Source organism: Paenarthrobacter sp. RAF54_2 (genome assembly GCF_052113945.1).
Taxonomy (GTDB): domain Bacteria; phylum Actinomycetota; class Actinomycetes; order Actinomycetales; family Micrococcaceae; genus Arthrobacter.
Map to the genome: position 1 here is coordinate 1 of NZ_JBFRDV010000025.1, position 57671 is coordinate 57671.

The following is a 57671-nucleotide window of genomic DNA, read 5'->3' on the forward strand; positions in this document are numbered from 1 at the left end:
GAGGGCTGGTAGAGGGCTGGTACAACCGCCGCCGACCAAACCGCCGCGCCGGCGGCGTCCCACCAGCCACAGCCCACGCAAACCACCACACCAGCGCCCAGGAACCCCTGGCCGCCTAACCAACAACAACGAGAACTGTCTCAAAAACTTGACGAGCGCACTATCCCTTTCTTGACGCAAGGGAGAGAACATCCGGCGGTTGGGGGTTGGACGTGAAGGAACATCCGGCCGTTGGGGGTTGGATGTGAGAGAGGGATGGGCACCCCTCGTGCCGTCTGACAGGATGGAGCCATGGCTTCGAATTATGACGTGGTAATCGTTGGCGGCGGCATTGCGGGGCTTTCCCTGGCGTCCGCGCTCGCAGGGAAGTGCACCGTTGCACTGGTGGAGGCCGAGCAGTCGTTGGCCTTCCACACGTCCTCGCGTTCGGCCCGCCAGTTGATTCCGAGTTACGGGCCGCCCATAGTGCAGGAACTCACGGTCCGGACCCTGGAGCTGATGAGGGCCCGCGACGCCGAACTTCCTGAGCCCGTCCTTACCCCGCGCAGGTTCATGCTGGTGGGCGATGAGGAAACAGTCCGGGCAGAGGCAAGCGGCAACATGCACACAATCACCCACGCAGAAGCCATGCAGCTCTGCCCGGTCCTGAAGCCGGACTCGTTCCAGGCCGCGGGGTTGGACGATGGCTCGTTTGGTTGCAATGCACCGGCCTTGTTGGAAGATCACCGGAAGAGGGCTCAGGCGGCGGGAGCTGACATCATCACCGGTGCGCGTGTCCACTCGGCCCAGCGTCTCGGAAGTGGCTGGCAGGTGGGTGCCGGAACGGAAGGTTTCCAGTCCGCCGTCGTGGTTAATGCCGCAGGTGCATGGGCGGATGAGTTGGCCGTCATCAGCGGTGTGGAGAAGCTGGGCCTGCAGCCTTACAGGCGGACTGCGGCGATCGTGAACGTCGAGCAATCGCTGACGCCGCAAACGCCAATGGTCGCTGCAGCCGACCACTCGTTCTACTTCCGGGCCGAGGGCAATCAGGTGCTCATCTCGCCATCGGAAACCGTGCCCAGCGGGGCCGAAGACGCTAAACCGTATGCCGGCGATGTGGACAAACTCGTCGACAGGCTCAACTCACTGACGACCTTGGGCATCCGGTCAGTGGATCGTGCATGGACGGGTTTGCGGACAGAAGCTGCGGACGGAATCCCGGTGGTTGGTTTCGACGCCGAAGCGAAGGGCTTCTTCTGGCTGGCCGGTCAGGGAGGCTACGGTTTCCAGACGTCCTCGGCCATTGCCGAGCTGGCGGCGGCCCTGATTCTGGGCGAGGTAAAAGAGGACAGTCCGGAATCCCGGACAGCTGAGCAGCTTGCGGCCGTTCGCTGGTCCATCCGGCGCTGAACAATAGGGACATGAGCGTAATCAGCAGTCCAGGACAAAACAGCACTCTCATCACCAACATCGGCGAGCTGATGACCCAGGATCTGGAGCATCGTGTCCTCAAAGATGCCGCGATCGTGTTCGAAGGCGAGCGCATTGCCTGGATCGGGTCCAGCAACGACGCTCCCGGGGCCGATACAAAGATCGACGCCGAAGGCCGCGCCGTCCTGCCCGGCTGGGTCGACTCGCACTCCCACCTTGTTTTCGCCGGTGATCGCACAGCCGAGTTTGAGGCCCGCATGGCCGGTCAGAGCTACAGCGCCGGCGGGATTGCCGTCACAACGGGTGCCACTCGCAGCGTCAGTGACGATGAACTGACGACTCTGGTGAGGGACCGTGTCACTGAAGCCGTCTCGCAGGGAACTACCTACCTTGAGAGCAAGACCGGCTACGGCCTGGACGTGGAGAACGAAGCCCGCAGTGCACGCATCGCCGCGGCTCTGGTGGACGAGGTCACCTACCTCGGCGCGCACCTGGTGCCGGCCGGGTCCGATCCGGAGGAGTACACGGACCTGGTCTGCGGTGAAATGCTCGACGCCGTCCTGCCGCATGTGCGCTGGGCGGATGTGTTCTGCGAGCGCGGTGCGTTCACGGAAGAGCAGTCCCGCAGGGTCCTTAGGGCTGCCCGGGACGCGGGGTTGGGGCTGCGCGTGCATGGCAACCAGCTGGGCGAGGGGCCAGGCGTTGCGTTGGCCGTGGAGTTCGGGGCCGCCAGCGTGGACCACGTGAACTATCTTTCGCAGATGGACATTGACGCGCTGGCGGGAACCTGGAAGGGCTGGGACCCGGCTACGGGCAGTGGCGCCCGTGGAACCGTCGCAACGTGCTTGCCCGCTTGTGACTTGTCCACGCGACAGCCGCTCGCACCGGGCCGGGAGCTGATCGATGCCGGCGTGCAGATCGCCCTGGCCGCCAACTGCAACCCCGGGACGTCGTACACGAGTTCCATCGCGTTCTGTGTCACCACGGCGGTCCTGCAGATGCACCTCAGTGTCCACGAGGCCGTTCGGGCGGCGACGTACGGCGGCGCCTTGGCATTGGGCCGCGAGTCCGGGAACGACGTCGACGGTGAACGGGCGGTTGGTTCGCTCGCCGTCGGTCATCGCGCGGACCTTCACATGCTGAAGGCGCCATCGGCCACGCACCTCGCGTACCGGCCGGGGATCCCGCTGACGCATTCGGTGTGGCGGGCGGGCGTTCGGGCCGTCTAACAAGACCCCTGGCACAGCTGACAGACTGTGGACATGGCAAGGGGAATTCTTCGCATATTTCCGGGGGCGGCGCCGGGAGACTTGGGCCGGGCCAGGACCACGACGGGTTTTGTCCTGGCGGTGCTCATCCCCGTTCTGGTCACCGCACTGATGTCTTTTGCCCCGGATCTGAACTTTGCCACCCATGTCCTCGTGCATTTGACCGGGGTGATGGCGGTGGCGTTCATCGGCGGTCTATGGCCTGCGGTGCTGGCCGCGATTCTGGACTCGTTGCTGCTGAATTATTTCGAGACCGAACCGGTCGGGACTTTCAGAATCAGCGATCCGCAGATTCTGTTTGCCGTGCTCGTGTTCCTGGGTGCGGGGATTGCTGTGTCCCTGGTGGTAGGGCTCTCGGCCAAGCGGGCCCAGGAGGCTATTCATGCCCGTGCCGAGGCGGCGACACTCTTGGATTTGGCCCGGAACGCACTGATTGAGGACGACACCATTGCGACATTTCTGGATAAGGTCCGTGAGACCTTCCAGGTGGGCTCGGTGGGATTATTTACCCGAACCTCCGGTACAGGAACCTCCAGCACAAGGGATGGCTGGGAACTCCAGGAGCAATCAGGAGAAGCGCCGCCACAGCCTCCTGGTTCGGCTGATTCAGGGGCCGGGGCCTATGAAATGGCAGATGCCGATACGGCCCTTGTGGTCTCTGGCAGGCCACTCACTGCCGGCGAGCGGCGGCTGCTGGCGGCCCACGCGACCCACCTGCTTTTACTAAGGCAGCGTTATGCACTCCAGCTCAGGCTGAAGACGACCACGAAACTGGCTGAGGGCAACAGCATCCGGACGTCCATTCTGAACGCTGTCAGCCATGACTTGCGGACACCATTGGCCGGAATCAAGCTGGCCGTGACCGCCCTGCAGCGCCAGAAGCGACGGCTTCCCGACGAGATACAGGACGAGATGCTCCATACCATCGACTCCTACGCGGACCGCCTTGACTCCTTGGTGGACAATCTGTTGGACATGTCACGGATCTCCAGCGGATCCACTGCCCCGCTCACCTCCTCGGTGACGTGGCGTGATGCCATCGAAGATGCGCTGCGGGGAGTGCCGGAAGGAGCCATCCGGATCGATCTGGCTCCGAACATTCCAGCCATTGATGCCGACCTGGGCATGCTGGAACGCGTCATTGCCAATATCGTCGAGAACGCCCTGAAATATGCAGCAGGTTCGGATATCGTCATCGTGGGACCTGCCAATGGTTCAGGGGTGGCCACGATTGAAGGACGCCCCTGCGGAGAACTGCGGATCGTGGACCACGGCCAGGGTGTGGCGGCCTCGGACGTGATCGCCATGTTTGAGCCGTTCCAGCGGCTGGACGACGCGCCGGCTGGCTTGGGCATCGGACTGGGACTGGCTGTTGCGAAAGGCTTTACCGAAGCGATGGGCGGCCAACTGAAGGCTGAACCGACACCGGGAGGGGGACTGACGGTTGCCATCCGCCTTCCGCTTTCCACCGGCGACGGGAATGCGCATCCCGCATCCGGCAGCGCGGAACGAGGTGAGGCATGAGAACCGTGCTCGTCGTAGACGATGAACCCCAACTGCTACGCGCTTTGCAGGTAAATCTGCGCGCCGAGGGATACGAGGTGCTCACCGCAATGGACGGCACCACGGCTCTGCAGCATGCCGAGGTCAACCATCCGGAAATTATTGTTTTGGATCTTGGACTGCCGGACATCAACGGCGTTGACGTCATCACCAGGATCCGTCGTTCCAGCAGCACGCCCATCATTGTCCTCTCCGCCAGGCAAGGGTCCGTGGACAAAGTCCGTGCCCTCGACGCCGGTGCGGATGACTACGTCACGAAACCTTTTGGCCTGGACGAACTCCTGGCACGGTTGCGCGTCGCTGAACGCCGTCTCGGGACGTCCGACGGCGGCGATCAAGTCGTGATCGTCGACGTCGGGGACTTCGCAGTGGACCTTGAAAAGAAGAAAGTGACCCGCGACGGCGCATCAGTGCGGCTCACCCCGCGGGAATGGGCCATTCTGCAACTGCTGGTCTGTAACCCGGGACGGCTCATCACCCAGCAGCAGATGCTGGCCAGGATCTGGGGCCCGGGATACGACGGAGAAACGCATTACCTCCGGGTCTACATGGGACAGTTGCGCCGCAAACTTGAAGCCGACCCTGCCCGGCCCAGGCATCTGCTCACCGAAGCCGGGATGGGTTATCGCTTCGAGCCGTAACCGGCGGCGCGGAAGGGGTGTAAATGATTCGTAAATAGAAACGCCTTTCCCGGTTTGATGCTTTCCCTTGGTGTTAGCTTCGGCTGTGACCGCGGCGCATTGTGCCGCGCGGAAAGGAAATAATGACCACGTTGAGCAGGCCCCCTGCTGACCCTTCGGCGCCCAAGCCAGCCGGAAAAGCCGCGCTGAAAAACTGGCTGCTGTTCGGGCTCCAGGACAGCAAAGGCACCCATCAGGGCCCCGGCGGAATAACCGCGGCCAACGAGAAGAAGCATCCGTGGTGGCAGGTCATGTGCCTGACCGGCGTCGATTACTTCTCCACCCTGGGTTACCAGCCCGCGATCGCGGCACTGGCCGCCGGCGTGATCTCACCATTGGCGACCCTGGTGCTCATTGCCGTCACCCTGTTGGGCGCCCTGCCCGTCTACCGCCGCGTCGCCCGGGAAAGCCACCGTGGCGAAGGCTCCATCGCGATGCTTGAACGGCTCCTGCCACGCTGGGGCGGCAAGCTCTTCGTCCTCATCCTGCTCGGGTTCGCCGCAACCGACTTCATGATCACCATGACCCTCTCCGCCGCCGACGCAAGTGCACACCTCATTCAGAACCCTGTCGCCCCCGGTTGGTTGCAGGGCCAGAACATCCTCGTCACGCTCTTCCTCCTGGCGCTGCTGGCTGCCGTCTTCCTCCGCGGCTTCAAGGAAGCCATCGGAGTCGCTGTTGTCCTCGTCGTCCTTTACCTGGGCCTCAATGCCATAGTCGTGGTCGTGACCCTCACACAGGTGTTCACGCACCCGGTCGCCATGGGCGGGTGGTGGAACGCGCTCTGGACCTCGCACGGGGACCCGATCATGGTCGTGGGAATCGCTCTGCTCGTCTTTCCCAAGCTTGCCCTCGGACTCTCAGGCTTCGAAACAGGTGTCGCCGTCATGCCCCAGGTCCGGGGAGACGAGGCCGACACCGAGGAAAACCCGGCGGGCCGCATCCGCGGAACGCGCAGAATGCTCACAACCGCCGCTGTCATCATGAGCGGATTCCTTTTCACCACCAGTTTCATCACCGTCGTCCTGATCCCGGAACAGGAATTCCAACCCGGCGGCCAAGCCAACGGCCGCGCCCTGGCGTTCCTCGCCCACGAGTATCTCGGCGTCGGATTCGGCAGCATCTACGACATCAGCACCATCGCCATCCTGTGGTTCGCCGGGGCCTCCGCCATGGCAGGACTGCTGAACCTCGTCCCGCGGTACCTGCCGCGCTACGGGATGGCCCCCGGGTGGGCCAAGGCCGTCCGCCCACTGGTGCTCGTCTTCACTCTCGTCGGTTTCCTCATCACCTTCCTCTTTGAAGCCGACGTCGATGCCCAGGGCGGCGCCTACGCTACCGGCGTTCTGGTGCTGATGACCTCCGCGGCCGTTGCCGTCACGCTCTCTGCGCGCCGACGCAGGCAGCGTAAACGCACCATCGGCTTCGGCATCATCTCCTTGGTGTTCACCTACACCACCATCGCCAATATCTTCGAACGCCCCGAAGGCATCAGGATCGCGGCAATCTTCATCCTGGGAATCATCGTGATTTCCCTGCTCTCCCGCATCCGACGCTCCTTCGAACTCCACGCCACCCGCGTCCACTTGGACCGCCAGGCCCTGGAATTCATGTCCGACACCCTCGAAGGACCCATCGCGATCATCGCCCACGAACCGCTCCGGCTCACCGCCGAAGCGTACCGGGACAAGCTCACCTCAGCGATCGAGGTCAGCCATCTGCCCCTGGAACAACAAGCCATCTTCCTCGAAGTGATCGTCGACGATTCCTCGGACTTCGAAACGGAACTGCAAGTACACGGCGTGACGCGGCACGGGTACCGGATCCTGGAGGTCCACGGTCCCGTCGTACCGAATACCATCGCGTCAGTCCTGCTTCACATCCGGGACGTCACCGGGCTCATGCCCCACATCTACTTCCGGTGGACCGAAGGAAATCCGTTCACGAACCTCCTGCGCTTCCTCTTCCTGGGCGAGGGCGAAATTGCTCCTGTCACCAGGGAAGTGCTGCGGGAGGCAGTGCCCGATGTCACCCAACGCCCCTGGGTCCACGTCGGCTGACCAAGGAGGTGTTCGCGGATGGGCCCGCATCAAGAAGATACCGACGGCGGACTGAGGTTCGCTGCCCCGCCGGACTCAGTGGAGGATTACGGAGGCCGCGGAGTAGACGGCGCAGCCTATCGCCCTCCGGCGGGCTACCTCTTCAGGGACGAAGCGGGAGATGCCTGGTGGATTATTTTCCAGGTATCTCCTGACCCGGGTTCTCACGGACCCAAGGTCCGTGGAGATGTCCTGGGCTGCAGCGAAGCCTACGACGAGCTTGTTCACGTCCGGGTGCTGGCCTCCGACGTGCTCCGCGAAGATGCTGATTCTGCCTTCCGTCAGCAAGCACCCTCCAGCTACGAAGAGGCGGCAAGGGTTGCCGCAAGCATCCCGCGAGGCGTAAAGGAACCGTAAAGGTTTCCCGATTTTCCTGTGCCAACATTTTCTCCGGTGCTACGCTCCCGGAGATCACGTTGGCAGACAGGAAGACGAGGCAGTGACAACATCGGCCCGGAAGGACATTCCGGACAGCATCCCAACTCCTGAACGCAAACAGCACTCAGGAAATCCGCTGGTGCGATGGTTGTTGGAACACCGCGTCCATCAGCCCGTCGGTCCTGAATCCGTTGAGGATCACGCCACGCAACAAAGCTGGTGGAAGGTCATGTGCCTGACGGGCGTCGACTACTTCTCAACGCTGTCCTACCTGCCCGGCATAGCAGCCTTGGCGGCGGGTGCCCTGTCCCCGCTGGCAACACTGTTAATCGTCGCCCTGACTTTGCTGGGCATGCTGCCGATGTACAGAAGGGTGGCAAAGGAAAGCCCCCACGGACAGGGATCCGTGGCCATGCTGGAGAACCTGCTGCCTTTCTGGCGCGGCAAAATTTTCGTACTCGTCCTTCTCGGCTTTGTTGCGACATCGTGGATTATCACCATCACCCTGTCCGCGGCCGACGCAACGGTCCACCTTCTGGAGAACCCTTTCCTTCCGCCGTTCCTGGAAGGCCAAGCAGTGGCAGTGACGGTGGTACTCCTGCTGATCCTGGGCGGAGTGTTCCTGATGGGCTTCAGTGAGGCCGTCGCCGTGGCGATCCCGCTCGTGGCGGTGTTTTTGGGACTGAACGCCATCATCATCGGCGTTGGGATCGTGGACATCGCAGCCTCCCCGGCGCTCTTGTCCTCGTGGTCCGAAGCGCTGACTGCCGCGTCGGGAGGCGGCCTGGGCGGACTGATCCTGCCTGCCCTTATAGCCTTCCCCCTCCTCGTCCTGGGCCTTTCGGGATTCGAGACCGGCGTCAGCATGATGCCCCTGGTCTCAGCGAAGGGTAAGACTCCCGAGGAACGGCTCGCCGCCCGTATCAGGAACACCCGCAAACTCCTCACGACCGCTGCCGTGATCATGAGCGTCTATCTGATTGGCAGCAGTTTCGTCACGACCGTCCTGATACCAGCAGAAGCATTCCAGGAAGGCGGGGCAGCCAATGGCCGTGCCCTTGCCTACTTGGCACATCAAAGGCTCGGTGAAGGATTCGGATCTGTATACGACATCAGCAGTATCCTCATCCTCTGGTTCGCCGGGGCATCGGCAATGGCGGGGCTGGTCAATATCGTCCCGCGCTATCTTCCGTCCTACGGCATGGCGCCGGACTGGACCCGGGCGGTGCGTCCCGTCGTCCTCGTCTACACAGCCCTAAGCGTACTTATCACCATCGGCTTCAAAGCAGACGTGAACGCCCAGGCAGGGGCCTATGCCACGGGGATCCTCGCCATGATGGTCTCTGGATCGGCTGCCGTGACCATCTCCGCGCTCCGGCGAAAACAACGCCCCGCAGCAATCGGCTTTACAGTCCTGACGCTCATTCTGCTCTACGCACTGATAGCGAATGTCATTGAGAAACCTGATGGACTCACCATCTCCGGCTTCTTCATCCTGGGCATCATCGTTGTGTCGCTCGTTTCCCGGGTCAGCCGGACGACCGAGTTGCGCGTGGACCGCATCGAATTCGACGAGAATGCGCGTCGTTTTATCGCAGATTCCCTCGACTACGACGGCCGGCTCAACCTCATCGCCAACCGCCCCGAGGCACGGGATGCTGCCGAATACGCGGCGAAGGAAACCGACCAGCGCGAACTGAACCCGGTCCCTGGCTCCGCCGACGTCATTTTCCTGGAAATCGATGTTAGTGACCCCCTCCAGCTTCAGCGACACACTCACCGTCACCGGCGTCGAAGTTGCCGGTCACCGCATCCTGCGAGCCCAAAGCCCCGCCGCACCGAACGCGATTGCTGCGATCCTCCTGGCTCTGCGCAACGCCACTGGGGTCCGTCCCCACGCCTATTTCGAATGGTCTGAAGGCAACCCGTTGGCACACCTGATGCGATACCTGTTGCTGGGCCGGGGGGACACCGCACCCGTGGTCCGGGAAATCATCCGCGAAAACGAACCCGATCCCGACCTTCGCCCAGGCATCCATGTCGGCTAACCCAAAGCCATCGGCTAACCCAAAGCCCCGGGGCCGGACTCCCGGACCATCCCACACCGGGAACGGCAACGGACGCACGTTGTGGAAGCACCGTGACCCACAGACGCGCCGTGAGAACGTCCTCAGGCGCGCCCTCTCACATCCCGTCCGCTCAGTACCCCTCGCTTTCCTGGCGGTCATCCTCCTCGGCGCAGCCCTGCTGATGCTGCCAGTCTCCCGCAACGGCACTGATCCAGCCACCCTCATGACGGCACTGTTCACCGCCGTGTCCGCGACGTGTGTCACGGGCCTGGTTACCGTTGACACGGCAACCTACTGGACACCTTTCGGGCATGTCGTGATTCTGGCGCTCATCCAGGTTGGCGGGTTCGGCATCATGACGCTCGCGACCCTGCTGGCGCTGCTCGTCCGCAAAAGCATCGGCTTGCGCGGCCAGCTTGTTGTGCAGTCAGAAACGCACACCCTCAACCTCGGGGACGTCCGCTCCGTGCTCTTTCGCGTTGCAAGGATCATGGTCGTTTTTGAAGCGGTAACGGCTGCAATCCTGGCTGTCAGGTTCTGGCTCGCCTACGACTCCAACCCAGCCGTTGCGCTGTGGCATGGCGTCTTCCACGCAGTATCCGCCTTCAACAACGCCGGGTTCGCGCTCTACAGCGACAACCTCATCAGTTTCCGCGAAGACCCTTACATCCTGGTCCCCATCTGCCTGGCCATCATTTCCGGTGGTCTCGGCTTTCCCGTACTCATCCATTTGCTCAACGGCGGGGGACTGCGGGTCCGGAACTGGACGGTACATTTGCGCCTCACAGTCTTCGGTACTGTCTTCCTGCTCATAGCCGGCTTCGTGTTGTTCGCCGCGTTCGAATGGAACAGGGCCGAAACCCTGGGTCCGCTGTCCATCCCGGGAAAGATCGTCGGTTCCCTGGCTGGAAGCGTGTTCCCGCGCACCGCGGGATTCAACAGCATCGACTACGGAGTGGCTTCACCGGAGACGCTCATGGTCAGCGACATTCTGATGTTCATCGGAGGGGGAAGCGCCGGAACTGCCGGTGGAATCAAGATCACGACCTTCCTCCTCCTTGCTTTCGCCATCTGGAATGAAGTCCGGGGACGGGACGATGTGACCATAGCCCACCGGTCCATCAGCCCTGCCTCGGTACGGCAGGCCCTTTCGGTGGCTCTGCTTGGCATCGGCGCTGTCATTACCGGAACCATGCTGCTGCTCATGTTCACCGACTACAGCCTTGAGAAAGTCCTGTTCGAATCCATCTCGGCTTTCGCCACAGTCGGAATGAGCACAGGAATCACGTACAACCTTCCTCCATCGGCTGAATGGGTACTTATGGTTCTGATGTTTACGGGGCGCATCGGCACCGTGACGGTCGCTTCGGCACTCGCCCTATCTTCACGCCCGCGCCTGTTCAACCTGCCCGAAGAACGGCCAATCATCGGCTGACTGGAACAGGTTGAGCCTTCCCTGCTGCTCGTCGCCGTTTCCCCTGCCAGCACTTCGCATCGTCCTGACTACTGGGCTGCCCAATTACCGGATCCACTCCTGCAGATGATCCTTGTGAGATCGAAACTGATCGTTTAGTGTTTCTATAGATCATAAAACGTCATTGGCTGAGCAGGAGCGAAACACACGATGAGCGAGAACACACTGGGCGCCTTCATGGAAGAAGAGCTGGTATCACAGCCCGACGTCTGGCAGCGGGCCATCGACCAGGCCCGTGCTGAGAAGTTGCTTCCCGCCGACGGCCAGCGGATCGCCGTCATCGGCTGTGGCACGTCCTGGTTCATGGCCCAGAGCTATGCTGCCGCCCGTGAATCCGCAGGCAAAGGCGTGACGGATGCCTTCGCGGCGTCGGAGGCTTTCCTGAACAGCAACAGTGCGGATCGCCAGTACGACGCCGTTGTGGCCATTACGCGGTCCGGCACCACCACTGAGGTGCTGGAGATCCTGGCAGGGCTGAAGGGCATCGTCCCCACTGTTGCGATTATTGGCGATACGTCCTCGCCAATCGTTCAGCTGGCCGACGCAGTGATCGGACTCCCGTATGCAGATGAGCGATCCGTGGTGCAGACCCGCTTCGCGACCTCGGCGCTGGTTTACTTGCTCACCAGCCTTGGGATTGACGTCAAGCGGGCTATCGAGGACGCACGGGATGCAGTGACAGGTCCCGTGGCACAGGAACTTCTGGATGCTGAGCAATTCACGTTCCTCGGTACAGGATGGACTGTCGGCCTGGCCCACGAGGCAGGACTTAAGATGCGCGAAGCCGTTCAGGGCTGGACCGAGTCCTACCCGGCCATGGAATACCGCCATGGTCCCATCTCCATCGCTGCGCCAGGACGCGTGACCTGGTTGTTTGGCGCACAGCCTGAGGGCCTTGATAAGGACATGGCCGCCACGGGTGCCCTGTACATCCACACGGACAAGCACCCGCTGGCTGAACTGGCCCGCGTTCACAAAGTGACCCTGGAACGTGCGCGCGTCCGTGGCCTCAACCCGGACCTGCCCCGGAACCTGACGCGCTCCGTCATTCTCGACGCCTCCGCCTAGGCACTCATCATGGTTCTCGGGCATGCAGAATCAGCAGTCCTGGCCTTCGACGTCGGCGGTACAGACGTGAAGGCCGGACTCGTGGATGCCTTTGGAAACGTCCTGGGCATGCGCCGGGTCCCCACGCCCCTGGATCCATCGCACCCAGGGGAAGCCGTACTGGACAAGCTGACGGAGCTCGCCCGCCAGCTTGCTTCTGAGTTTCCGGATATCCCGGCCAAAGCAGCGGGCGTCATCGTCCCTGGCATTGTGGATTCCGTGGGAGGAATCGGGATCTACTCCGCGAACCTTGGGTGGCGCAATTTCCCGTTCACCGCCGAGGCAGAGAAGAGGCTGGGGCTTCCCGTGGCGTTCGATCACGACGTCCGCTCGGCCGCTGCGGTGGAACACACCTTTGGCGCATCCAAGGAGTTCAACGACGTCGTGGTCATGGTGGTGGGCACCGGAATCGCCGCCGCCGTTTTCTCCGGTGGTGTGGCCGTCACGGCCGATGGTTTCGCCGGTGAACTCGGCCACGCCCAGGTACCGGACCCCGACGCCGGAACTGAAGCAGCCGGAACTCAAGGAGCCGGAACTCAAGCACCCGGAACTAACGCACCAGGGGCCACCATCCTCGAGGCCGTGGGTTCGGCAGGCGCCATCGCCAAGCGATACAGCAGGAAGTCGGGCAACATCGTGGACGGTGCCCGGGACGTCCTGCTCCGCTCCCAAAATGGAGATGCCATGGCTGCCCGTGTGTGGGCGGATGCGGTGGACGCCCTCGCCTTCACCATCTGCCAGTGCGTGAACATCATCGGCACTGAAGCGGTAGTGATCGGGGGAGGCCTGGCCGAAGCAGGCGAGGACCTCCTGGAACCGCTCCGCGCCCGGGTTGACCAGATCCTGGACTTCCAACGACGCCCACGCCTCATCCAAGCCCAGCTTGGCCAGGACGCCGGGCTCCTTGGCGCGGCGTTGAACGCACGTGCGCTCCTGGATGGTGCCAGATGACCGGCGTCGAGGCAGCAGGCAGCGGCCCCTCCCGGAACGCAGCAACCCGCATTGTCACCGTGACCCCCAATCCCGCCATCGACATGACCTACACTGTCCACGGAATCACCGAAGGCGCCAGCCACAGGGTCCCCACACCCATCAGCCGCGCCGGTGGCAAAGGGCTCAACGTTGCCAGGGTGGTTCATCAAGTGGGCCATCCCGTGCTGGCCATTGCTCCTACCGGAGGAGCCGCTGGACAGACCCTGGCTGCCGAACTTTGGACCAGCGGCGTGCCCCACGCGCTGGTGTCTGTCGCCGCCGAGACCCGCCGCAGCATCGCGCTCGTGGACACCGTCGCGGGCGAGACCTCCATCTTCAACGAGGAAGGCCAGGCGCTCCTGCCGGACGACTGGCGCTCACTGACCGCCGCCGTCGTCAAAGCCGTACGCGGCGATGCCGGAGAAGCTCCGGCAGCTGTGCTGGTGGGTTCCGGCAGCCTTCCGCCGGACGCACCTGCCGATTTCTACTCGTCCCTCGTAAAGCTGGCGCACGACGCCGGCATCCCGGCCATCATTGACACCTCCGGACCCGGAATCATCACCGCCGCCCAGGCCGGTGCCGATGTCCTGAAACCGAATCACCACGAACTCGCGGAAGCCACGGGGCAGTCGAGCGTCGAAGCCGCTGCGCTCTCGCTGATTGCCATGGGTGCCCGCACCGTCCTCGTCAGCGCCGGCGCGGACGGAATGCTCGCCTTCGACCACGCGGCTCCCGGCGGTTACTGGACTGCCAGCCTCCCCGAGCCCCTGAGCGGCAACCCCACAGGGGCGGGCGACGCCGGTGTGGCGGCTGCCGCCGTCGCCCTCGCCGAAGGCGTTACCGAACCCCGCGAGATTCTCCGCCGGGCTACGGCCTGGTCCGCCGCCGCTGTGCTCATGCCCGCAGCAGGCGAGATCTCGCCGAGATACCAGGAACTTGAAGACCAACTGATCGTGACATGGAAGGAGACCCGGTGACCCTTGTCAGCACGCGGGAATTGATGGACAAGGCCGTGGCCAGCGGTACGGGCCAAGGCGCGTTCAACGTCATCCACGTGGAAACAGCGGAGGGGCTGGTGGCGGGTGCCGAGACAGCGGGTGTTCCGCTGATCCTGCAGATTTCGGAGAACTGCGCAAAGTATCACGGTGGACTTGAGCCGATTGCTGTGGCGACTTTGGCGATCGCCCGCGACGCATCGGTGCCCGTTGCCGTTCACCTGGACCATGCCGAGTCCGAGGACCTCGCCATCGCGGCCGTGGACCTCGGTTTTGGCTCCGTAATGTTCGACGGCGCGCACTTGCCCTATGAGTGGAACGTCGAAGTCACGCAACGGGTAGCCCGCTACGCCCACGAGCGAGGCGTTTACATGGAGGCCGAACTCGGCAAAGTGGGAGGCAAGGACGGCGCCCATGCACCCGGTGTCCGGACCGACCCCGACGAGGCGCAGGCGTTTGTTGAAGCAACGGGTGTGGATGCGCTCGCAGTGGCCGTTGGCTCCTCCCACGCCATGACCGAACGCAGCGCAGCACTGGACCTGCACCTGATTACGCGGCTGAAGTCGGCGGTCGGAAAACCGCTGGTCCTGCATGGCTCTTCAGGCGTCACAGACGAGATGCTCGTAGCTGCGATCGGCGCAGGTATGACTAAGATCAACGTATCCACACATTTGAACGGGTTCTTCACCCGCGCCGTCCGTGAGTACCTCGATGCCAACCCTGCAGTGGTGGATTCCCGGAAGTACATCAAGGCCGGCCGGGACGCACTGGTGCTGGAATCCGCACGTATGCTCACGCTGTTCGCCAAAGCGAAATAGCCAGACCCCGCGAAAGGCTCGTCATGACCCGCACCGATCGGCTGACCGCCATCCTTGACCTCCTGGCCGAATCCGGCCATGTGGAAGTCGAGGACATCGTGACGCGGCTTGGCGTGTCACCGGCCACGGCGCGCCGGGACTTGGACAGCCTTGCAAAACAACGGCTGCTCAGCCGTACGCGGGGTGGCGCCACCACCGGATCCGTGTCCTACGATCTCCCGGGCAGATACAACCGTGACGACCACGCCTTGGCCAAGCAGGAGATCGCCCAGGCCGCCTCGGCCCTGATCCGATCCGGAGCGGTGATCGGCTTGAGCGGGGGAACCACCAACACGGCGCTGGCGCAACTGTTGTCCACCCGTGAGGACCTCAACGCGCCGTCCAACAGGCCCACTCTCACGGTGGTGACCAATGCGATCAACATTGCCTCGCAGCTCGCCGTTCGTCCGAACATCAAGATCATGGTCACCGGGGGAATCCTGAATCCGCGCTCCTATGAGCTCGTGGGGCCCTACACCGATGTGATCATGCAGAAGGTCGCCCTGGACATTGCGTTCATAGGGGTCAATGGTGTTGACCCGGACCTTGGCCCCACCATCACCGATGAAGGCGAAGCCATGGTGAACACCGTCATGGCACGCCGGGCCACCGAATCCTACGTGCTGGCTGACTCCTCCAAGGTGGGCCGCCGCTCCTTTGCGGCCATGGCCGGGTATGACTTCCGGCACCTCATCACGGACGCCGGGATCAGCGCCGCGGACAAGGCTGCGTTCGAAGCCAAGGGCACGGAAGTCATCGTCGCCCCCGGCAACTAAGTGCTTCCTGCTAGAAACGCATTCTCGGCGCGTGAAGCACTGAATCGTCAACATCCCTTGGCACCCACTGGCTGAACGGTTCGTCCAGACTGTACTGGCCGTCGTCGGTCCTTATCAGTGTGCGTAGTTCGGCGTTGTCCGGGTTGTTCAGTGACTCGAAATACTCAACAGTCCAGTGGAACCAGCGCATGCAGAACAGCCTCATGGTCAGTCCGTGGGTGACCAGCAGGGTATTTGGGGCGTACGTCGGCTTTTGCCAGTGGCGGTAAAGGGTCTCCATGAACGAGGACACGCGGTCGTAGACGTCCGAGCCTGACTCGCCCTCGCGGAACCTGTAGAAGAAGTGGCCGTAAAGGTTGCGAAGCTCCTTCTGGTCCTCGATCTCCCCGGCGATCTGGAAGTTGGCCCAGTCCTGCTCGCGTAGCCTGGGTTCTTCGATCACGCGCTCGATCAGCGGGCCGAGGTCCAACGCCTCAAGAGTCTGGTATGCCCGCAAGTAGGGGGACACGTAGACGCAGACCTGCTCGCCGTCGAGCTTCCGCCTGAGGGCCTCGCCGGCTATCCGTGCCTGCTCAATTCCAAGTTCGGTGAGCGGGATGCGGTAGTCCGGCACACGGTTGTAGATTGACGTGTCGGCATTCGCGGCGGACTGGCCGTGCCGGATCATGAAGATTCTCCCTGGGGCACTCATCCCACCAAGCATAGGGTCTGCCTACGGGTGGAGCGGGAACGTGCGCAGTTCACGGCAAAGTGGCAGGAACTGCAGGCAAGATAGGTACATGCTCCTTGCTTCCCGCCGCCGCCTGCGCGCCGAAGTACTCATCGTACTGGGCCTGTCTCTGGGCCAATCAGCCGTGTACTCCGTGGTGCAACTTCTGGACAAGATGACACGCGCGCCGTTGTCCGAGGCAACTTCGACGCTTAACAGGTCCCAAAGCACCCGCGAGTACTTCGACCTCACCTACCAACTGCTGGACATTATCTTCGCCTTGGTGCCGGTGGTCCTGGTGTTCTATTTCCTGTCATCGCATGCCCAAGGTGGCCGGGAAGGTGCAGGTGGCTCAGGCTTTGCCCGGTTGGGGTTCAACTTGGCACGCCCCGGCAAGGACCTTTTGCACGGACTGGGACTCGCAGCCGCCATTGGCATCCCGTCCCTTGGCTTGTACGCGGCCGGTCGCGCACTCGGAATCACCACCGCCATTGTGCCCAGCGGCCTGGAGGCTTACTGGTGGACCGTGCCTGTATTGATTCTCTCCGCGGTTCGCCACGCGATCGTTGAGGAAGTGATCGTCGTGGGATACCTCATGGACCGTTTCGGAAAATTCGGTTGGAGTACCCCGTTGGCCATCGTTGTGAGCGCGGCCCTTCGCGGCAGCTACCACTTGTATCAAGGCTTCGGACCGTTCATCGGCAACTTCGCGATGGGGTTGGTTTTCGCCTGGATCTATACCAAGACGAAGCGGGTAATGCCTTTGGTCATTGCCCATGCGCTGCTGGACATTGTCGCGTTCGTTGGGTTCAGCCTCTTCGGCAAGGCCATAGGCCTGGGTTAGGCGCAAGGTTAAAGAAATTCGGCCGCCATCGGTGGGTGACGTCGTTGGCACCCGCTGATGGCGGCCGAAGCTTGACCGGACACGCTGGACCGGGAGGGGAGCAAGCCCCAGGGAAGGTAAGCGTCAGATGGTGACGGCGCCAGTGGCGGTTTCGAAGGTGACGGACATGATGCCAGGCGTACCGTGCGGAGCCATCCACTGGACGGCGACGTCCTCGAGCGGCTTCTCAACGGGTTCGCCCAGCCATTCGGTAACGCGTTCCGCCGAGCCTGCGATAGTGAGGCTGGACATCTTGACGTCACTCTCATAGACCTTGGACGGGTGCAGTGAGGGGTCGCCCTCCCACTTGAGCAGGTACGGCACCTGGGGATCGGCGATCAAGCCGAGAATGCCGATCTGCTGCCACACGAGTTCGCGGCCATCCGGGAACTTTCGGTTGCCCGGAACTGCGGAACGGCCAAGGCGGTTTTCGAAGGGGGCGAGGTCGTCAACGGCGACGCACCAGCCCATCCAACCGCCGCCGGCCGCCGAGCGTGCACGGACTGCCTGGCCAAAGGGTGCCTTGTCAGAAGCAGGGTGGTCCAGGACCTCCACGACTTCCAGGTATTTGTTATCCGCCAAGGGAATGATCATGTTCCGGGTACCGAAGCGCGGGTGCACTCCGCCCCGGACTGCGTCCACTCCCAGAGCTGCGGAAATTCGTTCGGTAGTGGCCAAAAGGCCATCTCGTTCACAAGCGTAAGAGACGTGATCCATGCGCATGGCTTCATCTTGGCACTTTGTGATCGGGGTCTCAGCTAAGGGAAGCCTAACTAACGTGGGACCTTATTGAGCGCYGGGCGGAGCCCTTCACGCCGGGTCGCGTGAAGACCGAAACATACTGCCTGCGTCACAAAGCTGTCCAAGTGCCCGAACGCTTCCTAGACTGGCCCCAGCCCACGCCTACAGCGATCAACGGCAAACCCGCGCGCCACTAAGAGGAGAATTCAATGTCCCAAGGATGGTCTTTCGAAACCCGCCAGATCCACGCAGGGCAGGAGCCTGACTCTGCTACAGGGGCGCGGTCGCTTCCGATCTACCAGACCACTTCCTTTGTGTTCCCCAGCGCAGAGAGCGCAGCCAACCGCTTTGCGCTGGCTGAACTCGCCCCGATCTACACGCGCATTGGCAACCCGACGCAGGATGCCGTGGAGCAGCGGATCGCCAGCCTTGAAGGCGGGCTGGGCGCATTGCTCCTCAGTTCAGGACAGGCCGCAGAAACCTTCGCCATCCTGAACATTGCCGAGGCCGGTGACCATGTCGTCGCCAGCCCCAGCCTCTACGGCGGCACCTACAACCTGCTGGCCCACACGCTGAAGAAGTTCGGTATCTCCGTGACGTTCGTGGAAGACCCGGACAACCTGGACCAGTGGCGCGACGCCGTGCAGCCCAACACCAAGCTGTTCTTTGGTGAGGTCGTCTCCAACCCGCGCCAGGACGTGCTGGACATCGAGGGTATCTCACGCGTCGCGCATGAGGCTGGTGTGCCACTGATCGTGGACAACACCCTCTCCACCCCCTACCTCATCCGTCCGATCGAATGGGGTGCCGATATTGTGGTGCATTCGGCTACCAAATATCTGGGCGGCCACGGTGCGGCGATCGCCGGCGTGATCGTGGACTCCGGAAACTTTGATTTCGGCAAGGACCCGGAGCGCTTCCCTGGATTCAATACTCCGGACCCCAGCTACAACGGACTCGTTTACGCCCGGGACCTTGGCAAGGACGGCGCACTCGGAGCCAACCTTTCCTACATTCTTAAGGCACGCGTGCAGTTGCTCCGCGATCTGGGTTCGGCGGTTTCCCCGTTCAACGCCTTCCTCATCGCCCAGGGCCTGGAAACCCTGAGCCTGCGCGTCGAGCGCCACGTCTCGAACGCCACCAAAGTGGCGGAATGGTTGGAAGCCCACGAGGACGTCGAATCGGTCGCCTTCGCGGGTCTGCCGTCCAGCCCTTGGTACGACCGTGGCCGTAAGTACGGGCCCAGGGGTACCGGTGCCGTGGTGGCATTCAACATCAAGGGTGGCATCGAGGCCGGCAAGAGATTCGTCGATGGCCTGGAGCTTCACTCCCATGTTGCCAACATCGGTGACGTCCGCTCGCTGGTTATCCACCCGGCGTCGACTACCCACAGCCAGCTCACGGTCGAGCAGCAACTGGTTGCGGGCGTGAATCCAGGCCTTGTCCGCCTGTACGTGGGAATCGAGCACGTGGACGACATCATCGCGGATCTGGAGGCCGGATTCAGGGCTGCCAAGGGCGCTTAGAGGAGCGGCCGCCCGCCGACGAAAATTCGCCGGGCGGCCCTTCACGGTGCGTGTTCCTGAACGAAGGGACCCCAAACCGTCACACAGCTGTCACATTCTTCGCCAAAACAGCGGTATTTTTCCTAGACTCTACGTATTAGGTCATGAGTGCCAGTGACAGCCCCGGCTTGCTGGCCGGCAACCCTCCTCCGCGGTGGGGTGCCCCGGGTGAAGACCTGGCCTGTCGCACGCAAGGCGGCAGGCAAGCGCGAGGTTAGGTGTCAAAGGAATGACCATTACTGCTACAGCACCCCCAAAACCGGGCAAAGAAGACGGGACGGTCAAGTACGCCGGCGTAGGTTCGCTGGAACTTGAAGCCGGCGGCTTTCTCCCGGATGTTGTGTTGGCCTACGAAACCTGGGGGCAGTTGAACGCGGATGCGTCCAATGCTGTCCTCGTTCAGCACGCACTGACGGGAAGCACCCACGTGGCCCGCGGCGCCACTGATGAGGAAGGCTGGTGGGAACAACTCGTTGGCCCCGGCGCGACGATCGACACCAACCGGTTCTTCGTTATTTCCATCAACATTGTGGGCGGCTGTTACGGCAGCACAGGCCCGTCGTCGGAGGCGCCGGACGGACGGCCTTGGGGATCCCGGTTCCCCCTGATCACTTTGCGCGACAGCACGGTGGCTGAAGCCCGTCTCGCGGATGCGTTGGGGATCAAGTCATGGCACGCCGTCCTTGGCGGTTCCATGGGTGGGGCGCGGGCACTTGAGTGGGCTGTGACCTTCCCTGAGCGTGTCCAGCGGTGCGCAGTTATTTCCGTCGGGGCCTACAGCACAGCCGAGCAAATCGCTTTCGCCCAGTCGCAGACACTCGCCATCCGCCAGGACCCGAACTTCAAGAACGGCGATTACTACGGTGGACCAACTCCTGAGGCGGGCCTTGCCCTGGCCCGCCGGATAGCCCACATCACGTACCGATCAGCACTGGAGCTTGATTTCCGCTTCGGGCGGGAAGCCCAGCACCAGGAGACGCCCCTGGCCGCCCCGGTCCTGGGGGAGCGCGGCCGCTACCAGGTGGAAAGCTACCTCGACCACCAAGGCACCAAGCTGGTGCGCCGGTTCGATGCGAACAGCTACATTGCCATCACCGAGGCACTCATGTCCCACGACATCACCCGGGGCCGGGGCACCTTGCGGGAAGCCTTGGCCGGCGCCACTGCTGAATTCTTTGTGGCTGCCGTCGACTCCGACCGCCTCTATTTCCCGGCCCAGTCATTGGAACTGGCACAAAACCTGCCAGGCAATGTGCCCGTCCACGTGATCGAGGCTCCCATCGGGCACGATGGCTTCCTCACCGAAATCGGGCAGCTGTCTGTCCAACTGCATCAGGCCTTCTTCGCCTAACGGCCAGGCTTTCTTCGCCTAGGCCAGCTCAGCCGTTCATGATGTCGCCGCGCTGCTTCATGTAGTCCTCCATGGCGATCTCGCCGTTGCTGAACTTGAGGTCCAGTTCGGCCAGTTTGCGCGCGCGGAAGCCTTGCTGCTCAGAGCCGCTGTGGCTGGGGAACGTAGATGAAGAAGCGTTCGACGGGGGTCCTGCCGGCGGCGGTGCATCGGCAGGGCGGACGTGGATTGGCTCGCCCGGATAGCCCGGGTAGTTCTGGGTGGGATATCCCTGTGCCGGATAATTCTGGGGTGGGTAGCTCTGCGGGGGATAGCCGGGGCCAGGGTAGTTCTGGGGCGGGTAGTTCTGGGCAGGGTAGTTCTGGCCGGGGAAGTTGCGGTCTTGGAAATTACGGTCCTGGAGCCGCCGCGCCCGGGACCTGTTGTAAAGGCGGATCCCCATGGGAATCAGCCACGAGCAGACGATGATCCAGAAGATCAGATTGTTCACGGTGCAGGCCTCCTAGGTCTTAACCCAGCTTAGTCCCGCACTTTCACACCAGCTTTGCCTTCATGCCCAGGAACCTTCCGTAGCGTTCCGCCTCGGCCTCCAACGCTTGTTGTTCCGCTGTTGTGAAGGGTCGGTTTACTCTGACGTCGAGTTCGCAGATCCCACCGGAGAAGCCGTGGCGCCACCATCCGGACAGCCTGCCCTCCAGCAACACGACGTGAATGGGAGCATCGCCCTCCGGGAAATAAGGCGCCCTTCCGCCGAGGTAGTGCCTCGATTGGGAATAGCCCATCACGTACTCGTCGTAGCACTGGATGAGATCGACCCGGGGGAGCGGCGGCCCAGCGGCAGCTGGCGGAGTCGCTGAAATGGGTTCGACGTCTTCTGCTGGCAAGCAGAAGTCCAGGCCGTCAATCGCCACAGTTGCCAAGGCGCCCGGAAGGGACTCTTCAGCTACCTGCAAGCCAAGCCGTACATCCTTCATGGTCAGTCCGGACCAGACGGCACAGTCCTTGATGGTGGCAGGCCCCCGGCTGGTGAAGTATCGCAGCGCCAGCTGACCCAAAGCCCATTCGCGGTCGTCCCCAATCAAGGGCACGTTGCCCGTGGCGGACACACGTTCCTGGAACAAGGCGTATGTCTGTTTCAGTGCACCTCCTGCAGAACGGACCGGCGCACCGCTCACCAGGATTTTGCTGATCTCTGCGTGCATGAGGTGGTAAACGAGGCCAAGTCCTTTCCCGGGGAAACCCGCCTGTTCCAGTACCGCGGCTAATTCTTCGCGGGTTTTGTGGGCTCCACCGGCCAAGGCTTCGGCAAGGATGTCTCCGCTCCTGGCAGCGGCATGCTCATCAACTCCCGTCTGCCTGTACATGCCCTTGTTGCCTTGATGAAGGCGATCCGCAGACAACCCCATCAACCAGCCGAGGTCCTCACGATGCACAAAATGCCACGTTGGCCGCAGGATATGCGTCCGGAGGATCCTGCCGTCAGCCACCGCCTGCTCCACCTCGTCGGCGGTGGTGCCGGTCGTTCGCTGGGCGAGGCTCCACCTTGCATAGGGAAATTCCTGCGACTGCACGGCAAGGAGGTTTCGCAGCACGTTATCAATGCTTTCACCGTAGGGAGCCCGCAACTGTTGTCGCCGAAGCCTGAAATCCACAACATTTTCTGGCGTCAGTGAAATGTCAGCGTGCATCGCGGAGCTCTTTCCGGGCGTCAGTCCTGCAAGCGATCCGCACGTTAGCCTCGCGGCAGCATGGTGCCGTTGGGACCGAAGACCGGTCCCGCCGTCGGGCGCTTTGGGGTAATGCCGTCGCCGGAGGACCGATGACGCAACCTTCGGATAACCCAGGGAACAAAGTACTCACGGGCCCACACCAGATCCGAGGAACGGGCCTCACGCCAGGTGCGAACCGGCAGGGGCTTCGGCACCAGGGGTTCGAGTGTGTGCTGGACATTCAGGGCTTCCAGCACCATCATCGCGATCGTGTGGTGTCCCAGCGGTGAGAAGTGCAGGCGGTCTTCGTCCCACATCCGGGGATCGGCCAACTGCCTTAGGGACCACATATCGGCGATGATGGCGTCGTGCCGTGCAGCCACCGTCCTGAGGTTTTCGTTGTAGATGGCCACCTTGCCTCGGATGCGGCCCAAGACGGAGGATGCGGTGTCCGGTCCGTTGAACAACACCACGGTGGCACCACTGGAGGCCAGTTCCTGAACGGCAGCATCCAGCTTCTCCGCCAAAAGGTCCGGGTCGCCGCCGGGCCGGATGAGGTCATTGCCGCCGGCCGAAATAGAGACGAGGTCCGGCTGGAGTTCCAAGCAAGGACCAACTTGTTCATCCACGATCTGCTGCAGTAACCGCCCACGGATGGCAAGGTTGGCGTAGGCAAAATCTTCGTGGCCGCGGCCCAGTTCTTCCGCTACACGGTCAGCCCACCCGCGGAAGCCGCCGGGATTCTGCGGCTCGGGATCGCCGATGCCTTCCGTGAACGAATCCCCCAGTGCCACGTAACGGCTCCAAGGGTGAGTTTGGACCGGGTCGCCCGGCTTCACCAATGAATTGACGTCACTCACGCTTTCCATCCTGCCTTGAACCTGCAAACCTACGCCACCGTAGGTTGTTACCCATCGGTAACTGCAAGAATAGATCCATGACTGAAGCCGTTGCATTCCCCGCGCCCGTTGTCCTGTGGTCCCATGACGAAGCCGAGCGGGAGGGCAAACCGCTTCTGCTGCTGTTGCACGGCTACGGCTCCAATGAGGACGATCTCTTCAGCCTCGCCGGCCTGCTTCCCGAGGGATTTGTGGTGGCTTCCTTGCGGGCGCCAATGCCCATGGGCCCCGGCTTCACGTGGTTCCCGCTCACCGCATCAATTGAGTACTCCCTGGAAGCAGTAAAGCTTGCCGCTGAGTATGCCCTTGAATGGTTGGACACGGTCAAAGCGAACCATTCTTCAGTGACACTGCTTGGCTTCTCCATGGGCATGGCCATGGCGACCACCATGCTCCGCTACCGTCCCGCGGACTTCGCTGCCGTCGTCGGGCTTTCAGGTTTTGTGGTGGACGCTGGCGATGACGCCGCTTTCCGCGATGCTGAACTGGACGACACCTTGCCGATGTTCTGGGGCCGCGACCAGCAGGACCCCGTTATTACTCCGGACAAGATCGAATACACCATGGGATGGGTGCGCAATCATGTGGACCTCACCAAGGTGCTCTACACAGGCATGTGGCATGGCATCAACCAGCAGGAGATCGGCCACGTGGGCGAATTCCTGACCCACAAAGTGCTGTCCACCACGTAGAAAAGCAACGCGGGGTCACTTGTGGCCCCTTGGAAGCCTCACCATGGGCCAAAAGTGACCCCGCGTTGCTTCAGGCGCTGGTGATCCGGACGGTCTGGCCGTTGACGGTAACGGTATCTCCGGCGTGGAGTTGGCGGCCGCGGCGGTCGTCGATTTCGTCGTTGACCTTGACCAAGCCGTTCTTGATGAGCTCCGTAGCTTCAACGCCGTCCTCCACGAGATTGGCGAGCTTCAGCAGCTGCCCGAGGCGGATCATGTCGTCGCGGATGGGGATCTCTTCGATTTCGGGGTTGCTCATACAGCAATGATGCCTGAAGTAGTGTGGGGTCAGTGCCGCAGCCTTCTCTCCGTTCAACCCTTCCGCTCGCCATTGGCCTCCCTGTTGCAGTAGCAACTGGCCTGGTCATTCCGCTTCAAGGAAGGATCAACGGGGCGCTCGGGGCCCGGTTGAATGATGGCATCGCCGCCGCCGTGGTGAGCTTCACCACAGGACTCGTGCTCATCGCTGCCATTTCCGTTGCCACGCCCAAAGGCAGGGCAGGTCTTCGGCGCATCGTCCCGGCAGTCCGCAACCGGAGCTTTCCCCGCTTCTACGTCATGGCCGGCGGGATCGGCGCTCTCTTCGTCTTCGCCCAGTCCTTCACCATTGGCCTGTTGGGTGTGGCCCTGTTCACCGTTGCTGCGGTTACGGGACAGACCCTCAGCGGACTCCTCGTGGACCGCATGGGCATCGGTCCCGGCGGCAAACGGTCCATTACGGGAGTGCGGATCCTGGGCAGTGTGCTGACGGTTGCCGCAGTTGCTTGGGCTGTTTCCCCTCGCTTCGGGGGCAATACCGATATCGCCTCCCTGTTGCTGCCCGTCCTGCTGCCTCTGGCGGCAGGGTTTCTCATGAGTTTCCAGCAGGCCATGAACGGAACCGCCACCGTTCACTACGGGACGCCTGTGGCCGCCACGCTGGTCAACTTCATCGCCGGTGCCGTCATCCTTTGGATCGCTTGGCTCATCAAACTTTCCGTGGCGGGCGCGGGCAACCCACTTCCGGGTGAATGGTGGTTCTATCTGGGCGGCCCCATGGGCTGCCTTTTCATTGGGCTTGCAGCGCTTTTGGTCCGAAGCCTTGGCGTGCTGGTCACCGGTCTTGGCATGATTGCCGGCCAGCTGGTCGGTTCCTTAGTGCTCGACGTCGTGATCCCCAGTCCCGGTGCGGTGGTCGCCTTGCCCACGGTGTTGGGTACGGTGCTGACGCTCGCGGCGATCATCGTAGCCACGTTGCCCTGGCCCCGGGGAGCATTCGTACGAAAGGTCCCGGCTAAAGGCCGGTAGGCTAGGACACGCAGCTTTCTGCACAGTTATTATCCGCACCAATTCCCCAGCCCACCCCGCCGGACAACCTCGTCCGGAATCCGGGGCAACCACCGCGGACCGCACCCAGCGGCCCTGTAGAACAAATGGAGTACCCATGGCAGCAAAATCCGTCCTTGACCAGGTCATTTCCCTCTCCAAGCGGAGGGGCTTTGTCTTCCAGGCCGGTGAAATCTATGGTGGCTCCCGTTCGGCGTGGGATTACGGACCCCTTGGTGCGGAACTGAAGGAAAACATCAAGCGCCAGTGGTGGCAGAGCATGGTCCGCGGCCGCGAAGACGTCGTTGGCCTGGACTCCTCAGTCATCCTTCCCCGCCAGGTTTGGGAAGCCTCCGGCCACGTGGAGGTCTTCTCGGACCCCCTGGTGGAATGCCTGTCCTGCCATAAGCGCTACCGTGCTGACCACCTCGAGGAAGAGTACGAGGAAAAGAAGGGCCGTCCGGCCGAGAACGGCCTGAAGGACATTGCCTGCGCCAACTGTGGCACCCGTGGCCAGTGGACCGAACCGCAGGAATTCTCCGGCCTCCTGAAGACCTTCCTTGGCCCGGTGGCCAACGATGAAGGCATGCACTACCTGCGCCCGGAAACTGCCCAGGGCATCTTCGTGAACTTCAACAACGTCCTCACCACGTCCCGGAAGAAGCCGCCGTTCGGCATTGGCCAGATCGGCAAGTCCTTCCGCAACGAAATCACTCCGGGCAACTTCATCTTCCGTACCCGTGAGTTCGAACAGATGGAGATGGAATTCTTCGTCGAGCCCGGCACGGATGAGGAATGGCACCAGTACTGGATGAAGGAGCGCATGTCCTGGTACACCAGCCTGGGCATCCGTGAAGAAAACCTCCGGTTCTTCGAGCACCCGATTGAGAAGCTGAGCCACTACTCCAAGGGCACCACGGACATCGAGTACCGCTTTGGTTTCCAAGGCTCCGAGTGGGGCGAGCTCGAGGGCATCGCGAACCGTACGGATTTCGACCTCTCCACACACGCCGAGGCTTCCGGTACGGACCTGAGCTACTTCAACCAGGCCACCAACGAGCGCTACACCCCGTACGTGATCGAGCCCGCCGCCGGTTTGACCCGCTCGTTCATGGCCTTCCTGATTGACGCCTACACCGAGGACGAGGCACCCAACGCCAAGGGCGGCGTCGACGTCCGTACCGTCCTGAAGCTGGATCCGCGGCTTGCCCCGGTCAAGGCAGCTGTCCTGCCGCTGAGCCGCAACGAGGACCTGTCCCCGAAGGCCAAGGCGCTGGGCACCCAGTTGCGCAAGAACTGGAACATCGACTTCGACGACGCCGGCGCCATCGGCCGCCGTTACCGTCGCCAGGACGAGATCGGTACTCCGTTCTGCATCACCGTGGACTTCGATACCCTCGAAGACCAGGCCGTGACCATCCGTGAGCGCGACACCATGAGCCAGGAACGCGTGTCGCTGGACAAGGTTGAGGCCTACCTGGCAGCACGACTGATCGGCGCCTGACCGTGGCTTTGGAATACCGCGAATGGAAGGAGGGCGACGACCTCGCCCTCCTGGAAATTTGGGGCGGCCCGGAGACCCTCCCAGCAGAACAGTTTCGTGCTGCATTGGCGCCTTCGAGCAACCAGCCCTGGCGCCGCTGCATCGTTGCCGAGGACGTCGTTGACGGCGTTCGCATCCCCGTTGCTGCCGGCGTAGTTCACGAAGCTTCGCTGCACCCGGAACGTCTCTGGGCCTACATCGAGGTTGCCAAGGACCATCGCCGGAACGGCGTTGGGGCCACCCTGCTGACCATGCTGCGCCGCGAAGCCGGGAACTCGCCGTCGGGCGTTTCCAAGCTCCGCAGCAAAGTGGAGCCTGGCACGCCGGGCGCCGCTTTCGCAGACGCGGCCGGTCTTGGACCCATCCAGCGCTCCCAATTGGTAGTGGTGGAGCCTGAGCCCCTGAAGCTGCCGCGGTTCGGCGACGGTTCCGAGGAAGCTGCGTCTGAGCGCGTGGAGGATCTCGCCACCGGATCCGTGGAACTCAGCGAAGTGGTGGGCAGCTACTACTCGGCCGTCCATCACTGGGACAGCCCGGGTGAGCTCAGCATTGCCACGGTGCAGCGGCTCTTCCTGCACGATCTCACCGGGGCGCATGGGGCCATCGTGCTGCGTGCACCGAAGGCCAGCGCCTTTGGTGGGGGAGTGCCGGCCAGCCGAAAAGGCAAGATCCAGGCCTTTGCGATCAGCTATGCCCAAGGCAACTCCGAGGAACCTTCGGATGTCTTCCTGGGTCACGATCCAAAGCTGTCCGTCGACGACGCAGAGGCCGCCGTTCGGGACCTCCTGGCGCTCATTGCCTACCAGCACCCCGTGCTGTTGGAAGTGGACGAATCGATGACGGCCCTGCGCGGTGTCCTGGCTCCCTTGCTGGAGTCGGGCAAGGCCCACGTTCGTGGTGCTGACACACTGATCGTGAGCGACTGACCACGTATTTCGCACGTCCGGATCCCGCTTTGCCCATCGCCGATGGGCAGGGCGGGATCCTGGCTTTAAGCTCAGCCCGCATTCATGGTGGAAAAGCCTTGACGCGGCCATGGCGCAGGAGTAGGAAGGCGACGTAAGCCACGCGCCGGCACACTCGGAGGGAAGCGGCGTCTGTGGACCAGCTCCGGTCTCCTCTGAATCGGCGGTAACAACAAATGAACGGTACGGCCTTGGACGGGCTGCGGGATCAGCTGCGTGGACAGCTCATCACTCCTGAAGACCCTGAATATGATTCGGCACGGGCAGTCTTTAACGCCATGGTCGACAAACGTCCGGCGGGAATCGTCCGGGTGGCCCAAGTGGCGGATGTGATCGCGGGGGTGAACTTCGCACGGGAGAATTCCATACCCCTCGCCATCCGGGGTGGCGGACACAGTGCCCCTGGATTTGGAACAGCGGATGACGCCCTGGTGCTGGACTTCGTCAACCGAACAGGGGTCCGGGTGGATCCAGAAACCGCCACTGCGCGGGCCGAAGGTGGAACCACGTGGGCTGACTTCAACCACGCAACCCATGCCTTCGGACTGGCGACCACTGGCGGGATCGTCGGTTCCACGGGAGTGGCCGGCCTGACCTTGGGCGGCGGGATTGGCTACCTCGCCCGCAAGTACGGCCTCTCCTGCGACAACCTCATTTCCGCCGATGTGGTCACGGCGGATGGAAAGTTCCTGGTGGCCAGCGAAGACCAAAACGAGGACCTGTTCTGGGCGCTCCGGGGTGGTGGCGGCAACTTTGGCGTGGTGACCTCCTTCGAGTTCAAACTCCATCCCGTTGATATGGTTCATGCCGGAGTCATTCTCTACAGTGCCGAGCATACGGACACTGTTGCCCGCTTCTACCGCGATTACATTGCGAATGCGCCGGAAGAGTTTGGCGCCTTTCTGGGCTTCCACCAAGGCCCGCCAGTCCCGTTCCTTCCCGAAGAGTGGCACGGCAAGCCTGTCTGTGTGGTGGTGGGGATGTGGACAGGGGACATGGGAGAAGGCGAAGCACGGTGGCAGCCCTTCCTGGACGCCGCTCCTGTTGCCGGCTCGCTGGTAGCTCCTATGCCTTATCCAGCCCTGAACGTGGCTTTCGACGCCCTGAACCAGAAAGGAATGCAGGGCTACTGGAAAGCGAACTTCCTTCCCGAGCTCAGTGATGGCGCCATCCAAGCTCACGCTGAACACGGCGCGACGGTCACCAGCGTCAATACGTCCGTCCACGTTTACCCGATCGACGGCGCCGTCTCACGCGTTGGCGTCCACGACACAGCTTTTGCGCACCGGGACATGAAGTTCGCGCCGGTCATTGCCGCGCAATGGATGGAACCTACGGATAACGAAGCCAACATCGCCTGGGCGCGAGGCTATGCGGCGGCCCTTGCACCGCACTCGGCGCTGGGCGGGTACATCAACTTCATGGACACTGAAGACCAGAACAGGATCACTGACAACTATGGCCCCAACTGGGATCGTCTGGTGGAGGTCAAGAGCAAGTACGATCCCGGCAACCTTTTCCATGTGAACCAGAACATCAAACCCGCCTGAGGGAAGGGTTTGCATGTTGCCCGGCTAGGCTTGAAGCCATGAGGTTTTGCAGCTGATGGGTCACGGACACTCCCACGGTCACGGTCATTCTGAAAGTTCCGAGCCAACCCCACAGGCGATTGCGTCCCGGAAGCGCGCCAACTGGCTCCTTGCTGCGGTGCTGGTTCCACTTGGAGTGCTCACTGTCATCGCCATGATGGTCATGTGGCCCTCGGGCAGCCGGGACGGAATCTCCTTCGCGAGTCCCTACCAGGCTGCCCCGGGGGTGACGTTTGATACCGGAAAGATCCAGAGCGTGGTGCAGGAAAGTTGCACCCAAACCGGACAATCCACGCAAGGACAGACGGACACTGGCCAGACTGACACCGGCCAAACAGGCCAGTCCGGTGGTTCAGATTGCACTTTTGCCTTCACCCAGCCGGACAAGGGCGGGGAAGCCGTCAAAGTAGTGATCAACCCCGACGTCGCCAAATCCCACGGGGTGGATGTGGGGGACTCGATCCGCTATCTGAATCTCTCAGGTGTCCAGGGCGCATCTCAAGGCAACGGCTCGCCGTCGTACGTTTTTGTGGACTTCGTGCGGACCCTGCCCATTGCCCTGCTGGCCGTGCTCTATGCGGTGGTAGTGATCGCTGTGGCGCGCTGGCGCGGCTTCCGGGCGCTCCTTGGTTTGGTTGGCGCTTATGCCGTGCTGGTCGGCTTCATCCTGCCGGGACTTGTGGAGGGGAAGCCGCCCCTCATGCTGGCTTTGGTGGGCTCCACGGTGATCATGATCGGGGTCCTGTACTTCGCCCACGGATTCTCGGCGAGGACGTCCACGGCACTGCTCGGAACCATCTTCGGGTTGGGCATTACAGCGCTCTTGGCGGCGTGGGCCACCGATGCTGCCAACCTTGCAGGCGTCGGTGACCATAACGCTGCCACGCTGATAAATATGTCGGACAAGATTTCAATCTCCGGCATCATCTTGTGCGGCCTGATCATCTCAGGCCTCGGCGTCCTCAACGACGTCACCATTACCCAATCCGCTGCCGTGTGGGAACTTTACGAACTGGCCCCGAACACCAGTGCCCGGAAGCTGTTCTCCTCTGCGATGCGGATTGGCCGGGACCACATCGCCTCCACCGTTTACACCATTGCCTTCGCTTACGCTGGTGCCGCCCTTCCCATCCTCATCATCGTGATGCTTTACGACCGCCCACTTGCCGAGGCCCTGACCACTGCGGAGTTGTCCGAGGAAGTCATCCGGACGCTGGTCGGCTCCATCGGGCTCGTGCTCGCCATCCCGGTTACCACGCTGATTGCCGTCCTGGTGGTCAAGGCCACGGGCGTGAAGCGTGCCATCCCGGCGCCGGCTCTGTTCGTGAATCCGGACGATGTGGACGATACCGGTACGCTCGCTGCTGCGGCCGCCGTCGTGGGTTCTGGCCGAGGTGAAACGCTCGACGGCGGCCGGTCTTCCCGCGCGGTCGGCAAGCCTGCCCGCCCGGGGAGTCGCCGTGCCCAGCGTGAGGCGGAGCGCCGCGGCGACGATGATGGTGCGCGCAACTCCATGTGACGGCGGGGCCATGACATTTGTCATCTTGGACCGGTGACACCCTCCACGGGTCCACGGGGGCAATCCCGGCTTGAATGGATGGTGGAACAAGACCGCCAATCAGGGAGAACCATGGGAATCACGGGAGTGCCGGCAGTCCACGCCGTCGGACTGCACAAGAGCTTCGGGGAGGTCCGTGCCGTTCGTGGCTTGGATCTGACCGTGCACCAAGGCGAAGTTGTGGCCTTCCTTGGGCCCAATGGTGCAGGCAAGACCACCACCATTGACATGATCCTAGGTCTTAGCACCCCCGACCAAGGTGAGGTTTCGATTTTCGGCCACTCGCCCCGCGGCGCCATCGCCCGAGGACAAGTGGCCGCCGTCATGCAGACCGGCGGATTGCTTCGGGATATCACTGTCCGCGAAACCGTTCAGCTAACGGCCGCAATGTTTGACTCCTCGCGGCCAGTGGAGGAGGCGCTGACCCGTGCCGGCATCCTGGATATCGCCAACCGACGGGTGGAGAAATGCTCGGGCGGCCAGCAGCAGCGCCTCCGCTTTGCGATGGCGCTGGTGTCGGATCCCGGACTGCTGATCCTGGACGAACCGACCACCGGCATGGACGTAGCTGGCCGCCGCGATTTCTGGGCCGCCATCAGGGCGGACGCCTCGCGCGGCCGGACAGTAATTTTCGCCACCCACTACCTTGAGGAAGCGGACGCTTACGCGGATCGGATCGTCTTGGTCCGTCAGGGCACGGTAGTTGCCGATGGCACGGCGGCCCAGATCAAGAACCTTGCCTCCGGCCGCACTGTCAAGGCTTCCTTGCCAGCCGCTGACCGGCATCTTCTGGCGGGACTCCCACCAGCGGACACCGTTGACTACGACGGCGGAAGGCTCGCCGTACGCACGGGGGACTCGGACGCGGTGGTCCGCTACCTGCTGAACAGCACTGCAGCACACGATCTGGAAGTCGTGGCGAACAACCTTGAGGAGGCCTTCGTGGCGCTCACAGGGGATGGAGCAGAATCAGAAACCACCGAACCCGCACTCGAAGGAGACCGGGCATGAGTACGGCAACAGCAATGCAGGACCGCAAGCCCTCCGCGGGCGGTATCAACCGGACGTTCCTGTGGATCGAGATCAAGCGGATGCTCCGCAACCGCAGGACAGTCATCTTCACAGTCGTCATGCCCGCGATCTTCTTCTTCATCTTCGGCCTGTCCAACAAGAACCAGCAGTTGCCCAACGGCCACAGCTATGGTCAGTACATCCTGATCAGTCTGACGGTGTACGCAGCCATGACCGCGGCCACCGGAGCCGGCAGCCAGGTGGCGGTGGAACGTGCGCAAGGGTGGAGCAGGCAGCTCCGGCTTACTCCTCTGCTTCCCGGTGCCTATATTGCTGTCAAGGCTGCGGCAGCCCTGACGTTGTCGCTCGTCGCTGTGATCGCCCAATTCGTCATCGGCGCTTTGGCCGGGGTCACCATGGACCTCCAGACATGGGTGACAGCTGGATTGGTTGCCTGGCTGGGTTCGTTGGTTTTCGCAGCGCTGGGCTTGTTCGTGGGGTATCTCATGCCAAGCCAGAATGTAATGCAGATCCTTGGCCCGGCACTGGCTATCCTGGCCATGCTTGGCGGGCTCTTTATGCCGATCGAGATCATGGGCGAGACCTTTGGTGCCATCGCCAAGTTCACCCCGGCATATGGGATCGGGCAGTTGGCTCGGAGCCCCATCACTGGCGACTTCGATGCAATGTGGATCGTAAATGTGGTCATCTGGCTCGCGATCTTCGTTGGCGGAGCCGCGCTCGCATTTCGTCGCGACACCAAGCGCGTCTGATCCTGTCCACGTTGACTAGGGTGGGGGTCATGAGCTCCGAGAAGACCGGTGGCATGTTCCGTGGGCCTGGACCCAGAAGATGGTTTGCAGGCGCAGGCTTATCCATTCTTCTCTGGGCTTGGCCCACGTGGAACCTGGTGTGGTCCGTCAACGAGCCGCTTCCCTGGAAGCTGGCAGCCTCCACATCATTGATTGCCTTCTTCGTCGCCTACGCCGTTCTGCCGATGTACAGCCGGCGCCGCGGCAGCCGGACAGGCCTGGTGTGCGTCGGCATTCTCTTCGCCTTGAACGGGCTGGTGATTTTCCTGGTCGGCCGGGAGGCACTCTGGACGTGGCCGTTCCTCGCCTGTGCGATTGCCATGACAGCGTTGCCACCGCGCGTTGACTTCGCCCTGATCGTGGCGCTTGCGGCAGTCTCCTTGGCTACCGGGCTGTCCACAGACACACCGGAGCAGGCCTTTTCCCAGCCGGCACTCATCTTGTCGCTGGGCCTCATGATGTCTTCCTTTGCACGGATGATCCGGCAGACGTCCCGGTTGCGTGCGGCACAAAGCGAACTGGCGGATGCGGCCGTTGCCGCCGAGCGGAGCCGGGTTGCACGCGACATGCATGACATCCTGGGACACTCACTGACGGTGATCGCCGTCAAGGCTGAATTGGCCGGCCGGTTGATGGAAGGAGCCGCTGGGCCGTCCTTGGACAGGGCAGCGGCGGAAATCAGCGACGTGCAGGACCTTGCCCGCGGCGCCCTCGCTGATGTGAGGGCCACTGTCGCCGGTTATCGCGGCGTCAATGTCCTCGCCGAACTCGCAGCTGCCAGGAGTGCGCTGGAATCGGCAGGGATCGAGGCCGAGTTGCCCGGGACAGTTGAGCAAGTTCCTGCCCGGCATCGCGAGCTCTTCGGCTGGGTATTGAGGGAAGGCATCACCAACGTTGTGCGGCATTCCGGCGCCGCGCGTTGCCGCGTCCTGCTGACAGCGTCCGGCGTCCTGGTGGAGGACGACGGCGTGGGGCCGGCTCCCGAAGCCCGTCCGGGAAGCGGGCTGGATGGCATACGGGAGAGGGCGGCTGTGGCTGGCGGAAGCGTCAGCGTCGGCACCAGTGACCTTGGAGGGTTCAGATTGGCAGTTGACGTATGAGTATCCGATTGGTGATCGCTGACGATCAGGCACTGGTGCGTGGGGCTTTGGTGGCATTGCTGGGGTTGGAGCCAGACATTGAGGTGGTTGCAGAATTGGGCGATGGCACGGGCGTCGCCGCTGCTGTGGTGGAGCATTCCGCGGACGTCGCGATGCTGGATGTCGAGATGCCGGGCCTGGATGGAATCAGCGCAGCAGCTGCCGTACGCCGGGCGGCGCCTTCGTGCCGGGTACTGATGGTTACCACCTTTGGGCGGCCTGGCTACCTAAAACGCGCCATGCAGGCCGGAGCATCGGGGTTTGTCGTCAAAGATACCCCGGCGCGACAACTGGCCGATGCGGTGCGCCGCGTTCACCGGGGGCTTCGAGTGGTGGATCCAGCACTCGCTGCGGAATCGCTGACGTCCGGCGACAGCCCCCTGACGGAGCGTGAGACGGAAGTGTTGAGGGCTGCCGCTGCCGGTGGAACTGTTGCGGACATTGCCAGGACAGCGATCCTTTCCGAAGGGACGGTGCGGAACTACCTCTCCGCGGCGATGGCCAAGACCGGTGGAAGGACACGAGCCGAGGCGGTACGAATCGCTGCCGATAACGGTTGGCTCCTGTAGGGAATTACGGAACAGACGCGGGAACGTGCTGTGCCGAATAGTCGCCCGAGAGCCGATTTGCCCTGATTTGCGACAATGGATGGGTGACTGTAGTAGCAACGCCCCCTGCCCCAAAGCTTGAGCTTCCGCCTTTGCAGCTCGGCGGGATCACCGTGGACACTCCCGTGATCCTTGCCCCCATGGCGGGCATCACCAACTCAGCCTTCCGCAGGCTCTGCCGCGAATACGGTGGTGGCCTGTACGTGGCCGAGATGGTGACATCGCGTGCGCTGGTGGAACGGACTCCGGAATCTTTGCGCATCATCTCCCATGACGAGGATGAGAAAGTGCGTTCCGTGCAGCTCTACGGTGTTGACCCCGTAACGGTCGGCGCGGCAGTCCGCATGCTCGTCGAGGAAGACCGGGCTGACCACATCGACCTCAACTTCGGCTGCCCGGTGCCCAAGGTCACCCGCAGGGGTGGCGGTTCCGCGCTGCCATGGAAGATCGACCTCTTCACGTCCATCGTCCAGACCGCGGTTAAAGAAGCTTCCAAGGGCGGTATTCCGCTCACCATCAAGATGCGCAAGGGCATTGACGAGGACCACCTGACATACCTCGACGCCGGACGTATCGCGCGCGATGCAGGCGTGGCCGCCGTCGCCCTGCACGGCCGAACGGCCGCACAGTTCTATTCCGGCCAGGCTGACTGGTCCGCCATCGCGCGTCTTCGTGAAGCGCTGCCAGACATTCCAGTGCTGGGAAACGGTGATATCTGGTCCGCCGAGGACGCTGTCCGCATGGTCCGGGAAACCGGCGTGGATGGCGTAGTGGTTGGCCGTGGTTGCCAGGGCCGTCCGTGGCTGTTCGGTGATCTGCAGGCGGCGTTCGAAGGCAGCGACCAGCGGCACCGTCCGGGCCTGCGGGAGGTCGCCGAAGGCGTGTACCGTCATGCAGAGCTCATGGTGGAAACCTTCGGCAACGACGAGTACAAGGCACTGCGGGAAATCCGAAAGCATATGGCTTGGTACTTCAAGGGATACGTGGTGGGCGGGGAGCTTCGCGCCAAGCTGGCCACGGTTCCCACTCTTGAGGTCCTGCGCGGACTCCTTGAAGAGCTGGACATGGATTTGCCGTATCCGGGCATCGATTCCGAGGGTCCGCGCGGCCGCGCCGGATCACCGAAGAAACCCGCGCTGCCCAAGGACTGGCTCATGAGCCGTCAGCTGAACGCGGAACAAAGTGCTGAAATCTCCGCAGCAGAGCTGGACGTGTCAGGCGGCTAGCTTCACACGTGTAAGACTGGCTCAAGAGGCACCACACCACGGCGCTTGAAGGAGGCAGATACCCATGGGAACCGAAGCGATGCTGGGCCGCACTGGAACGCCGCACGATTACGTGCTGGCAATTCCGGGCTACACCGAAGCAGATTCTGCGCGGTGGGTGGAAGAGTCGCGAAAGACCACGTACCGTTCCGATTTTGAACGCGACCGCGCACGGGTCCTGCATTCCTCGGCCCTGCGACGGCTGGGCGCAAAAACCCAGGTTGTTGCTCCTGATACCGACGATTTCGTTCGTACCCGTCTGACGCACAGCCTGGAGGTTGCGCAGGTAGGCCGTGAACTTGGCCGTTCACTCGGATGCGATCCGGACGTCGTGGATACCGCATGCCTTAGCCATGACCTCGGTCACCCACCTTTTGGCCACAACGGTGAATCTGCCCTGAATGAGGTGGCACACACCATTGGTGGCTTCGAAGGCAACGCGCAGACGTTGAGGTTGTTAACGCGCCTGGAACCGAAAGTCCTTGCTGAGGACGGCAGGCCCGCCGGGCTCAACCTGACCCGCGCCAGCCTTGATGCTGCGTCCAAGTACCCGTGGTCCGCCGTCGACGCCCCCGTCATCCATGGCCACCGCACCAGCAAGTTCGGCGCGTATGAGGACGATCTTCCCGTGTTCGAATGGCTGCGTGAAGGCGCTCCGGGCAACCGTTCCTGCATCGAGGCCCAGGTGATGGACCTCGCGGACGATATTTCCTATTCCGTCCATGACGTCGAGGACGCAATCGTTRCCGGCCACTTCCAACTGAAGTGGATGGAGAATCCGGACCACCGTGCCCGCGTCGTGGGCTACACCAAGCAGTGGTACCTCCCACACAACGATCCTGCTGACATTGATGCTGCCCTTGCCCGGTTGGAGGCCACCGCCGTGTGGGTTCGTGAGGCCGATGGCAGCCGCAAGTCCATGGCCGCGCTGAAGGACATGACCAGCCAGCTCATCGGCCGGTTCTGCCAAAGCGCCATGGAAACCACGCGTGACCATTTTGGCCCTTCCAACCTGACCCGCTATGGCGCCGAGCTGATGGTCCCGGAGGACACAGTGACCGAAATCGCGGTCCTGAAGGGCCTGGCCACCACGTTCGTCATTTCCACGGACCACCGCCAGCCCGTTTATGAACGCCAGCGCGAAGTCCTGCACGCCCTGGTGGGCGTGCTGAACGCCACAGGCGACCGCCACCTCGAACCGATGTTCGCCGCTGACTGGCGTGACGCTGCCGACGACGGTGCGCGGCTGCGGGTAGTGATTGACCAAGTTGCATCGCTGACGGATGGTTCAGCGCTGGCCATGTACGAGCGCCTGGTGGGGAGCCTGCCGTCGCTCTGGTAACGCTTCCGTCGGTCCGTTAACGGCGGGGCTTCTTGGGGCAAGCGGCTAGGATGGTCACGTGGCTGGCCTCATCAAACGTGAAGATATCGACGAAGTACGCCAGCGCACGGATATCAAGGAAGTCGTTGACGGTTACGTCACCCTGAAGAGTGCTGGCTTGGGCAGCTTCAAGGGCCTGTGCCCCTTCCATGACGAACGCTCACCATCCTTCACTGTCCGCCCCCAAGTGGGCAGATATCACTGCTTCGGCTGCGGCGAAGACGGGGATGCCATCTCCTTCGTCCAGAAAATGGACCACAGTTCCTTCCAAGAGGCAGTGGAAAAGCTGGCCGCCAGGATCGGCTACGAGCTGCGTTACGAGGACGGCGGCACCGGTCCGAACCGCGAAGAAGTGGGCAAGCGCCAGCGCCTCCTGGATGCCCATAAGATCGCCGACGAGTTCTTCCGTGCCCAACTGCTGACGCCCGGAGCCGCCGAGGGCCGCAACTTCCTCGACGGCAGGGGCTTTGACCGCGCGGCCGCCGAGCACTTCGGCGTGGGCTATGCGCCGCAGGGCTGGGACTCGCTCCTCAAGCACCTGCGCGGCCGTGGGTTTACGGATGCCGAACTCAAACTTACGGGCATGTTTTCCGAAGGGAACCGGGGCATCTATGATCGCTTCCGTGGCAGGCTCATCTGGCCCATCCGGGACATTGCCGGGGATACCATCGGCTTCGGCGCCCGGAAACTCTACGAGGACGATCAGGGTCCAAAGTACCTGAACACCCCTGAAACGACTCTCTACAAAAAGTCCCAGGTCCTCTATGGGATCGACATCGCCAAGCGCAACATTGCCAAGGACCGGCAGCTGGTGGTGGTTGAGGGGTACACCGACGTCATGGCCTGTCACCTGGCAGGAGTCACGACGGCGGTCGCCACCTGCGGCACCGCGTTCGGCACCGAACACATCAAGATCGCCCGGCGCCTGCTTTCGGACGACGGCACCGGGGGAGAAGTAGTGTTCACCTTCGACGGAGACGCCGCCGGCCAGAAGGCCGCCCTCCGCGCCTTCGAGGAAGACCAACGATTCGTCGCGCAAACGTACGTCGCGGTAGAGCCCACTGGCGCTGATCCCTGTGATCTTCGTCAACTCAAGGGCGATGCCGCAGTACGTGAACTCATCGATAGCAGGAAGCCGCTCTTCGAGTTCGCCATTCGGGCCTCGCTCCGCAGGCACAACCTGGACACGGTAGAAGGTCGCGTCGCGGCGCTTCGGGAAGCGGCGCCCGTTGTGGCACAAATCCGCGACTCCGCCATCCGCCCCGCCTACATCCGCGAACTAGCCGGTTGGTTGGGCATGCCGATTGAGGAAGTCAGCCGCTACGTTGGGGCCGCAGCCAAGCGCGCGGCATCCGGCGCTGCTTCATCTGGCGCTGCTTCATCTGGCGGGGCTCAGTCCGGCGCTGCGGAGCAATCCACGACGACGACGGCAGCATCGTCGAACGGTCAGGCGTCGAACATTCAGGCCTTCAACCGTCCCGACCCGCGGGACCCCGTGGCAGGCATGGAGCGCCAAGCGTTGGAAGTGGTCCTCCAAGAGCCCTCAGTCCTGGGCGACGGGGCATGGGAGCGCTTTGAGGCGTCCCATTTTGCTACTCCTGCCTACGCGGCGGTCCACGCAGCCGTGCGTGCCACAGGACTGGCCCACGCGGCTGATCCCGTGGCATGGGTGGAGCACATCAGGCAGGAAGTCCCGGAGCCTCTGCGCCCCTTGGTTTCTGAGTTGGCAGTAACTCCTTTGCCGGCCAGCACCCCGGAAGCTATGCAACGATATTGCCGGGACATTTTGGCAAGGCTTTTCGAGCTGCAGATCACGCGCATTAAAGCGGACAAGATGGGCCAACTGCAGCGCCTTGATGCAACTGCATTTCCCGAGGAATTCCAGCGCCTGAACCGGGAACTGATGGTGTTGGAAATGCAGCGTCGAGCCTTGCGTTCAGACTCCTGAGGGCCCCTGCCGAGGACCGTCGGAAGTGGCCTGGAGGTTCGATTTCGTTTTCCGGCGGGGCCCTGTTAAGCTAGTAACCGCTTCATTCCTCCGTAGCTCAATTGGCAGAGCATTCGACTGTTAATCGAAGGGTTACTGGTTCAAGTCCAGTCGGAGGAGCGCACAATACCCCCGTTCCGGAGTTTCGGAACGGGGGTATTTTTATACCCCCAGGGGGTATCTCCGCCCGATTCGCATTCGCATAAAACCTTTGCTAAAGTCATAACCGCTTCATTCCTCCGTAGCTCAATTGGCAGAGCATTCGACTGTTAATCGAAGGGTTACTGGTTCAAGTCCAGTCGGAGGAGCGCAAGGACCCCGCATCGGTTTCACACTGGTGCGGGGTCCACCTTTTTTACACGAAATCCATCTCCACCTGAAGGAAGCGTGCGGCTTCGGCCACGGCTGCCAGGAATGCTTCCTGTTCGGTCGGGGGTGTCCGGGGTTCACGAGGATGCCACTCGTGGGGAGCGGAGTAAACGCGGGTGAAACCTCCGCCCGGTGGCGCATAGAAGATTCCAAAGCGCTGGACCGGCCACTCGGGTGACGTCTCCGGGGCAACCAGCAACGCGGCGTCCACGTCCGGGTTGTACCACTGGGCGATGGGCCGGCGGCGATCATCCGTGAAAAGGCCAGCAGCGTAGAGCGCCGCGGACTGGGGACTGGTCACAGAGCACAGGCGATCCCACCAGAGCGGCAGGATGCGTTCATCCCGACGCTGCCAAGGTGCCGGAAGCGGCTGCAGCTCTTGCCAATGTGGCACATCTCAACTTTATCGCCGGGGACGGGCCGGCAACAGGCCCTGCCTAACCGGACAAACCGAGTCTCGGATAGAGCACCTCGAAGCCCTTGGTCAGGCCGGCGTTCAATGCGATGCCTACATGCCCGCCGTTTGGCACCTCGTAATAGGTCACCGTCATTCCGGAAGCTTTGGCAGCTGTGGAGACAGCCTTCGCAGCTGCAACATACGTCACGTCATCCGAGCCCACGGTGAAAACGGCAGTGGTGTCGGGAAATTGCTTACCTTTCATGATGTTGATGGGCTTCTGTGCGTCATAGGCTGCCTGGTTGCCACCAAAGATCTCGGCCAGGTTGCCTGCAGGATCCTCCGCGCCGGGGAACTCCTCACCGGAGATGTCCACCACATTGCCCCACATCTTCGGGTATTTGAGCGCAAACGAGATGGCGCACTGCCCGCCGTTGGAGTATCCGGCGATGGTCCAATGGTCGCGGTCCGGGAGGATGTTCAGGTTTGCTTTGGCCCAGTTCACCACGTCAACGTTGATGTACTTCTCCACGTTTCCGTATTTGGCTGTGTCCAGGCACAGAGTGTCGTCTTGATCCGGTCCGATCTGGTCGGCCACGATCGCGATGGGGGCAAGGCCATTGTTCTTCGCAGCAAATTCATCCAACGCGGCCGAAACGTACTGGGGGTCGGGGAGGCCCGGCTGGCCCATCATGAGGACAAACAAGGGCAATCGGGGAGGGTTCTCCGTCAGGGCAGCAGGTGGCAAGTAGATCCCGGCAGGGCGGGCATTGAAACCCGAGGCGGTGGCTGGAATGACCTGCGTTCCCACCTCGCCCTTTGTTGGCATGTTGGCTGGCGGTTTCCAGTTTTGCCAGAGGGGTCCGGAAGGGAGGGGAGCGTCCGGGTCCGGTTTGCTCAGTTGGATGGCTTCCTCAGTGGAAATCCCCAGCGCTGAGCCCAGGGTCCTGTTGAGCCCGAACTCCATGTTGACGCCCAGCGCAGTGACCAGGAGGAACACAGGAATCGATATGGCCGCCACCACCTTCCGCCACCGGGGAGTGTGGCGAAAACTAACCACGGCCAGCCCAAGGGCAGCGAAGCCGGTGATCACCCAGAACCACACGCGAGGTGTCAGCCCCACGTGGAAGACGTCCAGGACATCCTCAACGATCCAGACCGTAAACCAACCCAGCGCCGCTGTTACCACAATGCCAACCACTGCAGTGATCACCCAGCGCGAAGACGGCCTGAGGAACAGCAACAGGAAAAGCCCGACGCCGATGACCACGGCTATCGTCATGACCACCGGGCCGCTGATCTCGATTTCCAGGAGGCCCTTCATGACTGCCGCATCCGTCCGGTGGCGGTCACGCGGCCGGCTCCCGGGCAACCATTTGCCGTAGCAAACCGGCGCTCTGTGCGCGAGACAAACCCGGCAAGTACGCCGAGCCAACGGCAAGACCTATGGAAGGCAGGGCCAGCGGGTCCCGGTAATACATGTACAGAGTGCGGTGCTCGGGCTGGAACCGCGATTTGAAAGCTGCCAGGGACTTGAAGCCGTACATGGGTTCCAGTGCATTGCCCAGCATTGCCAGGACCCGGTCCAAGGCGCTGTGGTCACCGTCGTCCGTCGCGGCCCCTGTATTGGCCAGCGGGGAGCCTGACAGCGAGATGTGGGGAACGTCGTCCTTGAAGTGCGTAACGGCAGAGGCGATCAGGAATTCCATGACCCCTTTGAATCCAGTGGTTCGGCGGCGCATGAAGTCCAAGGTCCAACCCGACACCACGCCGTCGGTAAAGACCGGCAGCCAGCTCGTGACCCCATGGACGAGGCCGTCGTCGTCCACAGCCACGCAACACATGACTTCGGGATCCTTCAGTTCATCCAGTCCGCCCAACGTGAACCCCATCTCGGGAAGGGCCTTGTCCGCCACCCACTCTTCCGAGATTTCGGCCAGTTGTGCCCGGATCCCCGGTGGCATCTCCGCGTAGTGGTACCAGTGGTCCCTGATGGACAGCTTCTCAGCCCTGTTCACCGCGGTCCTGACGTTCTGCCATTCCTTGCCTTTGAACGTCATCGCCTGGATGTTCAGCAGCGTTTCTTCGGCCACCTCCAGTTTGCGGAAGCCGCGGGGGAGGAGGGCCTCGTCGAGCTCCGCCGTGGCCGAGTAGAAGCACGGTGTGAGGCCCAGTGCCGCGCAATGGGCCAGGAAGCCCGTCGCAGCCTCGGTATGGTGCTGGCGGGCCCCGAACGGACCCGCCACGGTCAGGGCAACTCCGTTGTGCACTTGGTAGGCGAGGCCAGCCCTCCTGTCGGGAGTGAACCAGTATTGGTTGTTGTCCCACAKGGCCATCCAGGACAGGGTGCCCCCGCCGTCGTGAAGCAATTCACGAGTGTGTCCCAGATCTGCAGCAGGGTCTTTTGCCAGCGTCCGGAACCGCTGGAAATTGTTCAGGACCATCAAAAGGATGCAGAGCCAGATGACATCCCCGCCCAGTCCGTAGAGAACAGTGCTCAGCAGTCCCTGCGGCAGCTCAACGACGAACGGAACGGGGAAGGGGACCAGGATGTGGGTCAATTGCCCTGCGAGGTCCCACAGCGATGAGCGGCTCGGGTTGCCCTCTACGAACCAGAAGGCCACGTAAAGGACCGCCGCCACAGCAGCCATGATGAGGGTAGTCCTGCCCAGGACGCGATATCCGGCATCGCTGGACTCCACCCGGAATTTGTGGCGGTTGATCACCAGCAGGACCGCGATGATCAGCGGTGCCAGGATTGCGGGAACGGCATAGAGCAGGAGGTAGCCGATGTCGTCATTGCCGAGTGTCACTTCCGGATCCGTCACGTACTGCAGGATTGCCACGCTGGTCACGAACGCCAGGTACAGCTGGATGACCAGGGTCAGTCGGTATGCAAGGCGGCGACCACGGCGCAGCCCCTCGGCACAGACAAGCAGCAACAGCACCGGGATCACTGTGAGGATGGTGGCACCGAAACTCTGCACGCCCACAACGCTCTGCAGCGTGACGCAGCTCTTGTCGTTGTCGCAGGCTTCCTTCACTTCGTCCACGCTGGGGCTCGCTTGAAGCATCACCTCGGAAACCACAGAAAGCGGCCCCACCTCCAACGTGCCCGTTAACTGGGTGAGCAAGGGGCCAAGGGCGAAGACACCCACCACAGTGCCCACAAGGAACCGGGTCTCACGAAGGCTCGAGGAATGAAGCGAGCCCGCACGCCGTCGCAGCACCAGGGCCTGAACGGCCCAACCGGCCAGAATGCCGATGACAGCGCCGGCAAGGGCCTGCAGTGTTTGTGCGACGCCTACAAACAACGCAAACATGAGCGTTGCTGCCAGCAGCCATGTCCGGAGGCGACGACGCCAGAGTGCCTCCAGTGTCGCCGTCGAATATCCCAAGGCAGCGGCGGCACCACCGTACGCGCCCACAACGTACTCGCCACCCAGGAAACTAAGCCATTGGTCGCTGTTGTCCGTCCCAAAAGCAACGAGCCCCATCAGCACCAAGGCGCTGAGCGCGGAACCAAAGATAAATGCTGCCAGGGCCAACCATGGACCCATACTGCGCTCGGCGATGCCCACGCCCACCAGGATCAGAACGGTACATGCCAGATAGTCCAGCAAGGATGAGGCAAAGAATGACGAGGTGAAGATGGACCAACCCGGCCCCGGATCCAGCGCCAAACCCAGCCCGACTTGTTCCAGGAGTGCCTCGTTGGGGCCGGCGATGAGGCTCCCCGTAACTGCGCCGACAAGCCAAAGGAACAGCACGAGTCCCAAGGTCAGGGGCAGACGTCGTATGGCCGCCAGGCCGTAAACAGTGCCCCGATATCCCACAGCCGCACTCATGTGATGTCCCCTTCACCGGCGAAGCGGGGGAAACCCCCGGCTGGCCACCATTCTGCCCTGCCGGGCGCCCTAAGGGGAGGGCTTACGGGGGTCGATAGACCCGGGGCCGATAGACCCGGGGCCGATGGACCCGGGGCCGATAGGCCCGGGGCCGATAGGCCCGATTACGGTTAGTCCCGATTCCAGGGGCCCGGGTTCACCCGGTACAGCAGGGCGGCTCCAATGACGGCGCCAAGTATCGCCCCGAACAGTGCACTCCCGGCCAGGCGGCCCAACAACGCCCCGACGACGGCGCCAAGCACGGCCCCGAGGAAAAGGCCCCTGCCGTTGCGGTGCGGTTTCTTGGTCGTGGTCACAGCCTATGGTCCGGTTTGATGAATGCCGTACTAGTGGATTGACGGGCCTAGTGGATTGAAGGGACCGTCCGCGGCCGGACCACGAGCCACAGCGCGGCGATGGCTCCGGTGATGCAGACCGCCTGGACCGCGCCCATGGGTACCGCTGAATCGACACCGAGCCAGCCGACCACAGGGGGGACGATGCCCGCCATCATGAATTGCGCCGCGCCCAGGAGCGATGCCGCCGTCCCCGCTTGGGCTCCATGGTTCGCCAAGGAGAGGACCTGGACGCAGGGGAACAGGAAGCCTGTAGCGCAAATGTAGAACCACAGCGGGATCAGGATGCCCCAGAGACCTACGTGCAGGAGATCGAGCACGATAATCAGGGCCGCCATCAGCAGCATGAACACCGTGGCTCCGGCCACGATCCACTGCGGGGCCACGCGTCGGATCAACCTTGAGCTGATCTGGACGCCAGCCACGATGCCCAGCGAATTGACGCCGAAGAGGAGGCCGTATTCCTGGGGAGAGAATTCGTAAATGTTCTGGAACAGGAAAGTGGAGGCCGACAGGTAAGCGAACAAACCACCGAAGTTAAGGCTGCCTACCATTAACATGCCCACGAAGATCCGGTCCGTCAGCACCGTCTTGTACCGCTGCCGCACTGTGACTGCGGACTTCCCGCGGCGTTCCGCCGGCAGGGTTTCGCGAATGAAGAAGATCGCGGCCAATATCACCAACGTGCCGTAGCAGGCCAGGAAGTAGAAGATACCGGGCCACGGGAACACCAGCAGCAACTGGGAACCGATGATAGGGGCAAGGATCGGGGCAAGCCCGTTGACTAAGGACATCCGGGAGAACATGCGGACCATCGAGTAGCCGTGGAACAGGTCCCGAACCATGGCCATTGCGACGACGCCGCCACCGGCGGCACCGATACCCATGAGCACGCGGAAGAGGGACAGGAACCCAATGTCCGGAGCCAAAGCAGCGCCCAACGATGATCCGATATGAAGGGCAGTGGCGAGGATCAAGGGCAGGCGACGGCCAAACTTGTCGCTGAAGGGACCAACCACCAGCTGCCCAAGGCCAAACCCGACGGTGGTGCCAGTCAGTGTCAGCTGGATAGCCGTGGCTGAAACGCCAAAACTCTCCTCCAGCGCAGGGAACGCAGGAAGGTAGAGATCCACAGTGAAGGGCCCCAAAGCGGTCAGGGCACCGAGAAGGACAATGTAGACAAGCTTTTCGCGTCGGCTCAGGGAATCGCCCGGAGCAATGGGATTGGTCACGATCATCTATCCTATGGCCGTCACATCATATTTATGCAGCTACCTCAGGCGCGCCGCGGTGTCATGGGCGAAAGTTGAGCCGGAACCTGAATGATAGTTTTGAGGACAGGTGCCCGCGGCGATCTCTTTCCGGCCGCGTTCGCCCGACACGATGCCCAGAGGAAGCAGTTAGGCGGAACCCAATGAGTGGACGTCACACCGGCCGGACCAGCACGAGACCAGCCATCCGTACTTTGCCGAAGACCCTCAAGCTCGTTGCCCGTTTGGCTCCCAGGCAACTCAACGATGAGATCGCCCTTGCCAAGGTCGAACTCAAGCGCAAGGCCACCCAGGTTGGGGTGGCCGGCGCGTTCTTTGGCGTAGCCCTTGTTTTCATGTCGCTCCTTGTGATCGCGCTGGTGGTGGCCGCGATTCTTGGGTTGGCTACCATCATGCCGGGTTGGCTTGCGGCGTTGATCGTTGCAGCGGTCTTTCTTGTCATCGTCGCGCTCGGGGCCTTGATCGGCGTCGCCAAGTTCAAGAAGGCCATGCCGTTGATCCCTGAGGACACCATCCGTGGACTCAAGCACGATCTGGGAATTGCGAAGGAAGGCTCGGCCTTCGACGAATCGATCCTCGATCCCAATTCGCCCGCTGCCAAGGCGGCGAAGGCCGCGAAGGAAGCTGCCGCTGAAAAGGCGAAGGCAGAAAAGGCCGCAAAGGAAGCAGCCAAGGAAGCGGACGCCGTCAAGGCACCCACCGAAGCAGAACTCCGCCTGCGCCTGGACAAGCGACGCGAACACCTCACGGGCGTGCGCGATGAACTTGGCGAGCAGTTGGACGTCAAAAAGCAGGGCCAGGCTTTGCTGGGCACGGCCACAGTGAAACTCCAGGAGGGAAAGGACTTTGCTTCAGCGAAGTTCGCTGACCTAGGAGAGGCGGTCCCTGAGGACCTCACCGGACGCCTTGCTTCCCGGTGGAAGGACCTCGTGGCTTTCGCCGCCGCTGCTGCAGTCTTCGTGGTTGCCCTGCGGAAGCTGCTGAAGAAGTAGCAGCCTGCCGCAGTACCGCACACACTGGAGTAGAGGAAGGGGGACACCATGAGGTTTATCGGTGCTGGTTCGCATCCGGACCGTCCCCAGGTGGACCACGACCTCCTCTTCACTGTTCCCAACATGCTCACAGTTCTGCGCTTCATGGGCGTCCCGCTCTTTGTGTGGTTGGTCCTGTGGCAGAAGGAATACGGCTTCGCTGTGCTCGTGCTGGTCATCATGGGCAGCACTGACTGGGTGGATGGCTACATCGCCCGCCGCTTTGACCAAACCTCCAAGCTGGGCAGGATCCTGGACCCCCTGGCGGACAGGGCGGCGCTCATAGCCGTAGCAGTCACTTTGGCGATTGCCGGCGTCGTGCAGTGGTGGTACCTGGCCGCACTGGTGGTGCCGGACGCCATTCTGGCCATTGCCTCCCTGATCTACTTCCGCAGCCATCCGGACCTTCCCGTGAGCATCATCGGCAAGATCCGCACCGGGTTCCTGCTGGTGGGCACGCCGTTGCTGGTTCTTTCCAAATTGCCGATTCCCTACACGGACGCCTACTTCGCCGCCGCCTGGGTTTTCCTCGGCCTCGGACTGCTGGGCCACTGGATCGCGGCCTACAACTACTACTGGGCCATCCTGCGTAAAGGCAAAGAACTGCGGTCCAACGACGGCGGACACGGCTGATGGTGTGGCTGGCGGTTTCCCTTGCCGTACTTGGTGCCTTTTTCCTTGCCATTGGCGCCCAACGCCAAGGAAGCGCGGTCAAGGCCGATACCGGCGGCCTGGCCCTGAGTTCCAACGGGTTCCTGCGGCTTCTACGCAATCCACGATGGATGCTTGGGCTCTTGCTGTTGTGCCTGGGCATGGTGATGAATGCGATCGCCCTTGTATCGGCACCCCTGACGGTGGTGCAGCCGATTGGTGCGATCGCACTGGTCATTACCACTGTGGTCAACGCCAAGGATCAAGGCTTGAGCATCAACCGCGCCACCGTCGTGGCCATCACGGCCTGCGTCACTGGGTCCGCCTTGTTCGTACTCCTGGCTGTGTTTGTCACGCAGGAAAACCACCACGTCAGCGCTGCAGACGAACTGACAATCGTGATGCTCCTGGCCCTGGCCGTGGGCCTTTTCGGCACCCTGGCCGTGGTGTTTAAACACCGTATGAGCGCCTTCATTTACATCTTGGGAGCAGGCATACTGTTTGGCTTCGTGGCCGTCCTGACCCGAATCATCGGCAAGCATCTGCTGGATCCCAACGGTCTGTTCCTGCTCAATGTCCAGTGGTACACGCTCATTGCCATCGCGGCCGCCGGTGGCCTGGGTTCCTGGTTCGTCCAGAGCGCCTATTCAAGCGGCCCTCCGGATTTGGTCATAGCCGGACTCACCGTGGTGGACCCCATGGTGGGCATAGCCATCGGCATCGTTATCCTTGGTGAGCTTCGTCCCGATGTCCATGCTGTGATGGCAATCAGCATGGCCGTCGCAGCTTCCCTTGCTATCGTGGGGGTTATTGCCTTGAGCCGGCACCACCCGGAAGTCACCAAGCGTAAGAAGGACGCGAAGGCGGCTGCAAGCCGGAAGGCCTAGGCAAAGCTTTAACTTGCGCCGCCGCTTTCCAGCGGTCCGGCAACCCGGCGACACCACGGCATTGACCCGTTCAACGCTGTTCCGCACCGTGACCATCAGGAGTTCTCCACGTGACCATTCCCGACACCAACAAACCCCTTACCATCCTGATCGCTGCGGACACCTACCCGCCGCACGTAAACGGTGCCGCTCAGTTCGGCTACCGCCTGGCCAAGGGAATGACGGCGCGCGGACACAACGTGCACGTGTTGGCTTGCCGTCCGGACACTGGCAAGAGCTACACCGAGTTCCGTGACGAGGCCACCGTGCACCGCCTCCGCTCGCATGGAGTATTCACCCACGAATACTTCCGCATCTGCTTCCCGTGGGAAATCAAGAAGGAAATCAGCCTCCTGTTCGACAAAGTCCAACCGGACGTGGTGCACATCCAAAGCCACTACATGATTGGGGAACACGTACTCTACGAGGCCGTAAGGCGCGGCATCAGGATTGTCGCCACTAACCACTTCATGCCTGAAAACCTGAACCCGTTCCTGCCCTTCCCGCAGTGGTTCAAGAACATCGTAGGGCGCATCTCCTGGAAGGACATGGGCAAGGTGATGGGCCAGGCTGACGTCGTCACAACACCCACTCCTCTGGCCGCCAAGGCGATGCACCAGCACGCTTTCCTCCGTAAGGTCTTGCCGTTGTCCAATGGAATTGACTCCGGCGCCTATGAGCTTCAGCCCGGCGAGACGATCGAACCCCATGCCAATCCGACTGTTCTTTTCGCGGGACGCCTTGCGGAAGAGAAGCACGTTAATGTGCTGATCGACGCCATTGCCAAGACCCCGCGAGAACTCAACGTCCACCTTGAGATCGTGGGCGGCGGGGAAGTGCGCCCGGCCTTGGAAGCACAGGTGGCCAAGCTTGGCTTGGGGGAGCGGGTGAAATTCCTTGGACTGGCAAGCGATGAAGAGCTGCGCGAGGCCTACATCAAGGCCGACATCTTCTGCATGCCAGGCACCGCTGAACTTCAATCGTTGGTGACACTCGAAGCAATGTCTGCCTCCACTCCGGTGCTCTTGGCCAATGCCATGGCACTCCCGCATCTGGTCCGCGACGGCGAAAACGGATACCTCTTCACACCGAACGACAGCACGGAGCTCGCGTCGAAGATCACCAAGCTGGTGGAGCTTCCCGAAGACCAACTGAAAGCCATGGGCAAGGTAAGCCGCGAGATGGTGGAGCCGCACAGCATCAACGGGACACTCCAGACGTTCGAGGACCTCTACCGCGGGGCTTCCTACGAGGACATGGTGGTGTGACAAAAGCACTCTCAAGTAGCTATTAGTATTGCTAGAGTGCATTTGCCCCAACTGCTGCTTCTTAGCGGCCGGAGGGGCGTCACGGGGCTATAGCTCAGCTGGTTAGAGCGCGGGACTCATAATCCTAAGGTCCTCGGTTCAAGTCCGAGTAGCCCTACCTTTACACAGGAGCCGTGGTTGGCGTTTCATACGTCAGCCACGGCTCCTTTCTGTTCTCTGGCGACGCCCGAATTCTTCAGCGCCTCGCCCGCGGGCTGATGACGCCTAAATCCGGGCGTCGTCAGCCCGTTTCGTGGGCACCAAGGAATTTGCGTGGCGCCGGCTGATCCGCCGAGTAGGAGATCGCGCTGTGAAAATCCCGGGAGCCTCAATTACTCCATCCGTCTCGTTGCGGTGAACGGTGCAACTACGGTATGTTACTCATCAGTAACTTACTACTCGCCGGTAACTTCCGGGGCCGTGACGTGGTCGCAGGTGACCACCCTTGAAGGAGCGCACATGTCCAACGCTGCATTCGACGCCAACAACCTTCCTTATGCCGATGGTGACTTCTACGCCTTCGAGCAGATGCTGACGGGCAAGGAGCAGGACCGCCTGGCCGAGGTTCGGGAGTTCCTGGCCCGCGAGGTCAAGCCCATCGCCGTGGACTGCTGGAACCGCGCTGAGTTTCCGATGGAGCTCATCCCTAAGTTGGCGGAAATCGACCTCGTCAGCCCTGTGCGCCGGCAAGGCTATTCGAATCTCTTCGCCGGCATCCTCCATGCGGAAGTGACCCGCGCCGACGCTTCCATTGCGACGTTCATGGGTGTCCATGATGGTCTGTTCACCGGCTCCATCGAAACCCTTGCTTCCCAGGAGCAGAAGGATGCCTGGCTTCCGGACATCTACTCCTTGAAGAAGATCGGCGCCTTCGGTTTGACCGAACCCCTGGGCGGTTCGGATGTGGCAGGAGGTACCCGGACCACCGCGCAGCGCGATGGAGACAACTGGATCCTCAACGGCGCCAAGCGCTGGATCGGCAACGCCACGTTCTCCGATTGGGTGGTCATCTACGCCAAGGATGTGGCCGACAACCACGTCAAGGCATTCCTCGTGGACACCTCACTGCCCGGATACTCGGCAAGCAAGATCGAGAACAAGATCTCCCTGCGTACTGTGCAGAACGCCGACATCATCCTGGACAACGTGGTGGTGCCGGACTTCTTCAAGCTGGCCAACGGCAACAGCTTCCGCGATACCAACAAAGTCCTCAAGGTGACCCGGCTCGCCGTCGCCTGGCAAGCCGTGGGGCTTCAGCTCGCTGCCTTCGATGTGGCCCGAGCCTACGCGGTGGAGCGCCAGCAATTTGGCAGGCCCCTGGCGGCCTTCCAGTTGGTGCAGAACCAGTTGGTTCAGATCCTGGGCAATGCGGTGGCATCAATGGGCATGATGGTGCGGTTGGCCCAGCTTGAGGATGCGGGGGTTGCAAAGGACGAGCAGTCAGCGTTGGCGAAGGCGTTCACAACCGCCCGCATGCGGGAAAGTGTTGCCCTTGGCCGCGGGATCCTGGGTGGCAATGGCATTGTCACGGACTACGAAATGGCAAAGATCTTCTCCGACGCGGAGGCCATCTACTCCTACGAAGGCACGCACGAGATCAACACCCTGGTGACTGGACGCGCCATCACGGGAGTTTCGGCCATCGTGTAGGTTTTCTGCCATCGTCCAGGTACAAAGCCCCGCACCAATGCCCTCTATTCCAGCGGCAACAGGATGGATGGCCTCAGATCCTCCACGAATCCCAAAGGGTTGACGTAATCCTCGCCGCGGCGGACGCCCCAATGTATGCAAGCAGTAGAGCTGCAGTGTCCGGGGACCAGGGAGCCGATAACCTGGCCCTTTTGCACGGCATCTCCGGGTTTTAGGTCGCTGATCACCGGCTCAAAGCTGCTGCGAAGGCCCTCGCCATGATCGATCGTCAGGACCGGACGGTCAACCACGACGCCAGCAAAGGTCACCACGCCATCGGATGGCGAGGTGACCGGGGCGCCGTCGAACGTTGGCCCCAGGTCCACGCCGCGGTGTCCGCTCAGCCACGGCTTGTCCGGCGGATCGAACGCGCGAAGGATGGCGGGCTTGGGGGAGAGTGGCCAAGCCCACCGCTCCTCTGCCGGCGCCGTTGCACCCGGGATTCCGGCCAGGGTGGCGGCGAGGACAAAAGTGGATATGGAGAGCTTCAAAATGGCCATGTACCAAGGCTTTCCGCTCCCGCCCTGCCGTACCATCCCCGGGCTGTCCTATGTGGACAACATCGCGTTCGGTCGGTCAAACGAGTGGTGCTGCTGTAGTACACTTGGTGGAGCAGTTTGCTGTGCCCTCAAGCTAATTCAGGAGCATGTCTCATTCAGATATGTGAGGGTCCAGAGCTGACTACGCGTATCCAGCCCTCCACCAGCGAAGCCTCTTGGCTTTAGGCTGCGGAGGATTGTGCCTCTTGCGGTCCGGTTGAGCCTTGTGGCCCCACATCGGATGAGAAGTGCAATGGATGCCAGGAGCCGCGCCCGTCCGGGCAAAGGCTAAACAACCGTCAACTATTGGCAGGGTAAGAGCAGCCCCATGGGCTCTCTCATGAATGACCTGCCGGAAGGAGCGTCGGCATGCCCGTCGTAACTATGCGCCAGCTGCTTGACAGCGGCGTCCACTTTGGACACCAGACCCGTCGTTGGAACCCGAAGATGAAGCGCTTCATCTTCACGGAGCGCAACGGCATCTACATCATTGACCTTCAGCAGTCGCTGTCCTACATCGACCGCGCCTACGAGTTCGTCAAGGCTACTGTCGCCCACGGCGGCACCGTCCTGTTCGTCGGCACCAAGAAGCAGGCTCAGGAAGCAATTGCCGAGCAGGCTACCCGCGTTGGCCAGCCGTACGTGAACCAGCGTTGGTTGGGCGGTATGCTCACCAACTTCCAGACCGTCGCCAAGCGTATCCAGCGCATGAAGGAACTCGAAGAGATCAACTTCGAGGACGTCGCCGGCTCCGGTTACACCAAGAAGGAGCTCCTGCTCCTCAAGCGCGAACTCACCAAGCTTGAGTCCAACCTCGGTGGTATCCGCAACCTGACCAAGGCCCCGTCTGTTCTGTGGGTTGTTGACACCAAGAAGGAACACCTTGCTGTCGACGAAGCCAAGAAGCTGAACATCCCGGTTGTTGCCATCCTGGACACCAACTGCGATCCCGATGAAGTTGACTTCCCGATCCCGGGCAACGACGACGCCATCCGCTCCGTCAACCTGCTTACCCGCGTTGTTGCCGACGCCGTTGCTGAGGGCCTCATCGCCCGCAACCAGCGCGCCACCGGCACCACCGAGGCTCCGGAAGAGCCGCTGGCCGAGTGGGAGCGCGAGCTCCTCGAAGGCAGCAAGACTGAAGAAGCTCCGGCCGCCGAGGCTGCTGAAGCTCCCGCTGCCGAAGCTACTGAAGCTGCAGCCGGCGAAGCCGAAGCAACCAAGTAAATTTGGACCTTCCCTGAGACCGGAGACGGCATCGGGGGCATCTGACAGGATGGCGGCTCACACGGTGGGCTGCTGTCCTGTCAGTCCGTAATCACACAACTTTCTAGACAGAGGGGTTCACATGGCGAACTACACTGCTGCTGACATCAAGGCCCTGCGCGAGCGCACCGGCGCCGGCATGATGGACGTCAAGAAGGCTCTTGACGAAGCCAACGGTGACGCCGAGAAGGCCATCGAAATCATCCGCATCAAGGGCCTCAAGGGCGCTACCAAGCGCGAAGGCCGCTCCACCGCTGAGGGCCTGGTTGCTGCCAAGGTTACCGACGGCGTGGGCGTAATGATCGAGGTCAACTGCGAGACCGACTTCGTCGCCAAGGCTGACAAGTTCATCCAGCTGGCTGACAAGGTCCTCAACGTTGCAGTCGAGTCCGGCGCTGCCGACCTCGAAACCCTGCTCGCTACCGAGGTCGACGGCAAGCCGCTGTCCGAAATCGTCATCGAAGAGGGCGCTGTCCTCGGCGAAAAGGTTGTTGTCCGCCGTATTTCCCGCGTTGAGGGCACCACGGTTGACGCCTACCTGCACAAGACCTCCAAGGACCTTCCTGCACAGGTCGGCGTCCTGTTCGCTGTTGATGGTGAAGGCGAAGCCGCTGCCACCGCAGCACACGACATCGCTGTCCACGTTGCAGCCATGGCTCCGAACTACCTGACCCGCGAAGACGTCCCGACCGAACTGGTCGAGTCCGAGCGCCGCATCGCTGAAGAGACTGCCAAGGCTGAAGGCAAGCCGGAAGCTGCCCTCTCCAAGATTGTTGAAGGCCGTGTGACGGGCTTCTACAAGGGTGAGGTCCTGGTTGACCAGGCATTCGCCAAGGATTCCAAGAAGACCGTTGCACAGGTCCTCGAAGAAGCCGGCGTCAAGGCAACCGCAGTATCCCGTTTCCGAGTCGGAAACTAGTAATTCATGAAAAGGGGTGGTCACTTCGGTGGCCGCCCCTTTTTCATGCACCCGTCCGGGTAGTATCTGCGCGGACGCACAGCACGATAATCTAGCCAGAGTCCACCAACGGGAAGGCACCATGGAAACCGTCAATACTGCAATCCAGCCCGAGAAGACCCGCCGCCGTGTACTTCTGAAACTTTCCGGCGAGGTCATCGGCGGAGGCAAGCTCGGCGTCGATCCTGAGACCGTCCGCGCTATCGCCAAGCAGATCGCTGCTGCCGTCGCTGACGTCGAAGTAGCCATTGTGGTTGGCGGTGGAAACTTCTTCCGCGGAGCCGAACTATCCCAGAGCGGCATGGACCGTTCCCGTGCGGACTACATGGGCATGCTTGGCACGGTCATGAACTGCCTCGCGCTGCAGGACTTCCTGGAGCAGGCGGGTGTCGAAACCCGCGTCCAGAGCGCCATCACCATGGGCCAGGTGGCAGAGGCGTACATTCCTCGCCGGGCCATCCGCCACATGGAAAAGGGCCGCGTGGTCATCTTCGGTGCAGGAGCCGGTCTGCCGTACTTCTCCACGGACACAGTAGCTGCACAGCGTGCGCTCGAAGTCCACGCCGACGTCGTACTGATGGCCAAGAGCGGTGTGGATGGCGTCTACACCGCAGATCCCAAGAAGGATTCCTCCGCCGAAAAGCTTGATGTCCTCAGCTATGACGACGCCCTGCGCCGGGACATTCGGGTCATGGACCAGACAGCCATGACCATGTGCAAGGACAACAACCTCTCCATGGTGGTCTTTGGCATGGAGGGCGAGGGCAACGTTACCCGCGCCATCCTGGGTGAAACGCTGGGAACCCTGGTTACTCCCTAGCAGCGGCTAGGATATTTCTAGGACCGTCCGCCCCTCGTGGCGGATCTTTACTGTGCATTCCTGTAACGTGCATTGCCGCCCGCAGTTGGGCAGCGACTATTTTCTGAGGAGAAACCCGTGATCGAAGAGACCTTGCTCGAAGCCGGCGAGAAGATGGACAAGGCGGTTGAGGTAGCCAAGGAAGATTTCGCCTCGATCCGTACGGGCCGGGCAAACCCAGGGCTCTACAACAAGGTGATCGTGGAGTACTACGGCACACCCACTCCGCTGCAGCAGCTCGCATCCTTCGCAGTTCCGGACGCACGGACCATCCTCATCACGCCGTACGACAAAACGGCACTGCGTGACATCGAGAAAGCCTTGAGCGACTCCGAGGTTGGCGCCAACCCCTCCAACGACGGCAACATCATCCGTGTCACCATCCCGGAGCTCACCAAGGAGCGCCGCAAGGAATACGTCAAGATCGTCAAGGGCAAGGGTGAAGACGCCAAGGTCTCCATCCGCAGCATCCGCCGCAAGGCCAAGGACGCTATCGACAAATTCGTCAAGGACGGCGACGCCGGCGAGGACGAAGGTTCACGCGGTGAGAAGGAACTCGACGCCATCACCAAGCAGCACGTCGACAGCATTGACGAACTGCTCAAGCGCAAGGAAGCCGAGCTGCTCGAGGTCTAATGAACCAGGCAGAGCCGGCACCCGCTGGGCGGGTCCCGACACGCGATACGAGCAAACGCGTCAGGCGTCTGCGAGGGAACCCGACGCCGAAGGCAGGCCGTAATCTTCCGGCTGCCATCGGCGTCGGGCTTGCCATGCTTTTCGCCGTGCTTGGGGGACTGCTGTTCCTCCCGCTCGGATTCGTCCTGCTCACAACATCGTTTGCGGTGCTGGGCGTTTGGGAAGTTTTCAGGGCCCTCGAGGCCCAGGGGACCAGGATGCCGATCATCCCAGTGATGATCGGAACCCTGGTGATGCCTGTTTCCGCCTACTTTGGCGGTTTGGAAGGCTTGTTGTTCACCATGACGGCAAGCTGCGTCGCAGTGCTGCTGTGGCGCTCCATTGAGAGTGCCGCAGGTGCCCCCCGCAGCGTCTTCGCGGGTGTCTTCACTCTCGCTTGGATACCGTTCCTGATCAGCTTCGCCGCGCTCCCGCTGCATGCCAGCGGCGGCGCGACTCCGGTCGGCTTGTGGCCGGACGGCATTCCAGGTGGAGCCTGGCAGATCGCCACCATGCTGCTCCTGGTCGTATCGAATGACACGTTCGGTTACATCGTGGGCGCCTCCTTTGGGAAGCACCCGATGGCACCGAAAATCAGTCCCAAAAAGTCCTGGGAAGGATTTGCCGGTTCTGTCGCAGGCGCCATGATCATTGGTGTTCTTGCGTGTGTCCTCATGTTGGACAAACCGTGGTGGGTTGGCCTGGTGCTGGCTACCGGCATGGTTGCTGCTTCGACGGCGGGAGACCTCGCCGAGTCCATGGTCAAGCGCGAACTTGGCGTGAAGGACATGAGCAGCATCCTTCCCGGCCACGGCGGTGTCATGGACCGTTTGGACTCGATCGTCTTCGCGGCCCCTGTAGCCTATGTTCTGTTCGCGCTGCTGAGCGGCGTCTGACACCCCGATGAAGGAAAATTAGTGACTTTGGATATTCGTCGCCAGATTCCCGCAACGTTCGATCGCGTTGAGCGCAGCAAGTATGGCTACAACGCCAAGCAAGTGGATGCGTTCCTTAGCCGTGCCAGGACTTCTTTCGAGAACCCTGTGGGTGCCGCCGATCAAGTGGCCAGTACGGATGTACGCGATGTAGCTTTTGACCCGGTCAAGGGTGGTTACGACGCCAACAGCGTCGACGCCGCGTTGGATCGGCTTGAAGACGCTTTCGCAAGGCGGGAACGCGATGACCTCATCAGCCAGCAGGGCGAGGAAGCCTGGCTGCGGCAGATCGGTAAACTCTCCGGCATCCTTCGTGGACGGCTGCACCGGCCCGACGGCGAACGATTCCGCCGCCCGGCCAAGAAGAAAGTCCGCAGCTACAACGTCCAGGACGTGGATGCACTCTGCGCCGAACTCATCGGTTACCTGGAACACGATCAGCCCCTCAGCGTGGACACCGTTCGCCGCGCCGTCTTCCGCGCCGCCAAGGGCGACGAAGGCTATGACGAAGCCCAGGTGGATGCATTCCTTGACCGTGTGGTTGAACTGATGGCGGCCATCGACTGAGAAGGCCTCCAAACGCAGAAGGCCTCCAAACTAACGTGGTGTTGGGGAGATGGGTGGGTTGTTCTTCCACACATCGAGGTAGCGGCGCCTCCCTCGAGCCAGCACTGTAACGAAAAAAGCCAGTGCTGCCACGACGGCAACGCCCACCGCGACAGCGGCTGGCAGTCCTGCCACCAACAGCGCCGAGCCAACCAACAAGGCGATCAGTGCTGCGTTTACAGTTGCCATGAATATCATGCTGCTGCCGGCCACTTGGCTGAAGTCCTTCCTGCCGCCGAAGAAGTAGTACGTACGTTTCGAACCTTCTTGGTCGTCGTGGGATCCAGCCATAAGGTACCTCGCCATGCCTGGATCCAGATCTACGTACGCGGCCCGCAACCGGTTCATGGCGATGACGTACATAAGATCCTCCATTCCGACGCTGATGACGCGTATGTGGGTTAACAGCCCCACCATCAGGTCAATGGTGAGGATGGTCAGCGCGAATGCCCTGAAGGCTTCGGAGAATTGCGTAGCTTGTCCCACCAGGGCAACACTCAGCAGGCTGGCCGATGTGAACGTCAGGAACATGCTGATACGCGTGAGCACC

General features: G+C 62.1%; 52 protein-coding genes, 3 tRNA genes, 1 pseudogene and 1 riboswitch (1 of these 57 running past the window's edge). Of the genes and pseudogenes, 43 read left to right on the forward strand and 13 right to left on the reverse strand.

The features are described from left to right. Positions 1-291 precede the first annotated feature (291 nt). From AB4Y87_RS20960 to AB4Y87_RS21020, 13 genes and pseudogenes are all read left to right on the forward strand, one after another. On the forward strand, positions 292-1389 hold the full coding sequence (locus tag AB4Y87_RS20960) for an NAD(P)/FAD-dependent oxidoreductase (protein WP_442006192.1): 1098 nt from the start codon (positions 292-294) through the stop codon (positions 1387-1389). Positions 1390-1400: 11 nt separating this feature from the next. Continuing rightward, complete coding sequence (hutI, locus tag AB4Y87_RS20965; protein ID WP_442006193.1) at positions 1401-2639, forward strand: imidazolonepropionase; 1239 nt, start codon at positions 1401-1403, stop codon at positions 2637-2639. A gap of 33 nt (positions 2640-2672) precedes the next feature. Continuing rightward, positions 2673-4202, forward strand: coding sequence for a sensor histidine kinase (locus AB4Y87_RS20970; RefSeq protein WP_442006194.1), 1530 nt, complete (start codon positions 2673-2675; stop codon positions 4200-4202). Beyond that, positions 4199-4882, forward strand: coding sequence for a response regulator (locus tag AB4Y87_RS20975; RefSeq protein WP_442006195.1), 684 nt, complete (start codon positions 4199-4201; stop codon positions 4880-4882). Before AB4Y87_RS20970 ends, AB4Y87_RS20975 begins: the two co-directional genes overlap by 4 nt. Positions 4883-5004: 122 nt before the next feature. Beyond that, the gene (locus AB4Y87_RS20980) at positions 5005-6981 is read left to right on the forward strand and encodes an amino acid transporter (protein ID WP_442006196.1); all 1977 of its coding nucleotides are present in this window, start codon (positions 5005-5007) and stop codon (positions 6979-6981) included. 18 nt (positions 6982-6999) lie between these two features. Beyond that, positions 7000-7377: a hypothetical protein gene (locus AB4Y87_RS20985; protein ID WP_442006197.1), complete on the forward strand. Its 378-nt coding sequence runs from the start codon at positions 7000-7002 to the stop codon at positions 7375-7377. An 82-nt stretch (positions 7378-7459) separates the two neighbouring features. Beyond that, positions 7460-9446: pseudogene (locus tag AB4Y87_RS20990) on the forward strand (amino acid transporter). Positions 9447-9525: 79 nt separating this feature from the next. Beyond that, positions 9526-10902, forward strand: a complete 1377-nt coding sequence (locus AB4Y87_RS20995) for a TrkH family potassium uptake protein (RefSeq protein ID WP_442006198.1) — start codon at positions 9526-9528, stop codon at positions 10900-10902. 189 nt (positions 10903-11091) lie between these two features. Beyond that, positions 11092-12009, forward strand: a complete 918-nt coding sequence (locus tag AB4Y87_RS21000; RefSeq protein WP_442006199.1) for an SIS domain-containing protein — start codon at positions 11092-11094, stop codon at positions 12007-12009. A 9-nt stretch (positions 12010-12018) separates the two neighbouring features. Next, a complete protein-coding gene (locus AB4Y87_RS21005; protein ID WP_442006200.1) occupies positions 12019-12999 on the forward strand; it encodes an ROK family protein in 981 nt (326 codons plus the stop codon). Then, entirely contained in the window at positions 12996-13997 is a 1002-nt protein-coding gene (locus AB4Y87_RS21010) for a 1-phosphofructokinase family hexose kinase (protein WP_442006201.1), read from the forward strand. Before AB4Y87_RS21005 ends, AB4Y87_RS21010 begins: the two co-directional genes overlap by 4 nt. After that, a complete protein-coding gene (locus tag AB4Y87_RS21015; RefSeq protein WP_442006202.1) occupies positions 13979-14833 on the forward strand; it encodes a class II fructose-bisphosphate aldolase in 855 nt (284 codons plus the stop codon). Before AB4Y87_RS21010 ends, AB4Y87_RS21015 begins: the two co-directional genes overlap by 19 nt. Positions 14834-14856: 23 nt before the next feature. Further along, complete coding sequence (locus tag AB4Y87_RS21020; protein ID WP_442006203.1) at positions 14857-15648, forward strand: DeoR/GlpR family DNA-binding transcription regulator; 792 nt, start codon at positions 14857-14859, stop codon at positions 15646-15648. A gap of 10 nt (positions 15649-15658) precedes the next feature. Here AB4Y87_RS21020 and AB4Y87_RS21025 read toward each other — a convergent pair whose 3' ends face one another. Further along, the gene (locus AB4Y87_RS21025) at positions 15659-16315 is read right to left on the reverse strand and encodes a histidine phosphatase family protein (RefSeq protein WP_442006204.1); all 657 of its coding nucleotides are present in this window, start codon (positions 16313-16315) and stop codon (positions 15659-15661) included. 112 nt (positions 16316-16427) lie between these two features. Between AB4Y87_RS21025 and AB4Y87_RS21030 the strand changes: the two genes are divergently transcribed. After that, the gene (locus AB4Y87_RS21030; RefSeq protein WP_442006205.1) at positions 16428-17201 is read left to right on the forward strand and encodes a CPBP family intramembrane glutamic endopeptidase; all 774 of its coding nucleotides are present in this window, start codon (positions 16428-16430) and stop codon (positions 17199-17201) included. Between the two features lie 123 nt (positions 17202-17324). Here AB4Y87_RS21030 and AB4Y87_RS21035 read toward each other — a convergent pair whose 3' ends face one another. Next, positions 17325-17963, reverse strand: a complete 639-nt coding sequence (locus tag AB4Y87_RS21035; protein ID WP_442006206.1) for a VOC family protein — start codon at positions 17961-17963, stop codon at positions 17325-17327. Positions 17964-18190: 227 nt separating this feature from the next. Here AB4Y87_RS21035 and AB4Y87_RS21040 point away from each other — a divergent pair, with 227 nt between their 5' ends. Together AB4Y87_RS21040 and metX are read left to right on the forward strand one after the other, a co-directional pair. After that, positions 18191-19507, forward strand: coding sequence for a bifunctional o-acetylhomoserine/o-acetylserine sulfhydrylase (locus AB4Y87_RS21040; protein ID WP_442006207.1), 1317 nt, complete (start codon positions 18191-18193; stop codon positions 19505-19507). Between the two features lie 139 nt (positions 19508-19646). After that, positions 19647-19761: riboswitch (SAM riboswitch) on the forward strand. A gap of 14 nt (positions 19762-19775) precedes the next feature. Next, positions 19776-20897 (forward strand): homoserine O-acetyltransferase MetX, encoded by a 1122-nt coding sequence (metX, locus tag AB4Y87_RS21045; protein ID WP_442006208.1) that lies wholly within the window; start codon positions 19776-19778, stop codon positions 20895-20897. 28 nt (positions 20898-20925) lie between these two features. Here the strand turns inward: metX and AB4Y87_RS21050 are convergent, their stop codons facing one another. Genes AB4Y87_RS21050 through AB4Y87_RS21060 form a run of 3 tightly spaced genes read right to left on the reverse strand, consistent with a single transcriptional unit; the run spans position 20926 to position 23475 of the window. Then, positions 20926-21387 carry a hypothetical protein gene (locus tag AB4Y87_RS21050; RefSeq protein ID WP_442006209.1) on the reverse strand — a complete coding sequence of 154 codons (462 nt, stop codon included), beginning with the start codon at positions 21385-21387 and terminating at the stop codon, positions 20926-20928. 43 nt (positions 21388-21430) lie between these two features. Beyond that, positions 21431-22585: a winged helix DNA-binding domain-containing protein gene (locus tag AB4Y87_RS21055; RefSeq protein ID WP_442006210.1), complete on the reverse strand. Its 1155-nt coding sequence runs from the start codon at positions 22583-22585 to the stop codon at positions 21431-21433. 44 nt (positions 22586-22629) lie between these two features. After that, complete coding sequence (locus AB4Y87_RS21060) at positions 22630-23475, reverse strand: SGNH/GDSL hydrolase family protein (RefSeq protein ID WP_442006211.1); 846 nt, start codon at positions 23473-23475, stop codon at positions 22630-22632. Between the two features lie 68 nt (positions 23476-23543). Here AB4Y87_RS21060 and AB4Y87_RS21065 point away from each other — a divergent pair, with 68 nt between their 5' ends. Next, entirely contained in the window at positions 23544-24197 is a 654-nt protein-coding gene (locus tag AB4Y87_RS21065; RefSeq protein WP_442006212.1) for an alpha/beta hydrolase, read from the forward strand. Positions 24198-24267: 70 nt separating this feature from the next. Here AB4Y87_RS21065 and AB4Y87_RS21070 read toward each other — a convergent pair whose 3' ends face one another. After that, complete coding sequence (locus AB4Y87_RS21070) at positions 24268-24495, reverse strand: RNA-binding S4 domain-containing protein (RefSeq protein ID WP_442006213.1); 228 nt, start codon at positions 24493-24495, stop codon at positions 24268-24270. A gap of 23 nt (positions 24496-24518) precedes the next feature. Between AB4Y87_RS21070 and AB4Y87_RS21075 the strand changes: the two genes are divergently transcribed. The 14 genes from AB4Y87_RS21075 (at position 24519) to AB4Y87_RS21140 (ending at position 39707) form a co-directional block, all read left to right on the forward strand. Then, positions 24519-25523: a DMT family transporter gene (locus AB4Y87_RS21075; protein WP_442006214.1), complete on the forward strand. Its 1005-nt coding sequence runs from the start codon at positions 24519-24521 to the stop codon at positions 25521-25523. A gap of 136 nt (positions 25524-25659) precedes the next feature. Then, on the forward strand, positions 25660-27045 hold the full coding sequence (locus tag AB4Y87_RS21080; protein ID WP_442006215.1) for a glycine--tRNA ligase: 1386 nt from the start codon (positions 25660-25662) through the stop codon (positions 27043-27045). Between the two features lie 2 nt (positions 27046-27047). After that, positions 27048-28010, forward strand: a complete 963-nt coding sequence (locus tag AB4Y87_RS21085; protein ID WP_442006216.1) for a GNAT family N-acetyltransferase — start codon at positions 27048-27050, stop codon at positions 28008-28010. A gap of 215 nt (positions 28011-28225) precedes the next feature. Further along, positions 28226-29599: an FAD-binding oxidoreductase gene (locus AB4Y87_RS21090; protein ID WP_442006217.1), complete on the forward strand. Its 1374-nt coding sequence runs from the start codon at positions 28226-28228 to the stop codon at positions 29597-29599. A gap of 55 nt (positions 29600-29654) precedes the next feature. Beyond that, positions 29655-31157, forward strand: a complete 1503-nt coding sequence (locus tag AB4Y87_RS21095) for a YibE/F family protein (protein ID WP_442006218.1) — start codon at positions 29655-29657, stop codon at positions 31155-31157. Positions 31158-31268: 111 nt separating this feature from the next. Further along, positions 31269-32207 (forward strand): ABC transporter ATP-binding protein, encoded by a 939-nt coding sequence (locus AB4Y87_RS21100; protein WP_442006219.1) that lies wholly within the window; start codon positions 31269-31271, stop codon positions 32205-32207. Then, positions 32204-32980: an ABC transporter permease gene (locus AB4Y87_RS21105; RefSeq protein WP_442006220.1), complete on the forward strand. Its 777-nt coding sequence runs from the start codon at positions 32204-32206 to the stop codon at positions 32978-32980. Before AB4Y87_RS21100 ends, AB4Y87_RS21105 begins: the two co-directional genes overlap by 4 nt. A 29-nt stretch (positions 32981-33009) precedes the next feature. Next, positions 33010-34119 carry a sensor histidine kinase gene (locus AB4Y87_RS21110; RefSeq protein WP_442006221.1) on the forward strand — a complete coding sequence of 370 codons (1110 nt, stop codon included), beginning with the start codon at positions 33010-33012 and terminating at the stop codon, positions 34117-34119. Continuing rightward, positions 34116-34727, forward strand: a complete 612-nt coding sequence (locus tag AB4Y87_RS21115) for a response regulator transcription factor (RefSeq protein WP_442006222.1) — start codon at positions 34116-34118, stop codon at positions 34725-34727. The genes AB4Y87_RS21110 and AB4Y87_RS21115 overlap by 4 nt, the downstream gene beginning before the upstream one ends. 83 nt (positions 34728-34810) lie before the next feature. After that, positions 34811-35992: a tRNA dihydrouridine synthase DusB gene (dusB, locus tag AB4Y87_RS21120; protein ID WP_442006223.1), complete on the forward strand. Its 1182-nt coding sequence runs from the start codon at positions 34811-34813 to the stop codon at positions 35990-35992. A 64-nt stretch (positions 35993-36056) separates the two neighbouring features. Next, complete coding sequence (locus AB4Y87_RS21125) at positions 36057-37373, forward strand: deoxyguanosinetriphosphate triphosphohydrolase (RefSeq protein WP_442006224.1); 1317 nt, start codon at positions 36057-36059, stop codon at positions 37371-37373. Between the two features lie 58 nt (positions 37374-37431). Next, complete coding sequence (dnaG, locus tag AB4Y87_RS21130) at positions 37432-39360, forward strand: DNA primase (RefSeq protein ID WP_442006225.1); 1929 nt, start codon at positions 37432-37434, stop codon at positions 39358-39360. 86 nt (positions 39361-39446) lie between these two features. Then, positions 39447-39519, forward strand: a tRNA-Asn gene (locus tag AB4Y87_RS21135). Positions 39520-39634: 115 nt separating this feature from the next. After that, positions 39635-39707: transfer RNA gene (locus tag AB4Y87_RS21140), tRNA-Asn, on the forward strand. A gap of 47 nt (positions 39708-39754) precedes the next feature. On the opposite strand, the gene AB4Y87_RS21145 is transcribed toward AB4Y87_RS21140, so the two are convergent. The 5 genes from AB4Y87_RS21145 to AB4Y87_RS21165 form a co-directional block, all read right to left on the reverse strand. After that, the gene (locus AB4Y87_RS21145; protein WP_442006226.1) at positions 39755-40162 is read right to left on the reverse strand and encodes a hypothetical protein; all 408 of its coding nucleotides are present in this window, start codon (positions 40160-40162) and stop codon (positions 39755-39757) included. A gap of 43 nt (positions 40163-40205) precedes the next feature. Continuing rightward, positions 40206-41489 carry an alpha/beta hydrolase gene (locus AB4Y87_RS21150; protein WP_442006227.1) on the reverse strand — a complete coding sequence of 428 codons (1284 nt, stop codon included), beginning with the start codon at positions 41487-41489 and terminating at the stop codon, positions 40206-40208. Between the two features lie 25 nt (positions 41490-41514). Continuing rightward, positions 41515-44013, reverse strand: a complete 2499-nt coding sequence (locus AB4Y87_RS21155; RefSeq protein WP_442006228.1) for a bifunctional lysylphosphatidylglycerol flippase/synthetase MprF — start codon at positions 44011-44013, stop codon at positions 41515-41517. A 170-nt stretch (positions 44014-44183) separates the two neighbouring features. Beyond that, the gene (locus AB4Y87_RS21160; protein WP_442006229.1) at positions 44184-44369 is read right to left on the reverse strand and encodes a glycine zipper domain-containing protein; all 186 of its coding nucleotides are present in this window, start codon (positions 44367-44369) and stop codon (positions 44184-44186) included. A gap of 47 nt (positions 44370-44416) precedes the next feature. After that, positions 44417-45646, reverse strand: a complete 1230-nt coding sequence (locus AB4Y87_RS21165; protein ID WP_442006230.1) for a multidrug effflux MFS transporter — start codon at positions 45644-45646, stop codon at positions 44417-44419. A gap of 176 nt (positions 45647-45822) precedes the next feature. On the opposite strand from AB4Y87_RS21165, the gene AB4Y87_RS21170 reads away from it, so the two are divergent. From AB4Y87_RS21170 to AB4Y87_RS21195, 6 genes are all read left to right on the forward strand, one after another. Next, positions 45823-46671: a phage holin family protein gene (locus AB4Y87_RS21170; RefSeq protein ID WP_442006231.1), complete on the forward strand. Its 849-nt coding sequence runs from the start codon at positions 45823-45825 to the stop codon at positions 46669-46671. A gap of 48 nt (positions 46672-46719) precedes the next feature. Continuing rightward, positions 46720-47343, forward strand: a complete 624-nt coding sequence (locus AB4Y87_RS21175; protein WP_442006232.1) for a CDP-alcohol phosphatidyltransferase family protein — start codon at positions 46720-46722, stop codon at positions 47341-47343. After that, positions 47343-48248, forward strand: coding sequence for a DMT family transporter (locus AB4Y87_RS21180; protein ID WP_442006233.1), 906 nt, complete (start codon positions 47343-47345; stop codon positions 48246-48248). The genes AB4Y87_RS21175 and AB4Y87_RS21180 overlap by 1 nt, the downstream gene beginning before the upstream one ends. 110 nt (positions 48249-48358) lie before the next feature. Next, positions 48359-49555: a glycosyltransferase gene (locus tag AB4Y87_RS21185; protein ID WP_442006234.1), complete on the forward strand. Its 1197-nt coding sequence runs from the start codon at positions 48359-48361 to the stop codon at positions 49553-49555. An 83-nt stretch (positions 49556-49638) separates the two neighbouring features. Continuing rightward, positions 49639-49712: transfer RNA gene (locus AB4Y87_RS21190), tRNA-Ile, on the forward strand. Positions 49713-50053: 341 nt separating this feature from the next. Continuing rightward, positions 50054-51244, forward strand: coding sequence for an acyl-CoA dehydrogenase family protein (locus AB4Y87_RS21195; protein ID WP_442006235.1), 1191 nt, complete (start codon positions 50054-50056; stop codon positions 51242-51244). A 44-nt stretch (positions 51245-51288) separates the two neighbouring features. Here the strand turns inward: AB4Y87_RS21195 and AB4Y87_RS21200 are convergent, their stop codons facing one another. Then, positions 51289-51783, reverse strand: coding sequence for a M23 family metallopeptidase (locus AB4Y87_RS21200; protein WP_442006236.1), 495 nt, complete (start codon positions 51781-51783; stop codon positions 51289-51291). A gap of 408 nt (positions 51784-52191) precedes the next feature. On the opposite strand from AB4Y87_RS21200, the gene rpsB reads away from it, so the two are divergent. The 6 genes from rpsB (at position 52192) to AB4Y87_RS21230 (ending at position 57082) form a co-directional block, all read left to right on the forward strand. Then, complete coding sequence (gene rpsB / locus AB4Y87_RS21205; protein WP_442006237.1) at positions 52192-53049, forward strand: 30S ribosomal protein S2; 858 nt, start codon at positions 52192-52194, stop codon at positions 53047-53049. A gap of 121 nt (positions 53050-53170) precedes the next feature. Further along, entirely contained in the window at positions 53171-54007 is an 837-nt protein-coding gene (tsf, locus tag AB4Y87_RS21210) for a translation elongation factor Ts (RefSeq protein ID WP_442006238.1), read from the forward strand. Positions 54008-54128: 121 nt separating this feature from the next. Next, positions 54129-54866: a UMP kinase gene (gene pyrH / locus AB4Y87_RS21215; protein ID WP_224092194.1), complete on the forward strand. Its 738-nt coding sequence runs from the start codon at positions 54129-54131 to the stop codon at positions 54864-54866. 117 nt (positions 54867-54983) lie between these two features. Further along, complete coding sequence (frr, locus tag AB4Y87_RS21220) at positions 54984-55541, forward strand: ribosome recycling factor (protein ID WP_216925335.1); 558 nt, start codon at positions 54984-54986, stop codon at positions 55539-55541. Further along, the gene (locus AB4Y87_RS21225) at positions 55541-56476 is read left to right on the forward strand and encodes a phosphatidate cytidylyltransferase (protein WP_431119376.1); all 936 of its coding nucleotides are present in this window, start codon (positions 55541-55543) and stop codon (positions 56474-56476) included. The genes frr and AB4Y87_RS21225 overlap by 1 nt, the downstream gene beginning before the upstream one ends. A gap of 21 nt (positions 56477-56497) precedes the next feature. After that, positions 56498-57082 carry a DivIVA domain-containing protein gene (locus AB4Y87_RS21230; RefSeq protein WP_442006239.1) on the forward strand — a complete coding sequence of 195 codons (585 nt, stop codon included), beginning with the start codon at positions 56498-56500 and terminating at the stop codon, positions 57080-57082. A gap of 30 nt (positions 57083-57112) precedes the next feature. Here the strand turns inward: AB4Y87_RS21230 and AB4Y87_RS21235 are convergent, their stop codons facing one another. Further along, a protein-coding gene (locus AB4Y87_RS21235; RefSeq protein WP_442006240.1) for a hypothetical protein crosses the window boundary here: on the reverse strand, positions 57113-57671 show its 3' portion. 134 nt of this gene lie beyond the right edge of the window; only the last 559 of its 693 coding nucleotides appear in the window; its start codon lies off the right edge, out of view; the stop codon is at positions 57113-57115.

What these genes read in the sequence shown, in the direction of transcription:
- AB4Y87_RS21110 (WP_442006221.1), top strand. Translation starts at nt 33,010, where the DNA reads ATGAGCTCCGAGAAGACCGGTGGCATGTTCCGTGGGCCTGGACCCAGA.
- hutI (WP_442006193.1), top strand. Translation starts at nt 1,401, where the DNA reads ATGAGCGTAATCAGCAGTCCAGGACAAAACAGCACTCTCATCACCAAC.
- AB4Y87_RS21150 (WP_442006227.1), bottom strand. Translation starts at nt 41,489, where the DNA reads ATGAAGGGCCTCCTGGAAATCGAGATCAGCGGCCCGGTGGTCATGACG.
- AB4Y87_RS21100 (WP_442006219.1), top strand. Translation starts at nt 31,269, where the DNA reads ATGGGAATCACGGGAGTGCCGGCAGTCCACGCCGTCGGACTGCACAAG.
- AB4Y87_RS20960 (WP_442006192.1), top strand. Translation starts at nt 292, where the DNA reads ATGGCTTCGAATTATGACGTGGTAATCGTTGGCGGCGGCATTGCGGGG.
- AB4Y87_RS21020 (WP_442006203.1), top strand. Translation starts at nt 14,857, where the DNA reads ATGACCCGCACCGATCGGCTGACCGCCATCCTTGACCTCCTGGCCGAA.
- AB4Y87_RS21165 (WP_442006230.1), bottom strand. Translation starts at nt 45,646, where the DNA reads ATGATCGTGACCAATCCCATTGCTCCGGGCGATTCCCTGAGCCGACGC.
- AB4Y87_RS21080 (WP_442006215.1), top strand. Translation starts at nt 25,660, where the DNA reads ATGGCAGCAAAATCCGTCCTTGACCAGGTCATTTCCCTCTCCAAGCGG.
- AB4Y87_RS21180 (WP_442006233.1), top strand. Translation starts at nt 47,343, where the DNA reads ATGGTGTGGCTGGCGGTTTCCCTTGCCGTACTTGGTGCCTTTTTCCTT.
- AB4Y87_RS21055 (WP_442006210.1), bottom strand. Translation starts at nt 22,585, where the DNA reads ATGCACGCTGACATTTCACTGACGCCAGAAAATGTTGTGGATTTCAGG.
- AB4Y87_RS21170 (WP_442006231.1), top strand. Translation starts at nt 45,823, where the DNA reads ATGAGTGGACGTCACACCGGCCGGACCAGCACGAGACCAGCCATCCGT.
- AB4Y87_RS21015 (WP_442006202.1), top strand. Translation starts at nt 13,979, where the DNA reads ATGGAAGGAGACCCGGTGACCCTTGTCAGCACGCGGGAATTGATGGAC.
- AB4Y87_RS21105 (WP_442006220.1), top strand. Translation starts at nt 32,204, where the DNA reads ATGAGTACGGCAACAGCAATGCAGGACCGCAAGCCCTCCGCGGGCGGT.
- AB4Y87_RS21065 (WP_442006212.1), top strand. Translation starts at nt 23,544, where the DNA reads ATGACTGAAGCCGTTGCATTCCCCGCGCCCGTTGTCCTGTGGTCCCAT.
- AB4Y87_RS21060 (WP_442006211.1), bottom strand. Translation starts at nt 23,475, where the DNA reads ATGGAAAGCGTGAGTGACGTCAATTCATTGGTGAAGCCGGGCGACCCG.
- AB4Y87_RS20980 (WP_442006196.1), top strand. Translation starts at nt 5,005, where the DNA reads ATGACCACGTTGAGCAGGCCCCCTGCTGACCCTTCGGCGCCCAAGCCA.
- AB4Y87_RS21030 (WP_442006205.1), top strand. Translation starts at nt 16,428, where the DNA reads ATGCTCCTTGCTTCCCGCCGCCGCCTGCGCGCCGAAGTACTCATCGTA.
- tsf (WP_442006238.1), top strand. Translation starts at nt 53,171, where the DNA reads ATGGCGAACTACACTGCTGCTGACATCAAGGCCCTGCGCGAGCGCACC.
- AB4Y87_RS21035 (WP_442006206.1), bottom strand. Translation starts at nt 17,963, where the DNA reads ATGCGCATGGATCACGTCTCTTACGCTTGTGAACGAGATGGCCTTTTG.
- AB4Y87_RS20975 (WP_442006195.1), top strand. Translation starts at nt 4,199, where the DNA reads ATGAGAACCGTGCTCGTCGTAGACGATGAACCCCAACTGCTACGCGCT.
- metX (WP_442006208.1), top strand. Translation starts at nt 19,776, where the DNA reads ATGACCATTACTGCTACAGCACCCCCAAAACCGGGCAAAGAAGACGGG.
- AB4Y87_RS21195 (WP_442006235.1), top strand. Translation starts at nt 50,054, where the DNA reads ATGTCCAACGCTGCATTCGACGCCAACAACCTTCCTTATGCCGATGGT.
- rpsB (WP_442006237.1), top strand. Translation starts at nt 52,192, where the DNA reads ATGCCCGTCGTAACTATGCGCCAGCTGCTTGACAGCGGCGTCCACTTT.
- AB4Y87_RS21005 (WP_442006200.1), top strand. Translation starts at nt 12,019, where the DNA reads ATGGTTCTCGGGCATGCAGAATCAGCAGTCCTGGCCTTCGACGTCGGC.
- AB4Y87_RS20970 (WP_442006194.1), top strand. Translation starts at nt 2,673, where the DNA reads ATGGCAAGGGGAATTCTTCGCATATTTCCGGGGGCGGCGCCGGGAGAC.
- AB4Y87_RS20985 (WP_442006197.1), top strand. Translation starts at nt 7,000, where the DNA reads ATGGGCCCGCATCAAGAAGATACCGACGGCGGACTGAGGTTCGCTGCC.
- pyrH (WP_224092194.1), top strand. Translation starts at nt 54,129, where the DNA reads ATGGAAACCGTCAATACTGCAATCCAGCCCGAGAAGACCCGCCGCCGT.
- AB4Y87_RS21040 (WP_442006207.1), top strand. Translation starts at nt 18,191, where the DNA reads ATGTCCCAAGGATGGTCTTTCGAAACCCGCCAGATCCACGCAGGGCAG.
- AB4Y87_RS21025 (WP_442006204.1), bottom strand. Translation starts at nt 16,315, where the DNA reads ATGATCCGGCACGGCCAGTCCGCCGCGAATGCCGACACGTCAATCTAC.
- AB4Y87_RS21200 (WP_442006236.1), bottom strand. Translation starts at nt 51,783, where the DNA reads ATGGCCATTTTGAAGCTCTCCATATCCACTTTTGTCCTCGCCGCCACC.
- AB4Y87_RS21095 (WP_442006218.1), top strand. Translation starts at nt 29,655, where the DNA reads ATGGGTCACGGACACTCCCACGGTCACGGTCATTCTGAAAGTTCCGAG.
- AB4Y87_RS21175 (WP_442006232.1), top strand. Translation starts at nt 46,720, where the DNA reads ATGAGGTTTATCGGTGCTGGTTCGCATCCGGACCGTCCCCAGGTGGAC.
- AB4Y87_RS21000 (WP_442006199.1), top strand. Translation starts at nt 11,092, where the DNA reads ATGAGCGAGAACACACTGGGCGCCTTCATGGAAGAAGAGCTGGTATCA.
- AB4Y87_RS21225 (WP_431119376.1), top strand. Translation starts at nt 55,541, where the DNA reads ATGAACCAGGCAGAGCCGGCACCCGCTGGGCGGGTCCCGACACGCGAT.
- AB4Y87_RS21010 (WP_442006201.1), top strand. Translation starts at nt 12,996, where the DNA reads ATGACCGGCGTCGAGGCAGCAGGCAGCGGCCCCTCCCGGAACGCAGCA.
- AB4Y87_RS21090 (WP_442006217.1), top strand. Translation starts at nt 28,226, where the DNA reads ATGAACGGTACGGCCTTGGACGGGCTGCGGGATCAGCTGCGTGGACAG.
- AB4Y87_RS21115 (WP_442006222.1), top strand. Translation starts at nt 34,116, where the DNA reads ATGAGTATCCGATTGGTGATCGCTGACGATCAGGCACTGGTGCGTGGG.
- AB4Y87_RS21070 (WP_442006213.1), bottom strand. Translation starts at nt 24,495, where the DNA reads ATGAGCAACCCCGAAATCGAAGAGATCCCCATCCGCGACGACATGATC.